General features: G+C 68.9%; 53 protein-coding genes (1 of these 53 only partly in view). 30 read left to right on the top strand and 23 right to left on the bottom strand.

The genetic code is table 11. From position 1 onward, the window contains the following. Nucleotides 1-182 precede the first annotated feature (182 nt). The 4 genes from NE2_RS06905 (at nt 183) to NE2_RS06920 (ending at nt 3,148) form a co-directional block, all read left to right on the top strand. Nucleotides 183-803 carry a riboflavin synthase gene (locus NE2_RS06905; RefSeq protein ID WP_063024888.1) on the top strand — a complete coding sequence of 207 codons (621 nt, stop codon included), beginning with the start codon at nt 183-185 and terminating at the stop codon, nt 801-803. 81 nt (nt 804-884) lie between these two features. Further along, nucleotides 885-2,135 carry a bifunctional 3,4-dihydroxy-2-butanone-4-phosphate synthase/GTP cyclohydrolase II gene (locus NE2_RS06910; RefSeq protein WP_063024889.1) on the top strand — a complete coding sequence of 417 codons (1,251 nt, stop codon included), beginning with the start codon at nt 885-887 and terminating at the stop codon, nt 2,133-2,135. A gap of 28 nt (nt 2,136-2,163) precedes the next feature. Continuing rightward, nucleotides 2,164-2,643 (top strand): 6,7-dimethyl-8-ribityllumazine synthase, encoded by a 480-nt coding sequence (ribH, locus tag NE2_RS06915; protein WP_063024891.1) that lies wholly within the window; start codon nt 2,164-2,166, stop codon nt 2,641-2,643. 4 nt (nt 2,644-2,647) lie between these two features. Next, entirely contained in the window at nt 2,648-3,148 is a 501-nt protein-coding gene (locus NE2_RS06920) for a PH domain-containing protein (protein ID WP_063024893.1), read from the top strand. 4 nt (nt 3,149-3,152) lie between these two features. Here NE2_RS06920 and ggt read toward each other — a convergent pair whose 3' ends face one another. Continuing rightward, nucleotides 3,153-5,096, bottom strand: coding sequence for a gamma-glutamyltransferase (gene ggt / locus NE2_RS06925; RefSeq protein ID WP_063024895.1), 1,944 nt, complete (start codon nt 5,094-5,096; stop codon nt 3,153-3,155). Nucleotides 5,097-5,196: 100 nt separating this feature from the next. Here ggt and NE2_RS06930 point away from each other — a divergent pair, with 100 nt between their 5' ends. Beyond that, nucleotides 5,197-6,666: an amino acid permease gene (locus NE2_RS06930; RefSeq protein WP_063024897.1), complete on the top strand. Its 1,470-nt coding sequence runs from the start codon at nt 5,197-5,199 to the stop codon at nt 6,664-6,666. 37 nt (nt 6,667-6,703) lie between these two features. On the opposite strand, the gene NE2_RS37605 is transcribed toward NE2_RS06930, so the two are convergent. Further along, nucleotides 6,704-8,020: an ATP-binding cassette domain-containing protein gene (locus NE2_RS37605; protein WP_106958472.1), complete on the bottom strand. Its 1,317-nt coding sequence runs from the start codon at nt 8,018-8,020 to the stop codon at nt 6,704-6,706. A gap of 247 nt (nt 8,021-8,267) precedes the next feature. On the opposite strand from NE2_RS37605, the gene NE2_RS06940 reads away from it, so the two are divergent. Next, nucleotides 8,268-10,328 (top strand): MFS transporter, encoded by a 2,061-nt coding sequence (locus NE2_RS06940; RefSeq protein WP_084493854.1) that lies wholly within the window; start codon nt 8,268-8,270, stop codon nt 10,326-10,328. A 97-nt stretch (nt 10,329-10,425) separates the two neighbouring features. Here the strand turns inward: NE2_RS06940 and NE2_RS06945 are convergent, their stop codons facing one another. Then, the gene (locus NE2_RS06945) at nt 10,426-11,124 is read right to left on the bottom strand and encodes a haloacid dehalogenase type II (protein WP_063024898.1); all 699 of its coding nucleotides are present in this window, start codon (nt 11,122-11,124) and stop codon (nt 10,426-10,428) included. Nucleotides 11,125-11,291: 167 nt separating this feature from the next. Here NE2_RS06945 and NE2_RS06950 point away from each other — a divergent pair, with 167 nt between their 5' ends. Further along, nucleotides 11,292-12,011, top strand: a complete 720-nt coding sequence (locus NE2_RS06950) for an oxygen-binding di-iron domain-containing protein (RefSeq protein WP_063024900.1) — start codon at nt 11,292-11,294, stop codon at nt 12,009-12,011. A 137-nt stretch (nt 12,012-12,148) separates the two neighbouring features. Continuing rightward, entirely contained in the window at nt 12,149-12,739 is a 591-nt protein-coding gene (locus NE2_RS06955; protein WP_063013352.1) for a DUF6069 family protein, read from the top strand. On the opposite strand, the gene NE2_RS06960 is transcribed toward NE2_RS06955, so the two are convergent. Next, complete coding sequence (locus NE2_RS06960; protein ID WP_063024902.1) at nt 12,736-14,406, bottom strand: FAD-binding dehydrogenase; 1,671 nt, start codon at nt 14,404-14,406, stop codon at nt 12,736-12,738. The genes NE2_RS06955 and NE2_RS06960 overlap by 4 nt on opposite strands. A gap of 126 nt (nt 14,407-14,532) precedes the next feature. On the opposite strand from NE2_RS06960, the gene NE2_RS06965 reads away from it, so the two are divergent. Next, on the top strand, nt 14,533-15,822 hold the full coding sequence (locus NE2_RS06965) for a winged helix-turn-helix domain-containing protein (protein ID WP_063024904.1): 1,290 nt from the start codon (nt 14,533-14,535) through the stop codon (nt 15,820-15,822). Here NE2_RS06965 and NE2_RS06970 read toward each other — a convergent pair. Next, nucleotides 15,800-16,840: a bile acid:sodium symporter family protein gene (locus NE2_RS06970; RefSeq protein ID WP_084493855.1), complete on the bottom strand. Its 1,041-nt coding sequence runs from the start codon at nt 16,838-16,840 to the stop codon at nt 15,800-15,802. The two genes, NE2_RS06965 and NE2_RS06970, sit on opposite strands and share 23 nt — an antisense overlap. 71 nt (nt 16,841-16,911) lie before the next feature. On the opposite strand from NE2_RS06970, the gene NE2_RS06975 reads away from it, so the two are divergent. From NE2_RS06975 to tpiA, 8 genes are all read left to right on the top strand, one after another. Then, nucleotides 16,912-17,766: a LysR substrate-binding domain-containing protein gene (locus NE2_RS06975; protein ID WP_063024906.1), complete on the top strand. Its 855-nt coding sequence runs from the start codon at nt 16,912-16,914 to the stop codon at nt 17,764-17,766. An 86-nt stretch (nt 17,767-17,852) separates the two neighbouring features. Further along, on the top strand, nt 17,853-19,973 hold the full coding sequence (uvrC, locus tag NE2_RS06980) for an excinuclease ABC subunit UvrC (protein WP_063024908.1): 2,121 nt from the start codon (nt 17,853-17,855) through the stop codon (nt 19,971-19,973). Nucleotides 19,974-20,077: 104 nt separating this feature from the next. Further along, nucleotides 20,078-21,019 (top strand): RNase adapter RapZ, encoded by a 942-nt coding sequence (gene rapZ / locus NE2_RS06985; protein WP_030514029.1) that lies wholly within the window; start codon nt 20,078-20,080, stop codon nt 21,017-21,019. Then, nucleotides 21,016-22,104 (top strand): gluconeogenesis factor YvcK family protein, encoded by a 1,089-nt coding sequence (locus NE2_RS06990; RefSeq protein WP_063024910.1) that lies wholly within the window; start codon nt 21,016-21,018, stop codon nt 22,102-22,104. The genes rapZ and NE2_RS06990 overlap by 4 nt, the downstream gene beginning before the upstream one ends. Continuing rightward, nucleotides 22,095-23,078, top strand: coding sequence for a DNA-binding protein WhiA (gene whiA, locus NE2_RS06995; RefSeq protein WP_030514031.1), 984 nt, complete (start codon nt 22,095-22,097; stop codon nt 23,076-23,078). Before NE2_RS06990 ends, whiA begins: the two co-directional genes overlap by 10 nt. A 467-nt stretch (nt 23,079-23,545) precedes the next feature. Then, nucleotides 23,546-24,565: a type I glyceraldehyde-3-phosphate dehydrogenase gene (gene gap / locus NE2_RS07000; protein WP_030514032.1), complete on the top strand. Its 1,020-nt coding sequence runs from the start codon at nt 23,546-23,548 to the stop codon at nt 24,563-24,565. 4 nt (nt 24,566-24,569) lie between these two features. Beyond that, nucleotides 24,570-25,790, top strand: coding sequence for a phosphoglycerate kinase (locus NE2_RS07005; protein WP_063024912.1), 1,221 nt, complete (start codon nt 24,570-24,572; stop codon nt 25,788-25,790). Nucleotides 25,791-25,792: 2 nt separating this feature from the next. Then, entirely contained in the window at nt 25,793-26,578 is a 786-nt protein-coding gene (tpiA, locus tag NE2_RS07010) for a triose-phosphate isomerase (protein ID WP_063009029.1), read from the top strand. 94 nt (nt 26,579-26,672) lie between these two features. Here tpiA and NE2_RS07015 read toward each other — a convergent pair whose 3' ends face one another. Beyond that, nucleotides 26,673-27,515 carry an SAM-dependent methyltransferase gene (locus NE2_RS07015; protein ID WP_063024914.1) on the bottom strand — a complete coding sequence of 281 codons (843 nt, stop codon included), beginning with the start codon at nt 27,513-27,515 and terminating at the stop codon, nt 26,673-26,675. 110 nt (nt 27,516-27,625) lie between these two features. Between NE2_RS07015 and NE2_RS07020 the strand changes: the two genes are divergently transcribed. Then, nucleotides 27,626-28,801: a cytochrome P450 gene (locus tag NE2_RS07020; protein WP_084493856.1), complete on the top strand. Its 1,176-nt coding sequence runs from the start codon at nt 27,626-27,628 to the stop codon at nt 28,799-28,801. A 13-nt stretch (nt 28,802-28,814) separates the two neighbouring features. Here the strand turns inward: NE2_RS07020 and NE2_RS34750 are convergent, their stop codons facing one another. From NE2_RS34750 to NE2_RS07035, 3 genes are all read right to left on the bottom strand, one after another. Next, complete coding sequence (locus NE2_RS34750; RefSeq protein ID WP_373862223.1) at nt 28,815-31,247, bottom strand: thiamine pyrophosphate-dependent enzyme; 2,433 nt, start codon at nt 31,245-31,247, stop codon at nt 28,815-28,817. Between the two features lie 132 nt (nt 31,248-31,379). After that, nucleotides 31,380-32,060 (bottom strand): FMN reductase, encoded by a 681-nt coding sequence (locus NE2_RS07030; protein ID WP_063024916.1) that lies wholly within the window; start codon nt 32,058-32,060, stop codon nt 31,380-31,382. A 51-nt stretch (nt 32,061-32,111) separates the two neighbouring features. Beyond that, nucleotides 32,112-33,251 carry an LLM class flavin-dependent oxidoreductase gene (locus NE2_RS07035; RefSeq protein WP_063024918.1) on the bottom strand — a complete coding sequence of 380 codons (1,140 nt, stop codon included), beginning with the start codon at nt 33,249-33,251 and terminating at the stop codon, nt 32,112-32,114. Nucleotides 33,252-33,396: 145 nt separating this feature from the next. On the opposite strand from NE2_RS07035, the gene NE2_RS07040 reads away from it, so the two are divergent. The 4 genes from NE2_RS07040 to secG are packed head-to-tail and all read left to right on the top strand — an operon-like array spanning nt 33,397 to nt 36,266. Next, nucleotides 33,397-34,047, top strand: a complete 651-nt coding sequence (locus NE2_RS07040) for a TetR/AcrR family transcriptional regulator (RefSeq protein ID WP_307617291.1) — start codon at nt 33,397-33,399, stop codon at nt 34,045-34,047. Nucleotides 34,048-34,049: 2 nt separating this feature from the next. Beyond that, nucleotides 34,050-35,234, top strand: coding sequence for an NADH:flavin oxidoreductase (locus NE2_RS07045; RefSeq protein ID WP_063024920.1), 1,185 nt, complete (start codon nt 34,050-34,052; stop codon nt 35,232-35,234). A 31-nt stretch (nt 35,235-35,265) separates the two neighbouring features. Continuing rightward, nucleotides 35,266-36,012, top strand: coding sequence for an SDR family oxidoreductase (locus NE2_RS07050; RefSeq protein WP_030518416.1), 747 nt, complete (start codon nt 35,266-35,268; stop codon nt 36,010-36,012). Nucleotides 36,013-36,032: 20 nt separating this feature from the next. Continuing rightward, entirely contained in the window at nt 36,033-36,266 is a 234-nt protein-coding gene (gene secG, locus NE2_RS07055) for a preprotein translocase subunit SecG (RefSeq protein WP_030518417.1), read from the top strand. Here the strand turns inward: secG and NE2_RS07060 are convergent. After that, on the bottom strand, nt 36,253-37,407 hold the full coding sequence (locus NE2_RS07060) for a YbfB/YjiJ family MFS transporter (protein ID WP_233429696.1): 1,155 nt from the start codon (nt 37,405-37,407) through the stop codon (nt 36,253-36,255). The two genes, secG and NE2_RS07060, sit on opposite strands and share 14 nt — an antisense overlap. 70 nt (nt 37,408-37,477) lie before the next feature. Between NE2_RS07060 and NE2_RS07065 the strand changes: the two genes are divergently transcribed. Beyond that, entirely contained in the window at nt 37,478-38,320 is an 843-nt protein-coding gene (locus NE2_RS07065; RefSeq protein WP_063024924.1) for a LysR family transcriptional regulator, read from the top strand. A 41-nt stretch (nt 38,321-38,361) separates the two neighbouring features. Here the strand turns inward: NE2_RS07065 and NE2_RS07070 are convergent, their stop codons facing one another. Further along, nucleotides 38,362-38,853, bottom strand: a complete 492-nt coding sequence (locus NE2_RS07070; protein ID WP_063024926.1) for a flavin reductase family protein — start codon at nt 38,851-38,853, stop codon at nt 38,362-38,364. Between the two features lie 67 nt (nt 38,854-38,920). Then, nucleotides 38,921-39,757 carry an SDR family NAD(P)-dependent oxidoreductase gene (locus NE2_RS07075; protein WP_063024928.1) on the bottom strand — a complete coding sequence of 279 codons (837 nt, stop codon included), beginning with the start codon at nt 39,755-39,757 and terminating at the stop codon, nt 38,921-38,923. A 54-nt stretch (nt 39,758-39,811) separates the two neighbouring features. Between NE2_RS07075 and NE2_RS07080 the strand changes: the two genes are divergently transcribed. Beyond that, a complete protein-coding gene (locus NE2_RS07080) occupies nt 39,812-40,804 on the top strand; it encodes an alpha/beta fold hydrolase (RefSeq protein WP_063024929.1) in 993 nt (330 codons plus the stop codon). A gap of 207 nt (nt 40,805-41,011) precedes the next feature. Here the strand turns inward: NE2_RS07080 and pgl are convergent, their stop codons facing one another. The 5 genes from pgl to tkt are packed head-to-tail and all read right to left on the bottom strand — an operon-like array spanning nt 41,012 to nt 47,487. Then, entirely contained in the window at nt 41,012-41,743 is a 732-nt protein-coding gene (pgl, locus tag NE2_RS07090; RefSeq protein WP_063024933.1) for a 6-phosphogluconolactonase, read from the bottom strand. Continuing rightward, entirely contained in the window at nt 41,736-42,644 is a 909-nt protein-coding gene (opcA, locus tag NE2_RS07095; protein ID WP_174553914.1) for a glucose-6-phosphate dehydrogenase assembly protein OpcA, read from the bottom strand. Before opcA ends, pgl begins: the two co-directional genes overlap by 8 nt. Next, the gene (gene zwf, locus NE2_RS07100; RefSeq protein WP_063024937.1) at nt 42,641-44,203 is read right to left on the bottom strand and encodes a glucose-6-phosphate dehydrogenase; all 1,563 of its coding nucleotides are present in this window, start codon (nt 44,201-44,203) and stop codon (nt 42,641-42,643) included. The genes opcA and zwf overlap by 4 nt, the downstream gene beginning before the upstream one ends. A gap of 5 nt (nt 44,204-44,208) precedes the next feature. Then, nucleotides 44,209-45,339: a transaldolase gene (gene tal, locus NE2_RS07105; protein WP_063024940.1), complete on the bottom strand. Its 1,131-nt coding sequence runs from the start codon at nt 45,337-45,339 to the stop codon at nt 44,209-44,211. Nucleotides 45,340-45,342: 3 nt separating this feature from the next. Further along, nucleotides 45,343-47,487, bottom strand: a complete 2,145-nt coding sequence (tkt, locus tag NE2_RS07110) for a transketolase (RefSeq protein ID WP_063024942.1) — start codon at nt 47,485-47,487, stop codon at nt 45,343-45,345. A 439-nt stretch (nt 47,488-47,926) separates the two neighbouring features. Between tkt and NE2_RS07115 the strand changes: the two genes are divergently transcribed. After that, complete coding sequence (locus NE2_RS07115; protein ID WP_063024944.1) at nt 47,927-48,913, top strand: heme o synthase; 987 nt, start codon at nt 47,927-47,929, stop codon at nt 48,911-48,913. 170 nt (nt 48,914-49,083) lie between these two features. Here NE2_RS07115 and NE2_RS07120 read toward each other — a convergent pair whose 3' ends face one another. Next, nucleotides 49,084-50,298: a hypothetical protein gene (locus tag NE2_RS07120; protein WP_063024946.1), complete on the bottom strand. Its 1,215-nt coding sequence runs from the start codon at nt 50,296-50,298 to the stop codon at nt 49,084-49,086. A gap of 192 nt (nt 50,299-50,490) precedes the next feature. Next, nucleotides 50,491-51,075, bottom strand: a complete 585-nt coding sequence (locus NE2_RS07125; protein ID WP_106958474.1) for an FAD-dependent monooxygenase — start codon at nt 51,073-51,075, stop codon at nt 50,491-50,493. On the opposite strand from NE2_RS07125, the gene NE2_RS35490 reads away from it, so the two are divergent. After that, the gene (locus NE2_RS35490) at nt 51,034-51,546 is read left to right on the top strand and encodes a hypothetical protein (RefSeq protein ID WP_063024951.1); all 513 of its coding nucleotides are present in this window, start codon (nt 51,034-51,036) and stop codon (nt 51,544-51,546) included. The genes NE2_RS07125 and NE2_RS35490 overlap by 42 nt on opposite strands. Nucleotides 51,547-51,550: 4 nt before the next feature. On the opposite strand, the gene NE2_RS07135 is transcribed toward NE2_RS35490, so the two are convergent. Beyond that, complete coding sequence (locus NE2_RS07135; RefSeq protein WP_063024953.1) at nt 51,551-52,516, bottom strand: quinone oxidoreductase family protein; 966 nt, start codon at nt 52,514-52,516, stop codon at nt 51,551-51,553. A gap of 82 nt (nt 52,517-52,598) precedes the next feature. On the opposite strand from NE2_RS07135, the gene NE2_RS07140 reads away from it, so the two are divergent. The 3 genes from NE2_RS07140 to NE2_RS07150 are packed head-to-tail and all read left to right on the top strand — an operon-like array spanning nt 52,599 to nt 54,628. Next, nucleotides 52,599-52,949 (top strand): hypothetical protein, encoded by a 351-nt coding sequence (locus NE2_RS07140; protein WP_063024954.1) that lies wholly within the window; start codon nt 52,599-52,601, stop codon nt 52,947-52,949. Nucleotide 52,950: 1 nt separating this feature from the next. After that, nucleotides 52,951-53,730, top strand: a complete 780-nt coding sequence (locus tag NE2_RS07145) for a transporter substrate-binding domain-containing protein (RefSeq protein WP_063024955.1) — start codon at nt 52,951-52,953, stop codon at nt 53,728-53,730. A gap of 25 nt (nt 53,731-53,755) precedes the next feature. Then, nucleotides 53,756-54,628: a class I SAM-dependent methyltransferase gene (locus tag NE2_RS07150; protein ID WP_106958476.1), complete on the top strand. Its 873-nt coding sequence runs from the start codon at nt 53,756-53,758 to the stop codon at nt 54,626-54,628. Between the two features lie 6 nt (nt 54,629-54,634). On the opposite strand, the gene NE2_RS07155 is transcribed toward NE2_RS07150, so the two are convergent. Beyond that, a complete protein-coding gene (locus tag NE2_RS07155) occupies nt 54,635-54,853 on the bottom strand; it encodes an FmdB family zinc ribbon protein (RefSeq protein ID WP_030518435.1) in 219 nt (72 codons plus the stop codon). Between the two features lie 210 nt (nt 54,854-55,063). Between NE2_RS07155 and NE2_RS07160 the strand changes: the two genes are divergently transcribed. Continuing rightward, nucleotides 55,064-56,116, top strand: coding sequence for a phosphotransferase (locus NE2_RS07160; RefSeq protein WP_228816961.1), 1,053 nt, complete (start codon nt 55,064-55,066; stop codon nt 56,114-56,116). 85 nt (nt 56,117-56,201) lie between these two features. Here the strand turns inward: NE2_RS07160 and NE2_RS07165 are convergent, their stop codons facing one another. Next, entirely contained in the window at nt 56,202-57,176 is a 975-nt protein-coding gene (locus tag NE2_RS07165; protein ID WP_063013294.1) for a COX15/CtaA family protein, read from the bottom strand. 88 nt (nt 57,177-57,264) lie between these two features. Continuing rightward, nucleotides 57,265-57,532, bottom strand: partial view of an ABC transporter permease gene (locus NE2_RS07170; protein WP_030518438.1) — the end only. The gene runs 521 nt beyond the window's last position; only the last 268 of its 789 coding nucleotides appear in the window; its start codon lies off the right edge, out of view; it ends in the stop codon at nt 57,265-57,267.

The raw sequence follows: 57,532 nt of genomic DNA on the forward strand, positions 1-57,532 counted from the left end.
CCGGTCCGAAAGTCTCGAATGCCCAACCGCGACCGGTCGGTAGGACGGCCGGATGTGCTCTGCTACAGCGCGTCGTTACGCTGATGACACTGCGGCCCACGGGGGAATACCCCGGGCCGCCGGCACCGTTTGCGCTAGCGGACGCCCCGACGCGGTGGGCGCCGGGCTGACAGGAGATACGGATGTTCACAGGCATCGTCGAGGAGTTGGGCGAGATCGTCGCCGCCGAGCGGTCCGCGGACGCGGCCAGGCTCACCATTCGCGGCGCGACCGTCACCTCCGATGCCCGCCACGGTGACTCCATCGCGGTCAACGGCGTCTGCCTGACCGTGGTCGACGTGGTCGACGGTGACAGCTTCACCACCGATGTGATGGGTGAGACGCTCAATCGCTCCGGCATCGGCACACTCGACATCGGCTCGAAGGTGAACCTGGAGCGCGCCGCGGCGGTGAACAGCCGACTCGGTGGCCACATCGTGCAGGGGCACGTCGACGGCACCGGGGTCATCCTGTCGCGCACACCCTCCGACAACTGGGAGGTGGTGCGAATCTCGTTGCCCGACAACCTCGCTCGCTATGTGGTGGAGAAGGGGTCGATCACCGTCGACGGCATCTCGCTGACCGTCTCGGGTCTCGGCGTGGACGACGCCGGAGAGCCCGGGCACCGCGACTGGTTCGAGGTCTCGCTGATTCCCACCACCCGCGAACTCACCACCCTCGGGTCCGCGCCCGCCGGCACCACCGTGAATCTGGAGGTCGACGTCATCGCCAAATACGTCGAGCGACTCCAGCAGCGTGGCTAGCCGGAGCAACCGCGACGTCGTATCGGCGACCCGACCCAGTAGGCTCGAGTCGCACCTATTCCGAAGTGGAGCACAGCAGACGTGACCAGGTTCGACACCATCGAGCGCGCAGTCGCCGATATCGCCGCCGGTAAGGCGGTAGTCGTCGTCGACGACGAGGGCCGGGAGAACGAGGGCGACCTCATCTTCGCCGCGGAGAAGGCGACCCCCGAGCTGGTGGCTTTCATGATCCGATACACCTCCGGCTACATCTGTGTGCCGTTGACCGGTGCGGACTGCGATCGGCTGGGCCTGCCGCCCATGTACTCGATGAACCAGGACAAGCACGGCACCGCGTACACGGTCTCGGTGGACGCGCGAGAGGGCATCAGTACCGGCATCTCCGCCGCCGACCGTGCGACGACCATGCGCCTGCTGGCCGATCCGGCCTCGCGCGCCGACGAGTTCACCCGGCCGGGCCACGTCGTGCCGCTGCGCGCCAAGGACGGCGGAGTGCTGCGCCGCCCGGGCCACACCGAGGCGGCCGTGGACCTGGCCCGGATGGCCGGCCTGAGCCCGGCGGGTGTGATCTGCGAGATCGTCAGCCAGAAGAACGAGGGCGATATGGCCCGCACCGAAGAGTTGCGGATCTTCGCCGACGAGCACGAGCTCGCGCTGATCTCGATCGCCGACATGATCGCGTGGCGCCGCAAGCACGAGAAGCAGGTGGAGCGGATCGCCGAGGCGCGCATCCCCACCAAGTACGGCGAGTTCAAGGCCGTCGGCTACAAGAGCATCTACGACGATGTCGAGCATGTGGCGCTGGTGCGCGGCGATCTGAGCGTCGACGCCGGTGACGACGTCCTGGTGCGCGTGCACTCGGAATGCCTGACCGGTGACGTTTTCGGTTCGCTGCGCTGTGACTGCGGCCCGCAGCTGGACGCGGCGATGGAGATGGTCGCCGCCGAGGGGCGCGGTGTGGTGCTCTACATGCGCGGGCACGAGGGCCGCGGCATCGGCCTGATGCACAAGCTGCAGGCCTATCAGCTGCAGGATTCCGGCCACGACACCGTGGACGCCAATATCGAACTCGGCCTGCCCGCCGATGCCCGCGACTACGGCACGGGCGCGCAGATCCTGGTCGATCTCGGGATCAAGTCGATGCGGCTGCTCACCAACAATCCGGCCAAGCGGGTCGGTCTGGACGGCTACGGCCTGAGCATCACCGAGCGGGTGCCGATGCCGGTGCGCGCCAATGCCGAGAATCTGCGGTATCTGCGTACCAAGCGCGACCGGATGGGCCACGACCTGGTCGGCTTGGACGACCTGGATCTCGGCGAGACCGCGCAGTAGTCGGAATTCGAAGAAGGGGTATCGGTCGATGAGCGGTACGGGCGTACCGGAGTTCGCGCTGGCGGACGCGAAGGAGTTGACGGTCGGCATCGTCGCCTCGCGCTGGCACACCAAGATCTGCGACACGTTGCTCGCCAACGCCGAACGGGTGGCCCGGGAAGCGGGCGTCGAGCAGATCACCGTGGTGCGCTGTGCCGGGGCGATGGAGTTGCCGGTGGTCGCGCAGGCGCTGGCCCGCACGCACGACGCGGTCGTGGCGCTGGGCGTCGTGATCCGCGGCGAGACACCGCATTTCGAATACGTCTGCGATGCGGTCACCGCCGGTTTGACGCGAGTGTCGCTGGACGAGGGCACACCGGTCACCAACGGAGTGCTCACGGTGAACACCGAGGAGCAGGCCCTCGACCGTGCGGGCCTGCCGGACTCGGCCGAGAACAAGGGTGAGCAGGCGGGTGCGGCGGCCCTGGACGCCGCGCTGACCCTGCGCGCGCTGCGCCGGGAAGTCTGAGCCGATGCCGCCGGTCGTTCGCCTGTTCAAACGCGGTCCCCAGCCCCCGGCGGATGCGCCGCAGTGGGATCTCGAGGTGCGCCCGCGCCGGGCGGTGCGCACCGCGCGCATCGTGGCGGCGGTGATCGCGGTGTTGTTCGTCCTGGCCGGGGTGCTGTCGAGTAATTCGGCGACCGGGGTGAACTTCCGCGGGGCCGACCAGGTCGCCATCATCTGCTTCGGGTTGTTGCTGGCCGGTGCCGTGCTGCTGCTGACCCGGCCGCGCGTGCGAGTCGGGCCGCAGGGCGTGGTGGTCCGCAACATTCTGGGCGACAACGAGTTCCGCTGGGCCGATATTCGCGGCGTCGCGATTCCGGACAAGAAGGCCTGGGCGCGACTGGAATTGGCCGGCGACGAATACGTGCCGATGCTGGCGATCCGCGTCAATGACAAGGATCACGCCGCCCGCGCGATGGACCGCTTCCGCGAACTCGGCGCGAAATACACCGCCGCACAGCAGGACTGAGCCGTCAGCGGGTATCTCCCAGGACGATGCCCTCCCGCCGCGGATCGGCCCCGCCGATCCAGCCGCCGTTCTCGCGCTGCAGAGCGCTGAGGCCGCTGGACTGCGGGTCGACCGAGACCTGATGACCCATCTCGCGCAGCTTCTGCACCAGCGGGTCGTGGGCGCCGTTGTCGGTGGCGTCGATCGCGGGATGTTCCCCGCCGACGCCGGTCACCGGTGTGTTCGCCGCGCCGAAGGCCACCTGGGATACCGCCTGCTGCGGGTCCAGCTGCCAATCCAGCAGGCCCACCAGCGCTTTCACGACGAACTGGATGATCACCGAACCGCCGGGCGAACCGGTCACGTCCACCAGCTGTCCGCGTGACCCGTCCGGCGCCCGATCGAACACCAGCGTGGGACTCATCGAACTGCGCGGTCGCTTCCCCGGCTGTACCCGGTTGGCCAGCGGCGTACCGGTCGCATCGGCGGGTTCGGCGCTGAAGTCGGTGAGCTGGTTGTTCAGCACGAATCCGTCGACCAGATGGAACGATCCGAACGCCGATTCGACGGTGGTGGTCATGGCGGCGGCGTTGCCGTACCGGTCCACGACGGAGATGTGGCTGGTGCCGTGTTCGGGTTGCTGCACGCCGGTGCCGAGCGGGACCGGACCGAAGTCACCGGGCTTCGCGGTGCCCATGGAATGGTTCGGATCGATGAGGGCGGCCCGCTGCTTCAGATAATCCTTGTTCACCAGCGCGGCGGGTGAGCCGCCGGGCAGCGGGACGAAATCGGGGTCGGCGATGTACTTGTCGCGGTCGGCGTAGGCCAGCCGCTCGGCCTCCGAGATCAGATGCACCGCTTCGGCTTTCGGGGTACCGCCGTTGCGGTCGAGACGGTCCGGGGGCAGGCCGGCGAGATCGAAGTTCTCCAGAATCCCGAGGGCCGCGGCGACGGTGATGCCACCCGAGGACGGATTGGGCATCCCGCAGATCCGGTGGGTGCGGTAGTCGGTGCACAGGGCGGTGCGTTTCTTCGCCTGATACCGGGCGAGATCGTCGAGCGAGATCTGCCCCGGGGTACGGCCACCGCTGGTGGTCGCGGTGGCGTCGACGATGTCGCGGGCGACCGCGCCGGTGTAGAAGGCGTCGGGACCGTCGGAGGCGATGGCGCTCAACGTCTTCGCCATGGCCGGATTGGCGAGGTGGAAGCCTCGCGGTTTCGGGGAGCCGTCGGGCTGCAGGAAAAACTGCCTGGCGTTCGCGTCCCGGGCGAGGTCCGGCGCCGACTGCGCGATCTGGCTCGCCATCCGAGCGCTGATGTCGAAACCGTTGTCCGCCAGCGAGATCGCCGGATCGAACAGGTCGCGCCAGGACTGCTTGCCGTGGTCGTGATGGGCCGCCTCGAGCAGCCGCAGCACACCCGGCACGCCGATCGACCGTCCGCTGGCGCGCGTATTCGGTTGCGGCACCGAATGATCGGTGTCGCTGATCCAGCGCAGATAGTTCTCGGTCGCGGCGGCGGGTGCGACCTCGCGCCCGTCGTAGGCGTCGACCGATCCGGCCGCGGCGTCGTAGTAGAGCAGGAATGCGCCGCCGCCGATGCCGGAGGCCTGGGGTTCGACCAATCCCAGCACCGTCTGCGCGGCGATCAGCGCATCGGCCGCGGTGCCGCCCTCGGCCAGGACCTCGCAGGCGGCGTGGGTGGCCAGCGGGTTCGCGGTGGAGACCGCGAAGGTGTGCGTGCGCACCGGGGTCATACCACTGCGATAGCCGGTGGCGATCTCGGGATTGGTGGCCAGATTCGTCGCACCCGCCGCCGGTCCCGCCACCGCGGTGATCGGAGTGCCGTCCGGACCCTCGACGCAGCTTCGGCCTGCCTCGGAGGTGGTGGACGAGCAGCCCGTGAGCAGCCCCGTGATCAGCAGCAGGACGGCGCTCGCGCCGCCCAGAATCGCTCGCGTGCGCCTCATGCAGGCACTTTAACCCGCATCGGCCCCACCACGCGGGGTGTCGTTCCCATACCGGGTAACGTCGAGCCGCCCCGACCTCGACCAAGGGATCACCCGACCGATGAGCGAGACACCAGCACAGACGCACCTGTCCGCGGAGGACAGCGGCTATCACAAGAGCCTCGAGCCGCGGCAGTTGCAGATGATCGCGATCGGTGGCGCCATCGGCACCGGTCTGTTCCTCGGCGCCGGCGGGCGGCTGGCCCATGCTGGGCCGGGACTGTTTCTCGTGTACGCGGTATGCGGTGTCTTCGTCTTCTTCATCCTGCGGGCGCTGGGCGAATTGGTCCTGTACCGGCCCTCGTCGGGGTCGTTCGTCTCCTATGCGCGCGAGTTCTACGGGGAGAAGGCGGCTTTCGTCGCCGGCTGGACCTATTTCCTGAACTGGTCGATGACCGGCATCGTCGACACCACCGCGATCGCCACCTATCTGCACTACTGGGGCGCGTTCGGCGCGATCCCGCAGTGGGTGCTGGCGCTGATCGCGTTGTGCCTGGTGCTGAGCGTGAACCTGATCTCGGTCAAATGGTTCGGTGAACTCGAGTTCTGGGCGGCGCTGATCAAGGTCATCGCCCTGGTGTCGTTCCTGATCATCGGCATCGTCTTCCTCGGCGGGCGATTCCGGGTCGACGGGGTGGCGACGGGTCTCGGATTGGTCGCGCACTCCGGCGGGTGGTTTCCGACCGGGGTGCTGCCGCTGGTGACGGTCGCCTCGGGCGTCGTGTTCGCCTATGCCGCGGTGGAGATGGTCGGCACCGCGGCGGGGGAGACCGAGAATCCGCAGCAGATCATGCCGCGCGCCATCAACTCGGTGATCCTGCGTATCGCGGTGTTCTATGTCGGCTCGCTGATCCTGCTGGCGCTGCTGCTGCCCTACACCGCCTATCACGCCGACGAGAGCCCGTTCGTCACCTTCTTCACCAAACTGGGTGTGCCGCATGCCGGTTCGGTGATGAACCTGGTCGTGCTCACCGCGGCCTTCTCCAGTCTCAACGCCGGTCTGTATTCGACCGGACGCATTCTGCGCTCGATGGCGGTCAACGGCAGCGCCCCGCGCTTCACCGCGCGGATGAACAGCCGCGGTGTGCCCTACGGCGGCATCGTGCTGACCAGTCTGATCGCCCTGGTCGGCATCTGGCTCAACTACATCGTGCCGGCGCGCGCGTTCGAGATCGTGCTCAACATCGCGTCGCTGGGCATCCTGTCCTCGTGGGCGACGATCGTGCTGTGCCAGCTGGCGCTGTACCGGCGCTGGCGGCGCGGTGAGCTGGAACGGCCCGCGTTCCGCATGTTCGGCGCCCCCTATACCGGCATCGCGACCCTGGTGTTCCTGGCCGCGATGCTGGTGCTGATGGCCTTCGACCACCCGGTGGGCACCTGGACGGTGGCGAGTCTGGTGGTCCTGATCCCGGCGCTGATCATCGGCTGGTTCGCCGCCCGCTCGCGAGTACTGGAGGTGGCGCGGCTGCGGGAACCGCCCGAGGACGAGCAGCCGGCGAGACGCTCGGAATCGGTCCCCGTCGACGACTGACCGGCCCTCGGGCCGGACTGTCGCGAGGCCCGTCGGGTCACAACGAGGTTGTGCTGCTTCGCTTTTCGCGCTCCTCGGCGATGCGGCGCTGCGCCTCGGACCATGCGATCGGCAGGTCGGCGGCCGGGACGGACCAGAAGACGAACGTCGATTCGCGCATCACCGTACGGGCGCGCACGATGGCCGAGGCGTGCGGATCGGTCCGGGCGTAGGCGCTGATCGCCGCCTGGTCTGTCCAGGCCGACAAAGTCCAGAACGTGCGGCGGGTGAGATCGGCCTTCAGGGCGATGCCGAGTGCGCCGGGGGAGCGGCGGGCCTGGCGCCGCAGCACGATCGAGGTCGCGAGAAATCCGGGGACGTGCCGCAGTGACCGGACTTCGAGCCGCGAGGCCATGATCTGGACGGTATCGGTGGTGGGCCGCTCGACGGTGACCCAAGGCAGTGTGGGCATGGCGGTGAACTTTCGACGAGTCGAGTGTGGTGCTGTCGCCTGCCCAACATCGCACGCGCTCGCAATCTTGTCAATGACAAGATTGCGAGGTGAGCCGGCTCGAGCCCGCACGCTGCGCTCCGCGCGCACATGCCGGCGTCCGTCCTCGGTGCGGGTCAGCCGGATGGGATGGTCGAAGCAGGTGCTGATATTGCTGCTGGTCAGCACCTCGTCCACCGGTCCGCTCGCGACGCAGCGTCCCGCACGCAGCAACAGCACGTGGGTGGTGGCCGGGGGCAACTCCTCGAGGTGATGGGTGACCAGAACCGAGGCCAGCTCGGGATAGGTGGCCTGCAGCAGATCGATACGGTCGATGAGCTGTTCGCGGCCGCCTACGTCGAGTCCGGTGGCCGGTTCGTCGAGCAGGAGCAGCCGCGGTTCGGCGATCAGTGCCCGGGCGATGAGCGCGCGGCCGCGCTCGCCTTGGGACAGCGTGGGCCAGCGAGCGTCGCGGCGATGGGTCAGCCCCATCAGTTCGATGAGCCGATCCGCCTCGGCGTCCTGTTCCGGCGTCGGTGACCAGCGCTGCTTGATGTCGGCGGTATTGGTCAGGCCGGTTACGACCACCTCGTGCGCGGTGAGCGGGTAGGGCGGATTGTGCCGGGGGTCGACATGGCCGATAGCGGTACGCAACTCGCGCATATCCACCCGTCCCAGCCGATGGCCGAGCACGTGCACACTGCCGTGGGTGGGGTGTTCGAACGCGCCCAGCATCTTCAGCAGCGTGGTCTTGCCGGCGCCGTTGGGGCCCAGTAGTGCCCAGTGCTCGCCGGCGCGCACGGTGAGCGAGACCGCGGACAGGATCGGATTGCGGTTGCGCACGAAATCTACGGCGTCCACCTGCAGGATGGGGGAGTCGACCATGTGCTCGACGGTAGCAAACTCCTCAGACAAGCTGATAGGTCGCGAAGTGCGCACGGAGCGCCGCGAATATCGGGCAACCGTCGACCGGTCGGTTTGTGCCCACAATCGAATCGGTCGGTTCGATCGAGTTGCCGGAAAAGTGATGTGGATCACGATTGGCCGCTACCCTTTTCCCACCCGGTGCTCGTGCGGAATCACAAGAGATCATCCCGCGACGAGATGCCGTGGCCAGAAAGGCATCTCGACCATGAGCTCGACCTCGACAGCAGCCGCTCCCACCCTGCTCACCGGATTGTGGCGGCGAAAACTACCGCACTATCCCGACACTCCCGCCCGCTCCTGGTACCTGACGCTCGTGGTGATCACCTCGATCGTGCTGTACTACCAGCTCTTCGTCGCGGGCGCGGTCGGCAATCAGCTGATCGCGTACTTCCACCTCTCGTTCGCCTATTTCGTGTGGATCTTCATCATCGGCGCGGCCTTCGGCGCCGCGGCCTCGGTGGCGGCGGGCCTGCTCGACCGCTGGGGACGTGCCAATATCGTGGCCTACGGGGTGGTGATCTGTTCGCTGCTCACCCTGTTCGCCCTTCCGGCGACGACCACGAAGATGGCCTATCTCGTCGTCTACTGCGTGGTGAGCGTGGTCGAAGGCGCGGTGCTGGTGGCCACCCCCGCGTTGATCCGGGACTTCTCGCCGCAGCTGGGCCGTGCCTCGGCGATGGGATTCTGGACCCTGGGGCCGGTGATCGGCGCACTCGTCACCAGCGAGATCACCGCTCGCACCCTCGACAGTCATCCGGACTGGCAGTTCCACTACCGCCTGTGCGGTGTGATCAGCTGTGCGGTCGCCGTGGTCGCGGTGATCGGATTGCGCGAACTGAGTCCGCGCCTGCGTGATCAGGTGATGGTGAGCCTGCGGGATCGGGCACTGGTCGAGGCGCGGGCCAAGGGCCTGGACGTCGAGGCGCTCGAACGCGGGCAGTGGCGGCAGATGATGCGGGTCGACGTGGTCGGCTCCGCGCTGGCCATCAGCATCTTCCTGGCATTCTTCTACACCATCGTGTCGTTCCTGCCGGTGTATCTGGCGACCAACTTCGGTTTCACACCGGCTCAGGCCAATGCGCTGGGTAACTGGTACTGGATCGCGAACGCGGTGGCGCTGGTGGTGACCGGCATCGTGTCGGACATCCTCAAAGTGCGCAAACCGTTCATGATCCTCGGCGCCCTGATCAGCATCGCCGGGCTGTACGTCTTCCTCGGCTACACCGATCATCCCGATACCGGGTACTACTCGTTCGCGGTGGTGATGATGGTCATCGCGGTCGGCGGCGGCATCGCCTACGCCACCTGGATGGCGAGCTTCACCGAAACCGTGGAGCGCCGCAATCCGGCCGCGACCGCGGTCGGGCTGGCCGTGTGGGGCGGTGTGCTGCGCACGGTGGTGACCTTCACGCTGTTCGGTCTGCTGATGGTGGTCGACGCGGCCGGACCGCTGGTCAACAACGGTCCGCGATTGCAGGAGATCCAGGCGCAGCACGGAGCGCAGCTGGCGACCATCCAGACCGTCGGCGCCGAGACCATGACGCAACTCGGTCGCAATCCCGCCGATCCCGCCGCTCAGATGGCCGCGCTGACCAAGCTGACCGGCGCGTCACCCGCCGACATCCAGGCCACCATCGCGTTGAACGCGCGCTATCCGCAGGAGCTGGCGACACTGCAGGCCGTGGATCCGGCCACGCTCGGTGCTCTGGCGGTGAATCCGAACGACGCGCGGGCCGCGGGCGCCGCGGTCGGTCAGGTGGCGGCGAAATTCGGCATCAGCCCCGCCGAAGCGGTGGGGCGGCTGACCGCGACCCAGCAGATTCCGCGCGATCAGCTCGCGGTCGCCAGTGCGGTCGGCCCGAAACTCGTGACCGCGCAAGCGCAGTTGCAGGCGGTGGCCACCGTGCCGGCCGATGATCTGGCCTATGTCGCCGAACACGGCGCCGAGGTGAAGCAGGCGGCCGCCGACTCGCCGGTGCAGTGGCGGCAGTGGTGGTGGATCTGCCTGATCGCGCAGGTGCTGTTCCTGCCCTTCGTCTTCCTGATGGCCGGGCGCTGGAGTCCGAAGCGGGCCGCCGCCGATGCCGCCGAACACGACCTGCGCGTGCGACAGGAACTGGTGGCGCTGGCGGAAACCGAGGCCGGGAAGGAGACCTCGGCAGCGGATTCGGCAGAGCCGGCGACGGTTGCCGAAAGCGCTTCCGGCGCAGGGGAAGCGGCGGCGGGGGAAGCCGCGCCGCCGGCCGAGCCGGCGCCTGCGGGGTAGTTCCGCGACGTGAATCGAGGTCCGGAACGCGCCTGCCGCCCGTTCCGGACCTCGAGTGCGCTCATCGGCACGGACGGATGGCTTCGATCGCCGCGGTTCAGCATCCCAGCTGGACGGCCAGGTCCTCGAAATCGGTTGCGTTGATATCGAATTCGTCGCTGAACGCGGTGTCGGCCAGGGCCGGATCGCCGAACTCGAGCGGCCGCGCCACGAAGGCGGTGCGAAAGCCGAGGGCGGCCGCGGCCCGGATGTCGTACTTGTGGCTCGCGACCATCATGATCTCGCCCGGCTGCGCGCCGAGATAGTGCGCGGCCATGCGGTAGGTGCGGGGATCGGGTTTGTGTGCACCTGCCATCTCGGCCGTGAACACGGCGTGCCACGGGAAATCGCAGTGCCGGGTGATGCCGACGACCGCGTCGACGTCGGCATTCGACAACGTCGCGAGGGTGTAGCGGCGTCGCAGCCGCGTCAGGCCGGGCACCGCGTCCGGCCATGGGTCCAGGCGCTTCCAGGCGGAATTCAGTTCGGCGCGGGCATCCGACGGCGCATCCATACCGCGCTCGGTGAGGAGTTCGTCGAGTGCCGCGCGATAGATCGAATCGACACTCACCCAGCGGTCACCGACCGCGGCGGTGCCGCGGAAATACGCTGCGCGCCAATCGTTCACGAACGCCGACCAGTCCCGGCCGGGATAGCGCTGCCCGAGCGTCGCCGCAGCCGCCGCGACGACGGTGGAGTGAAAATCGGTGGCGGTGCCCTGCACATCGAACAGCAGCGCCTTCGGCCGGTCGTTCATGATCGCGATGCTAGCGGCGGTCGTCCGGCGAGCCGCGGGGCCGGGCGGCGCTATCGACCTCGCCGTGTGATCTGGATAACATTTGTTCCGGGGTCGACGTCGAGACGCGGGTCCGCGCCGCCGAGAGTGGTGCCGTCGGTGCGCGAGCCTCGGATGGGAGCGAGATCATGCAGACTCGTACCGATGAGATAGCCGATCGGATCTACCGGATATCCACCTTCGTACCCGAGGTCGGGCCGACCGGATTCAGCTTCAACCAATTCCTGATCGTCGACGAGGAGCCGCTGCTGTTCCATTGCGGCATGCGCGCGCTGTTCCCGCTGGTGAGCGAGCAGATCTCAGCGATCGTGCCGGTGGAACGGCTGCGCTGGATCACCTTCGGCCACGTCGAGGCCGACGAATGCGGGGCGATGAATCTGTTCCTCGCCGCCGCGCCGCACGCGCAGGTGGCGCACGGAATTCTCGGTTGTCAGGTGTCGATCGACGATCTCGCCGACCGGCCGCCGCGCGCGCTGGCCGACGGGGAGGTCATCGAACTGGGTGAGCGGCGCGTCCGCCACATCGACACTCCGCACGCACCGCACAACTGGGAGTCGCGGGTGCTCTACGAGGAGACCACGGGCGTGCTGTTCTGCGGTGATCTGATGACCCAGGTGGGCGACGGGCCCGCACTCACCGAATCCGACGTGGTCGGTCCGGCAGTCCTCGCCGAGGACGTCTTCCGGGCGACGTCACTGGGCCCCGCGGTGCCGGCCGCCCTCTACCGACTGGCGGAGCTGAATCCGGCGACGCTGGCGGTGATGCACGGCTCCAGCTTCGCCGGGGACGGCGCCGCCGCACTGCGGGCCCTGGCCGCGGATTACGAGAGACGCTTGCTTCCAGCCTGATCGGTTCCGCGCCGGATCGGAGCGACCGAAGGCCGCGGACGGGTGTACGCGACCGCGACACCGGGTATGCCGAAGGCGCGCCGAGCGGCGGGTGTGGCCCTAGACTCGGCACACACACTCGACGGAGGTGATCGGCGGTGCATCCCCAGGATCCGCGTGAGCAGCACACCACGCGGTACGAAAGCGGTTATCAGCCGGGCGGCTATCAGGACCCCGCCTACCGGCAGGATCCCGCTTACTACCAGCAGGATCCCGCTTATCAGCCCTACCGGGCGCCGGGCGGGCAGCAGCCCGCGCCGCGGCGGCGACCCGAGGTCAACGTGGGCATGTTCGCGGGCGGGGTACTCGCCACCGCGATCGTGACCGCGCTGGCGGCCTGGCTGTGCGCGTGGATCATCGACGTCATCGCCACCCGCGCCACCGAGAGCGGCAAGTTCGGGGTCTGGAACCCGATGGCCGAGCAGGGTTACTGGTTCGCGGTGGTGGCCTTCTTCTGCGCCCTGCTCGCCGGCGTGCTCTGGTATCTGCTGCATCTGGGCACGCCGTCGCCGGACATGTTCTTCGCCTGGATCGTCGGGATTCTCATCGCCGCGGCGGTGGTCATCCCGCTGACGCTGTCCAGCGACATCTGGGTGGGAGTGACCACCGCCATCGAACATCTGGTGATCGGCCTGCCGATCTTCAGCCTGACCCGCACCGTCGGGGCGAAGAGCCTGGAACGGCCTTAACGCGGCAGCCGGGCCATCGCGAGCCCGGCCGCGCGGCCGGAGAAGATGCAGCCGCCGAGGAAGGTGCCTTCCAGGGCGTTGTAGCCGTGGACGCCGCCGCCGCCGAAGCCGGCGACCTCACCCGCGGCATACAGGCCGGGGAAGGGGGAGCCGTCGGAGCGGATCACCTGCGAGTCCAGATTGGTCTGCAATCCGCCCAGCGTCTTGCGGGTCAGTACGTTGAGCCGTACCGCGATCAGCGGACCGTGTGCGGGATCGAGAATCCGATGCGGCGCCGCGACCCGGCCCAGTTTGTCGCCGAGTGAGCGGCGCGCGTTGGCGATCGCCATCAGCTGCGCGTCCTTGCTGTATTTGTTGTCCAGTTCGCGGTCGCGGGCGACGATCTGGTGTTCCAGCACGGCGACGTCCAGTTGCGGGCCGCGCGCGATCTCGTTCATGCCGCGCACCAGTTCCGGCAGGGTGTCGGCGACGACGAAGTCCACGCCGTGCCGCTTGAACGCCTCGACCGGGCCGGGCGCGCCCTTGGCGGCGCGGCTCTTCAGCGTGAGTTTGAGGTCCTTACCGGTGAGGTCGGGATTCTGCTCGGAACCCGAGAGCGCGAACTCCTTCTTGATGATCGACTGGGTGAGCACGAACCACGAGTAGTCGTAGCCGGTGTCGAGGATCGCCTTCATCGTGGCATTGGTGTCGAAACCGGGGAAACACGGTGCGGGCAAACGCTTTCCGTTCGCGTCGAACCACAGCGACGACGGTCCCGGGATGATGCGGATGGCGTGATCGGGCCAGATCGGATCCCAGTTGTGAATGCCCTCGGTGTAGTGCCACATCCGGTCGCGGTTCACGATGCGCCCGCCGGCCGATTCGGAGATCGCGAGCATGCGGCCGTCGACATGGGCGGGCACGCCGGAGATCATGGTCTGCGGGCAGGGGCCGAGCCGTTCGGTGGGCCAGTTCTTCCGGATCAGGTCGTGGTTGTGGCCGATGCCGCCGGAGGACACCAGCACCGCCGGGGCGCGGAATTCGAACTCGCCCACCGTTGTTCGCGACGAGGCCACGCCTCGATCCAGGTCGCTCGGTTCCAGCACGCTGCCCCGGACGCCGACCACCGCGTCGTCCTCGACGATCAGATCGTCGACCCGGTGCCGGAACGCGAATTCGACCAGTCCGCGCTGCTCCGCGGCCAGTATCGGTTCCAGGAAGACGCGCAGCACCTCCGGCCCGGTACCCCAGGTGAGGTGGAAGCGCGGCACCGAATTGCCGTGCCCGTCGGCGGTGGCTCCGCCGCGTTCGGCCCAGCCGACCAGGGGAGTGACCCGCAACCCCAGATCGTGCAGGTACTGACGCTTTTCTCCGGCGGCGAACTCGACGTAGGCGCGCGCCCACCGGCGCGCCCAGTGGTCTTCGTCGTCGCGATCGAATCCGGCCGAACCCAGCCAGTCCTGCCAGGCCAGCGCGAAGGAGTCCTTGATGCCGAGGCGTCGCTGCTCGGGACTGTCGACGAGGAACAGTCCACCCAGCGACCAGAAAGCCTGCCCGCCGAGGTTGTTGCGATTCTCCTGGTCGAGAACCAGTACCCGCCGTCCTGCCCGGGTCAGTTCATAGGTGGCCACCAGTCCGGCCAGCCCGGCTCCGACGACGATGACATCCGGCTGTTGTGACGGCGCCACGGGTACTCCTCCGCGTTCGGGCGATTTGGATACATTCGTGTATCGAACGTGTTCAAGGTAGCAGATTCGAGCCGTCCCGAGCCCGGCTCCGCCATATCTGTCGGTGGCCCATGGCAGATTCGGTGCGTGCGCACCATCACCTCCGCCGCGGCCCGCCGGGCCGCGCTCGCCGCCCAGGGATTCGCCACCACCGCCCGTGACCGGACGGACGGCGCGGGAGGTTCGTCGACGCGCCGCGCGGTGCTCGGAGTCGTCCGCAATACCAAACTGCTGCAATTGGATTCGGTCGCCGCGGTGGTCCGCGCGCATTACGCGCCGGTGTTCGCCCGGATCGGCGCCTACGATCGTTCGCTGCTCGACGAGTCGATATGGGATCACAGTGCGCGGCGGCCGCGGCGGCTCGTGGAGTACTGGGCACACGAGGCGGCGCTGATTCCGGTGGAGGATTGGCCGCTGCTGCGATGGCGGATGGCCGGGTACGCCCACGGCCGCTGGGGTGGGGCGCGCCGGGTGCTCGACGAGAATCCCGACCTGCCCGGGCGGGTGCTGAGCGTGATCGACGAGGTCGGCGCGTGCACCGCGGCGGAGGTGGAACGCCAGCTCGAGTTGAATCGCCCTCGGCGCAAGGATCATTGGGGCTGGAACCACAGCGACACCAAGGTGGTGTGCGAGATGTTGTTCGCCACCGGGGAGCTCTCGGTGGACAAGCGCGTGGGTTTTCAGCGGCACTACGACCTCACCGAGCGCGTGCTGCCGCCCGAGGTCGTCGGCCGCCGCGTCGACGAACCGGATGCGGTGCGCGAACTGGTCCTGCGGGCCGCCGACGCCTTGGGTGTGGCCACCGAGACCGATCTGCGCGACTACTACCGGCTGCATCGGCGGCAATGTGAACCCGCGCTGGCCGAGTTGGTCGACGCGGGAGAGCTCGAGCCGGTGCGGGTGGACGGCTGGGACAAGCCGGCTTATCTGCGTACCGGGACGCGGATCCCGCGGCGGGTCGAGGGCGCCGCACTGCTGTGCCCGTTCGACCCGCTGATCTTCTTCCGGCCGCGCACCGAGCGGCTGTTCGATTTCCACTACCGGATCGAGATCTACACCCCGGAACACAAACGGGTGCACGGTTATTACGTGTTCCCGTTCCTGCTCGACGGCGAGCTGGTGGCCCGGGTGGATCTGCGCGCGGACCGGGCGACCGGCCGGCTGCACGTGCTCGGCGCCTTCGCCGAACCCGGTCGGCCGCACGCGCGCATCGCCCACGAGCTGGCCCGGCAGCTGGAGGCGATGGCCGGGTGGCTCGAGCTCGAGACCGTGGTGGTCGGCGAGCGCGGCGATCTGGCCGCGGCGCTGGCGGTCGACGTGGCTGCCCGCGAACGGGTTTCGGTGCCGGCCGGGGTCAGGGTCGCGGAGCCCGGGTGATCCCGGGGACCGCCGCATCGGGGGAGGTGGTCGCGGTCCGAGCCGCCTCGGCCTCGTCCGCCGCGCGCCCCCACCGCCCGGCCAGCGCGGCGCAGGTGATCAGCTGAATCTGGTGGAAGATCATGAGCGGCAACACGATCAGGCCCACCGGATGTCCGGCGAACAGGACTGTCGCCATCGGCAGGCCGGTGGCCAGACTCTTCTTGGACCCGCAGAAGATCACCACGATGCGATCGGCCCGGTCGAATCCGAACAGCCGCGCCACTCCCGCCGTCACGCCCAGCACCACCGCCAGCAGGACGATCGCCACACCCACGACCGCCAGCAGACGACCCACGGCCAGCCCCTGCCAGACGTGTTCGACCATGCCCGCGCTGAAGGCCGCGTAGACCACCAGATACACCGAACCGCGGTCGACGATCTTGGTAAGGGTGGTGTGCGCCAGTAGGCGATGCAGCTTCGGCCGGAGCAGCTGACCGGCGATGAACGGCAGCAGCAGCTGCACCACGATCTGCGCGATCGACATCGGCGAGACGGTGGCGTCGCCGGTGGTCTGCATCAGGAGCATCACCAGCAGCGGTGTCAGGAACACGCCCAGCAGGTTCGACACCGACGCGCTGACCACCGCGGCCGCGACATTGCCGCGCGCGATGGCGGTGAACGCGATCGAGGACTGCACCGTCGAGGGCAGCAGGCACAGGTAGAGCATTCCCGTGTAGAGCTCGTCGCTGAGCACCGAGGGGACCAGCAGTCGCATCGCCAGGCCGAGCAGCGGGAACAGGATGTAGGTCGCGGCGAGCACCGTCGTGTGCAGCCGCCAGTGCCGCAGGCCCGCGAGCGCCTCGCGCGGTTCGAGCCGGGTGCCGTACAGCAGGAACAACACCGCGATCGCTACCTTGGTGCCCCACTCCAGTACGTCGGCCGCGCCGCCGCGAGCGGGCAGGATCAGGCCGATCGCCATCGCCGCGAACAAGCCCAGCAGGAACCCGTCGATACGGAGTTTGGCCAGCAACGTCACCTCGCCACGGTACGGCGTCCACTACTGATCGCCAAAGTCGATGGAAGCGATATCTATGAACGAGTATCGTGATGAATGTGTTCGATCCGGAATTGCTGCGCACCTTCCTGGCGGTCGAACGCGCCGGCGGGTTCACCGCGGCGGGCCGCATCCTGGGCCTGCGCCAGTCCACGGTCAGCGGGCATATCGCCCGGCTCGAGCAGGCCGCCGGCCGCGAACTGATCCGACGCGACACCCGCAATCTGGCGCTGACCGCCGACGGTGCCGCGATGGTCGGTTTCGCGCGCAACATCCTCGGCGCACAGGCCGAGGCCGACCGCTACTTCTCCGATTCCCGGCTCACGGGATTGATCCGGCTGGGTGCCTCCGACGATCTGGTCGCGCGCGAACTGCCCGACGTCCTGCTGGAATTCCAGCGGTCGCATCCGGGTGTGGATCTGGAACTGATCGTCGGGCTCAGCGAGAACCTCAAGACGAGGATGGCGGCGGGCGAACTGGATCTGATGGTGGCCAAGCGGCTGCCGGGCGAGCGGCACGGAGAACTGCTGTGGCGCGACCGGCTGGTGTGGGCCGGGCGTTCGGGCGTCGGCGACATCGTCGATCCGGTCCCCGTGGTGACCTATCCGCCGCCGAGCCTGACCCGGCACGTGGCACTGCGCGCACTCGAGCGGGAAGGACGGACCTGGCGGATCGCCTGCGTCAGCGACAGCCAGCTGGGCCTGCGGGCCGCGGTGCTGGCCGGGCTGGGGGTCGTGGCGCACGCCGAAACCCTGCTTCCGCCAGGACTTTTCGCGATCGACGACGAGAAGCTGCCGGAATTGGGCGAGCTGGAGTTCGTGCTGCTGCGCCGGCACAGCCGGCTCTCCGAACCCGAACAGGCGCTCTGCGACGCGATCGTCGCCGGCGCCCACCGCATGCACCGATGACCACCGCGTGCCGCCTGTCACCGCCCGCACACCGTTCACGGTCACGGCGCGTATCCGCTGTCGGTGCCGGTCGTTAACCTGGTTCCGTGGCAGATCCCGCGACCTATCGGCCCGCACCGGGCACCATTCCCGTCGAACCCGGCGTCTACAAATTCCGGGATTCCTACGGGCAGGTGATCTATGTCGGCAAGGCCAAGAGTCTGCGCAGCCGCCTGAATTCCTACTTCGCCGATGTGTCCTCGCTGCATCCGCGCACCCGGCAGATGGTGACCACCGCCGCGAGCGTCGAGTGGACGGTGGTATCCACCGAGGTCGAGGCGTTGCAGCTGGAGTACAACTGGATCAAGGAATTCGATCCGCGCTTCAACGTGCGCTACCGCGACGACAAGACCTACCCCATGCTCGCGGTGAGTATGAACGAGGAATATCCGCGGGTGTTCGTCTATCGGGGCGCTCGCAAGAAGGGCGTGCGGTATTTCGGGCCGTACGCCCACGCCTGGGCCATCCGCGAGACGGTGGATCTGCTGTTGCGGGTGTTCCCGGTGCGGACGTGTTCGGCGGGAGTGTTCAAGCGCCACACGCAGATCGGGCGTCCGTGCCTGCTCGGCTACATCGACAAATGTTCGGCACCCTGTATCGGCCGGGTCGACGCCGACGAGCACCGCCGCATCGCGGAGGACTTCTGCGACTTCCTGTCCGGCCGCACCGACCGCATGGTGCGGGAGCTGGAACGCCGAATGCAGTCCGCCGCAGCGGATCTGGACTTCGAGACCGCCGCACGCCTGCGCGACGACGTCGCCGCGCTCAAACGCGCACTGGAGAAGCAGGCGGTCGTGCTGGGCACCGGCACCGACGCGGACGTGATCGCCTTCGCCTCCGACGAACTCGAGGTCGCGGTGCAGATCTTCCACGTGCGCGACGGGCGGGTGCGCGGCCAGCGCGGCTGGGTGGTCGACAAATCCGGCGACGCCGTCGACCTGAACTGGGCCGGTACCGAAGACGCCGCGGGCGCCGCGCCGATCGACCAGGGTGCCCGGGGGCCGAGTGAGCTGGCCGCGCTGGTGGAACAGTTCGTCACCCAGTTCTACGGCGAACAGGCCGCCTTCGCCGAGCACACCGATACCGAGACTCCCGCGACCGCGGTTCCGCGCGAGGTTCTGGTGCCGGAGTTGCCCGGTGATCCGGAGCAGGTGCAGGGCTGGCTGTCGGGGCTGCGCGGCTCTTCCGTGGCGCTGCGGGTGCCGCAGCGCGGCGACAAGAAGGCGCTGATGGAGACCGTGCAACGCAATGCGCAGGAGGCGCTGGCCCAGCACAAACTCAAGCGCGCCGGCGATCTGACCGCGAGATCGGCCGCGCTGCAAGGTATTCAGGACGCCCTCGATCTCGACAGCGCTCCGCTGCGCATCGAATGTGTCGACATCAGCCACGTGCAGGGCACCGATGTCGTGGCCTCGCTGGTGGTGTTCGAGGACGGGTTGCCGCGCAAATCGGAATACCGGCACTACACGATCAAGGAGGCCGCGGGCGAGGGCCGCTCCGACGACGTGGCCAGCATCGCCGAGGTCACCCGGCGCCGGTTCTATCGGCTGCGCAAGGAACTCGACGAAATCAGTGCGGCGGCGACGGCGGAGGCCGGTGCGGCCGAGCACGCGGGCGGGACCGGTGCTCCACATCCGCAGGCCGGCGCCGCGGCGATCGCCACCGCCGAGGCCGAACCCGCTGATCTGCCGCCCGGCATCGATCCGGCCACCGGGCGGCCGCGCAAATTCTCCTATCCGCCGAACCTGTACGTCGTCGACGGCGGCGCCCCGCAGGTGGCGGCCGCGGCGGAGGTGCTCGACGAACTCGGCATCACCGACGTCGCGGTGATCGGGCTGGCCAAACGCCTGGAGGAGGTGTGGGTGCCGGGCGAGTCCGACCCGGTGATCATGCCCCGCACCAGCGAATCGCTGTTCCTGCTGCAACGCGTGCGTGACGAGGCGCACCGATTCGCCATCACCTTCCATCGCAGCAAACGTTCGCGCCGGATGACCGCCTCGGCCCTCGATTCGGTGCGGGGGCTGGGCGAGGCGCGCCGCACCGCACTGGTGACCCACTTCGGATCGGTGGCCAAACTCAAGCAGGCTACGGTGGAGGAAATCACGGAGGTGCCCGGTATCGGGGTGGCGACGGCCAAGGCCGTGCTCGCGGCCCTCAACTCCGAATGACGTCTCGGTCACGGCTCGGTTTCGCCGGCGGTGCGCGCTCCGCCGCGGCCGGTCGGGGCGGGCAGGATGATCGAATGGCAGCCACGGACGGAACCCGATAGGACATGACGAGCGTCGAATCGAACCCCAACGCGAGTACCGGCATCCGGCCGCGGCCCGATGCGCATCCGGTCGAGGTCGTCATCGTCACCGGCCTGTCCGGTGCCGGGCGCGGCACCGCCGCCCGAGTCCTCGAAGACCTCGGCTGGTACGTCGCGGACAATCTGCCGCCGGAACTGATCGGCCGGCTGATCGAACTCGGTGCCGCCGCCGATCCGCCGATCACCAAACTCGCGTTGGTCATGGACGTGCGCAGCCGCTTCTTCACCGGCGACCTGTCCGGGGTCACCGATCAGCTGCGGGCCAACGGGGTCGGCACCCGCCTGTTGTTCCTCGAGGCGTCCGACGATGTGCTGATCCGGCGCTTCGGCTTCGCCCGCCGCCGCCACCCGTTGCAGAGCGAGAGCGCCGACGGCACCCTCTCGGCCGGGATCGCCGCGGAACGCCGGGCCCTGTCGAAGGTCAAGACCGCCGCCGATCTGGTGATCGACACGACCGCGCTGTCGGTCCATCAGCTGCACCGCAAGTTGGAGGAGGCCTACGGCGGCGGCGCACCCGCGGCCCTGCAGGTGACGATCCAATCGTTCGGATTCAAATACGGTGTTCCGCTGGACGCGGACATGGTTTTCGACGTCCGATTTCTGCCGAACCCGCATTGGATTCCGGAATTGCGGGAACATACCGGGCAGGACGCCGTGGTCAGCGAGTACGTATTGTCACGGCCCGGCGCCGACGACTATGTGAATACGTGCCGCCATCTGGTCGACCTGACCACCAGCGGCTACCGCCAGGAGGGTAAGCGATATATGACCGTGGCAGTGGGGTGTACCGGTGGTAAGCACCGCAGCGTGGCGATCGCCGAAGAGCTGGGTGAACTGCTGGGCCGGCCCGACAGTGCCTCGACCGATGTCGTCCGCGTGGTCCACCGGGATCTGGGGCGCGAATGAACGCCGCGGACCATAGCGACGACACCTCCGAGTCGGGAAAATCCGGCGATTCGGAAGAGCCCACTCTGGTGGCCCTGGGCGGCGGGCACGGTCTCTACGCCACCCTGACCGCCGCCCGCCGGCTCACCGAGCGCATCACCGCGGTCGTGACCGTCGCCGACGACGGTGGATCGTCCGGGCGGCTGCGTGCCGAACTGGGCATGCTGCCGCCGGGTGATCTGCGCATGGCGCTGGCGGCCCTGGCCGAGGACCCCGACGGGGTCTGGGCGCGCACGGCGCAGCACCGCTTCGGCGGCACCGGAGCGCTGGCCGGGCATTCGGTCGGCAACCTCGTGCTGGCCGGGCTGGCCGAGGTACTCGGCGATCCGGTCGCGGCGCTCGACGAGATGGCCGCGATCCTGCGCTGCGTCGGCCGGGTGCTGCCGATGTCGCCGACCGCGCTGACCATCGAGGCCGACGTCTCCGGCCTCGAGGCCGACCCGCGGGTCAGCCGGTGTATCCGTGGCCAGGTCGCGGTGGCCACCACGCCGGGCAAGGTACGCCGGGTCCGGCTGATCCCGTCCGACCCGCCGGCCAGCCTCGAGGCCACCTCGGCGATCGAGCACGCCGACGTGGTGGTGCTGGGTCCCGGATCCTGGTTCACCAGCGTCATTCCGCACATGCTCGTGCCGGATCTGCGGGAGGCGCTGATGCTTACCCACGCGGTGAAAGTGCTGGTCCTGAACCTGGCGGCGGAGCCCGGAGAGACCACGGGATTCTCCGCCGAACGGCACCTGCATGTATTGTCCCAGCACGCACCGGATTTCGCTGTCGACCATGTGCTGGTGGACTCCGGCTCCGTACCCGAGGGTAGGGAGCGCGAACATGTGGCAAGAGCTGCCGAACAGCTGCGTGCACGAGTAACCTTCGCTGATGTCGCCGAGGCGGGGACGGACCGGCACCACCCTGGAAAGCTAGCCGCCGCACTGGATCAGGTGATCCGCCAACCTCGGCCGGAATTGGCAGGGCTTCGAGTCGAAGGACGGCATCCGGTCCAGCAGGTGCGGTCCGTGTTGGGTGGAAAGGAGCGGGTCTCGTGGCGATGACAGCCGAGGTGAAAGACGAGTTGAGCCGTCTGTCCGTCTCGCAGGTGAGTGCACGCAAGGCGGAACTGTCGGCCCTACTCCGGTTCGCCGGTGGCCTGCACATCGTCGGCGGTCGGGTGATCGTCGAGGCCGAGGTCGATATGGGCTCGATCGCGCGGCGACTACGGCGCGAGATCTTCGAGCTCTACGGCTACGGATCGGATGTGCACGTGCTGGGCGCGGGTGGTTTGCGCAAGACCTCCCGATATGTCGTGCGCGTGTCCAAGGAGGGCGAGGCGCTGGCCCGCCAGACCGGATTGCTCGATGTGCGCGGCCGCCCGGTGCGTGGACTGCCCGCGCAGGTCGTCGGCGGCAGCATCGGCGATTCGGAAGCGGCCTGGCGCGGGGCCTTCCTGGCCCACGGTTCGCTCACCGAACCCGGGCGTTCCTCGGCGCTCGAGGTGAGCTGCCCCGGCCCCGAGGCGGCACTGGCCCTGGTCGGCGCGGCCCGCCGGATGGGCATCTCGGCCAAGGCCCGCGAGGTGCGTGGCACCGATCGCGTCGTGGTCCGCGACGGGGAGGCCATCGGTGCCTTGCTGACCCGGATGGGCGCCCAGGACACGCGGCTGACCTGGGAGGAACGCCGGATGCGGCGGGAGGTCCGCGCGACCGCGAACCGCCTCGCCAACTTCGACGACGCCAATCTGCGCCGCTCGGCCCGGGCCGCCGTCGCCGCCGCGGCCCGCGTGGAGCGCGCCCTGGAGATACTCGGCGAGGACGTGCCCGATCATCTGGCCGCAGCGGGACGGTTGCGCGTGCAGCACCGCCAGGCCTCGCTGGAAGAACTCGGACAGCTGGCCGACCCGCCGATGACCAAGGACGCCGTCGCCGGGCGTATTCGCCGCCTGTTGTCCATGGCCGACCGCCGCGCCAAGGAATTGGGCATTCCCGATACCGAATCGGCCGTCACCGCCGAACTGCTCGAAGACGCGTGAGCGGGACCGGTCCCGGGTGGTCGGCATCGGCCCGGGACCGTCCTCGCGATGACGGCCCCTCGGTCGATTTCCCGGTCCGAGGGTGAATCGAGCGGTGCCGTGGTCGCGAATCCCCTTGTGCCGCACGAGCGATGTTTTGTCCACAGGTTCGTGGTTGTCCACAACCTGCGTTCGTGGCGCCTTCGCGGGCGAGCGCGGTGCGATAGGCTCTTGCTACCGAACCCACCGGCGCCGAAACAGCTGAGCCGGAACAGGTGAAAACCCTGGCAGATGGGTATCCCCGCCGCGAATGGGCAGGGCCGGCGGCCGCGGCCGCCACGGTTCGGTGCGAGAGGCGTGAACTCACGCTCACCGGCGCAGCGTCGGGCCGGTGAGGTCGCGGCAGGGGCGTGTCCGTGATGTTATGGCCGGGCATTAGGGTGGTCTGGCATCGGAATGAATCCGCTTGAAAGCTGAGGAGCGATAACGTGACTGTCCGGGTAGGCATCAACGGCTTCGGTCGTATCGGACGTAACTTCTTCCGGGCGGTGGAGGCGCAGAAAGCGCTCGGCACCACCGATATCGAGATCGTCGCGGTCAACGACCTCACCGACAACGCGACCCTGGCCACGCTGCTGAAGTACGACTCGATCCTCGGCCGGCTGCCGCAGGACGTCTCGCTCGACGGCGACGACACCATCGTGGTCGGCGACCAGCGGATCAAGGCACTGGCCATCAAGGAGGGCCCGTCCGCGCTGCCGTGGGGTGATCTGGGTGTCGACGTGGTCGTCGAGTCGACCGGCATCTTCACCGACGCCACCAAGGCCAAGGGACACCTGGCCGCCGGCGCCAAGAAGGTCATCATCTCCGCGCCCGCCAAGGGTGAGGATCTGACCGTGGTCATGGGTGTCAACGACAGCCAGTACGACGGCAGCCAGAACATCATCTCCAACGCGTCGTGCACCACCAACTGCCTCGGCCCGCTGGCCAAGGTCCTCAACGACGAATTCGGCATCGAGCGTGGTCTGATGACCACGATCCACGCCTACACACAGGACCAGAACCTGCAGGACGGCCCGCACAGCGACCTGCGTCGCGCCCGCGCCGCCGCCCTGAACATCGTGCCCACCGGCACCGGCGCCGCGAAGGCCATCGGCCTGGTGCTTCCGGAGCTGCAGGGCAAGCTGGACGGCTACGCGCTGCGCGTGCCGGTGCCGACCGGTTCGGTCACCGACCTGACCGCGACGCTGCGCAAGTCGGCGAGCATCGACGAGATCAACGCCGCCTACAAGGCCGCCGCCGAGGGACCGCTGAAGGGCATCCTGAAGTACAACGTCGACCCGATCGTCTCCAGCGACATCGTGACCGACCCGCACTCCTCGATCTACGACGCGCCGCTGACCAAGGTCATCGACGACCAGGTCAAGGTCGTGTCGTGGTACGACAACGAGTGGGGTTACTCCAACCGTCTCGCCGACCTGATCGGCCTCGTCGGCAAGTCGCTGTAAACCCATGGCAGTCAAGACCCTTCAGGATCTCCTTGCCGAGGGCGTGGAGGGGCGGGGCGTACTCGTGCGCTCCGACCTGAACGTTCCCCTCGACAACGGCGTGATCACCGATCCGGGCCGGATCATCGCCTCGGTGCCCACGATCAAGACGCTGGCCGAGGCCGGCGCCAAGGTCGTCGTCACCGCCCACCTGGGCCGCCCCAAGGGCGAACCCGATCCGAAGCTGTCGCTGGCGCCCGTCGCCGCGAAGCTGAGCGAGGAGCTGGGCCGCAACGTGCAGCTCGCCGGTGATGTGGTGGGCCAGGACGCGCTCGCGCGGTCCGAGGGCCTCACCGACGGTGATGTGCTGCTGCTGGAGAACATTCGCTTCGATCCGCGCGAGACCAGCAAGGACGACGCCCAGCGCCAGAAGCTGGCCCGGGCGCTGGTGGAGCTGGTCGGCGACGACGGCGCGTTCGTCTCCGACGGCTTCGGGGTGGTGCACCGCAAGCAGGCCTCGGTCTACGACGTGGCGCAACTGCTGCCGCACTACGCGGGCACACTGGTGGCCGCGGAGGTCGACGTGCTGCGCAAGCTCACCACCGACACCGAGCGCCCGTACGCGGTCGTGCTCGGCGGTTCCAAGGTGTCGGACAAGCTCGCCGTGATCGAGGCGCTGGCCCCCAAGGTCGACACCCTCGTCATCGGTGGCGGTATGTGCTTCACCTTCCTTGCCGCTCAAGGTCTTTCGGTCGGCTCCTCGCTGCTGCAGGAGGAGATGGTCGATACCTGCAAGGAGCTGCTGGAGCGTTTCGCCGACGTCATCCACCTGCCGGTGGACATCGTGGCCGCGGACAAGTTCGCCGCGGACGCGGAGTCGAAGACCGTGGCCGCCAACGAGATTCCCGAGGGCTGGATGGGCCTGGACATCGGTCCCGAGTCGGCCAAGCGCTTCGCCGCGCTGCTGACCGAGGCTCGGACGGTGTTCTGGAACGGGCCGATGGGTGTGTTCGAATTCGAGGCCTTCGCCGCGGGGACTCGCGCGGTGGCCGAGGCGCTGGTGAGTGCGACCGGTAAGGGCGCGTTCACCGTGGTCGGCGGCGGCGATTCGGCTGCGGCCGTGCGCACGCTCGGCCTGCCGGAGGACGGGTTCTCCCACATCTCCACCGGCGGCGGCGCCTCGCTGGAATACCTGGAGGGCAAACAGCTTCCGGGTATCAGCGTGCTCGAGGACGGGGAGGGCTGATCATGGCACGCAAACCGTTGATCGCCGGCAACTGGAAGATGAACCTCAATCACCTCGAGGCCATCGCCCTGGTGCAGAAGATCGCGTTCGCCCTGCCGGACAAGTACTTCGACAAGGTCGATGTCACGGTCATCCCGCCGTTCACCGACATCCGCAGCATCCAGACCCTCATCGAGGGCGACCGGCTGCGGCTCACCTTCGGTGCCCAGGATGTGTCGGTGCACGAATCCGGTGCCTACACCGGTGAGATCAGTGCGGCGATGCTGGCGAAGCTGTCGTGCAGCTACGTCGTGGTCGGCCACTCGGAGCGGCGGCAGTACCACAACGAGGACGACGCCACGGTGCTGGCGAAGGCCAAGAAGGTACTGCAGTACGACATGACGCCGATCGTCTGCATCGGCGAGGGGCTGGGCGTGCGCGAGGCGCAGACCCATGTGCAGTACAACCTCGAGCAGTTGCGGGGTTCGCTCAAGGGGCTGACGCCGGAGCAGATCGCGAAGGTCGTCATCGCCTACGAGCCGGTCTGGGCGATCGGTACCGGTCGCGTCGCCACCCCGGCGGACGCGCAGGAGGTGTGCGGTGCGCTGCGCGCCGAACTGGCGGAGCTGGCCGGCCAAGAGGTCGCGGCGGGTGTGCGCATCCTCTACGGCGGGTCGGTGAACGCCAAGAACGTCGGCGAGCTCATCGCGGCCGCCGATATCGACGGCGCGCTCGTCGGTGGCGCCTCGCTCAAGGGCGACGAATTCGCGACCCTGTCGGCGATCGCCGCGGGCGGTCCGCTGCCCTGATCGCCATGGGCGGGTAATCGCCTGCAGCACAAAACGATTCGGCCCCGGTTTCCGCGTACTGCGGAACCGGGGCCGACGTCGTGGAGCAACCGGATCAGGGTTTGCGCGCCACCGCACCGAGCATCGACACCGCCTCCGGCCGGGGATGGGCACGCCGGGATTCGGTGGGCCAGTGGATGACCGATCCGATCCCGGGTTCGACGAGTTCGAGGCCGGTGAAGAATCGGCTGAACTCGGCTGTCGAGCGCAGCCGGAACGGGATACCGCTGCGCTTGTTGGCCTGTTCGCTGTCGGCGAGGTCTTCTTCGGAGAGGTGATCGCTGGTGGCATGCGACATGACCAGATAGCTGCCCGGCGCCAGCGCGTCGACCCACTGGCGCACCATGTCGTAGGGACGGTCCTCGTCGGTGAAGAAATGCACGACAGCGAGCATCATCAGAGCCACCGGTTGCGACAGATCCAAGGTGGCGAGCAGCTCCGGATGGGTGAGGATGCGCTCGCGGTCGCGCGCGTCGGCTTCCAGATAGGCGGTCGCCCCCTCGGGGGCGCTGTCGAGCAGGCTGCGGGCGTGCAGGGCGACGATCGGATCGTTGTCGACGTAGACGATGCGGGAATCGGGCGCGGCGGCCTGCGCGATCTCGTGCACGTTTCCGGCGGTCGGCAGGCCGGCGCCGAGGTCCAGGAATTGCCGGATACCGACCTCGGCCGACAGATAACCGACCACTCGGTGCAGGAAGGCCCGATTCTCCAGCGCGGAGATCTGCACGCTCGGAAAAGCCTCGGCGACCGCTTCCGCGGAGGCGCGGTCGGCCTCGAAGTTGTCCTTACCGCCGAGCCAGTAGTCGTAACGCCGGGCCGGATGCGGGGTGGTGACATCGATACCGGGTGGCGCCACGGGATCCGTATGCGGGCCGTGTGATCCGGTCACTGGTTCCATGACACCTCTTCCTTCTGTCGGCGGCGACGAACCATTATCGACTACTGTCATCCTGTCAGCTCGGATGGCGAACCGGCGCGGCCCCCGCCGTGCGGTCGGGGAGGTCGAAGATGTCAGTGCAATTCAGTCCGTACGATTTCGGCATTCACGACGATCCGTATCCGGTCTACGCGCAGTTGCGCGAGCAGGCGCCGGTGTTCCGCAACTCCGACGACGACTTCTGGGCGCTGTCGCGCTACGCCGATGTGCTTGCCGCACTGCGTGATTCGGACCGCTTCTCGAGCGCCAACGGGCTGCGGATGGAACCGGCCTTCTGGGGCCCGCAGGCCGAGCAGTTCTTCTCCTTCGTGGCGATGGACCCGCCGAAACACACTCGCGTGCGCGGCCTGGTCACGCGCGCGTTCACCGCGCGCCGGGTGCAGGCGCTGGCGCCGCGGCTGCGCGAGATCGCCATCGGCCTGCTGGAGCCGCTGCTCGAACGCGGCAGTTTCGACCTGATGACCGAGTTCGCGGGCCCGTATCCGACCGAGGTCATCTCCGAACTGGTCGGCGTGCCGACCGCGGATCGCGATCTGGTGCGCAAACTCGGCATGGAGATCATGTACACCGAGGAGGAGTCGACCGATCTGCGGCCGGAGGCGATGCAGGCGATCGGCGCCCTGGTCGGCTACTACACCGAGCTGACCATCGAACGCAGTAAGCACCGCACCGACGATCTGCTGTCCGGTCTGCTCGACGCCGCCGACGGGGACGACCGGCTCACCCCGGAGGAAATCGTGGGCGTGCTGATCCTGCTGATCGGCGCGGGGATCGAGACGACCATGCTCACGCTGGGCAATATCTGGTACGCCGGGTGGGCGCATCCGGCCCAGCGGGCCGCGGCGCTCGGGCGCGTCGACGACTGGATCGCCGAGGGCATGCGCTACGACCCGGCGACCCAGTCGCAGTTGCGCACCACCACCGAGGCTGTCGAACTGCACGGCGTCACGATTCCGGCGGGCGCGCGGATGCTGTTGCTGACCGGTTCGGCGAACCGCGATCCCGAGGTCTTCGACCGGCCCGATGTCTTCGATCTCGATCGCGACACCTCCGATGCGCTGGTCTTCGGCAGCGGCCGCCACCACTGCCTCGGCTCGAATCTGGGCCTGCTGGAGTTGCGGACCGCGCTCGGGGAGATCACCGCCCGCGTCGCCGACTACGACATCGATCCGTCCGGGCTGCGCCGCATCCACTCCTCGAACAATCGCGGTTTCGCCGCGCTGCCGACAACGGTCACACTGCGCTGATCATCGGCGGCCGCTAATCCTCGTGGAGCGGGCCGGATTTCAGTAACCGATGCGCCGCGGCCTCGATCGCCGCTTCGCTCAGCAGCACCAGTTCTGCGGCGGGTCCGAGCGGGACGAAACTGTCGGCGCTGGTGACGCGGGCGAGGGGGCCGTCGAAACCGCCGTCGAGCAGTGCGGTGCACACCGATTCCGAAACCCCGCCGCTGCGGCGGGTCTCGTCGGCGACGAGAACGGCGCCGGTAGCGCGGGCGTGGTGCAGCAGATCGTCGACGGGAAGAGGTGTGAGCCAGCGCAGGTCGAGCACCCGCGCGCGAATGCCGCTGTCCGCCAAGCGCTGTGCGACGCGCAGGCTCATCGGTACACCGTTGGCGAAAGTGACGATCGTGAGATCCGTGCCGTCGCCGTGGATTCGGGCCCGGCCGAGCGATACCGGATCCTCGTGGGGGGTGGCGAGCCAGCCCCCGTCGCCGGGGCGGTGCAGGTCGCGGGTGTGGTACAGGGCGATCGGTTCGAGGTAGAGACACACCCGGCCCTCGCTGCGAGCGGCCTCCACGCACCGGCGCAACATCGCGGCGGCGTCGTCGGCCCGGGCCGGCGCCGCGACCACCACGCCGGGGATATCACGCAGCGCCGCAACGGAATTGTCGTTGTGGAAGTGCCCGCCGAAGCCACGCTGATAGGCGAACGAGGCGATCCGCACCACCATGGGGTTGTGGTACCGCCCCGCGGAGAAATACGGCAGGGTCGCCGCCTCACCCCGGATCTGGTCCAGGGCATTGTGCACGTAGGCGAGATACTGGATCTCCGGAATCGGGACGAATCCGGCGAGTCCGGCGCCCAGCGCGGTGCCGAGCACGCTCTGCTCGTCCAGCAGGCTGTCGAACACCCGCCGCGCCCCGAACTGCCGCTGCAGCCCCTTGGTCACGCCGTAGACGCCACCCTTGCGGCCGACGTCCTCGCCGAAAACCAGCACATCGGGGTCGTGGTCGAGAAACGACGCCAGCGTGTGGTTGATCGCCTGCGCCAGCGTCATCGGCCCGGCGCGATCGGCGGTCTGCTCCGAGGCCCCGGCATGCGAGCGCGGCGCCGGACTCGTCTCGCCGTCCGTCGAGGTGCCGGTGGAATCCGCGGGTACCGTGGGGGAGCCACCGAAGTCGGTGCGGTGTGCCGATTCGGCGGCCGACGCGGACTCGGTCCGGGACACTGGATGCTCGAAAGGATCTGTCCGCGCAGCGCTCTCGGACTGCTGCGGCGAGGCCGTGGTGGCAGCGGCCGGCGTGCGGTCTCCGGCGCGGGGGCCCGGCTTCGGATTCGGCGAAGGCTGTCGGGCACGTCCGAATTCCAGGGGCGCCCGGATCGCCTCGGCCGAGTCCAGATGCGGTTCTTCGGCCACCTGTGCCGCCGTCGCCGCCACGCGGGCGCCGATCGCGTCGTAGTGGGCGAGAACTTCTCCGGCGGTGGCGGCACCGATCTCGACGAGCAACCGGGCCGTCGCGGCGACCGGATCGCGGCGGCGGTCGGCCTCGATGTCCTCGGGCCGGCGGTACGCCGACTCCACGTCGGATCCGGCGTGCCCGAGCAGCCGCACCGTGCGCAGCCGCAACAGTGCGGGACGCCGCCGGGCACGCACGGATTCCGAGGCCGCCGACGCCACCGACAGGGCCTGCCGGAGATCGGAGCCGTCGGCGTCGAAATACCGCAGCCCCGGTCGCGATCCGAAGGCCGCTTCGATCCAGCCCGGGGGAGTGGGCACGCTGATGCCGAGACCGTTGTCCTCGCAGACGAACAGCAGCGGCATCGGAATACCCTGGTGCGCGGTATGGATCGCGGCGTTGATCGCACCGGTCGCGGTGGAATGATTGGCCGACGCGTCGCCGAATGTGCACAGTACCACCGCATCTCGCGGCCACGGCGTGTCCCGGCCCAGCCGGCGGGCCCGATCGAGCGCGAAGGCCAGACCCATCGCGCGGGGGAGATGCGAGGCGATGGTCGAGGTCTGCGGTATCACCGACGCGGGCGCACTGCCGAACACCTTGTGCCGCCCGCCCGAGATCGGATCGGAGGCCGCCGCGACGACTCCCAGCAGCACGTCACGGATCGGGTCCAGTCCCGGGATCTGCCGGCAGCGGTGCACGAAGAACGCACCGGACCGGTAGTGCAACAGCGCCGGATCAGTGCTGCGCAATGCCTGCGCCAGCACCACATTGCCCTCGTGCCCGCTGGACCCGATGCTGTAGTACCCGCGCTTGCTCGCGCCGAGCCGCCGTGCCGCGAAATCCAGATGCCGGCTCGTGGCCTGAGCATCGAACAAGTCCAGACACGTCCCGACGGTGATCGGACTGCCGCTGCCGATCGGATCGGTGGCGGCGCGCCGCGGTCCCGGCCGCACCTTCGCCAGGGATATACGCAACCAGTCGTCGAGAAGCTCTTCCGGGCCCGCAGTCACCCCTCCATCATGTCGCGTGGGACCGCCCGCGCACCGGATTGGGTGCGCGGGCGGTCGAAGCGAACTCGCCGGCCTACCCGAGCGAGTCGATCAGAGCGTGGCGGGGCCGGCAGGGGAGAGAAGCGCGGTGTCCTACCGCTGTTCGGCCGGCCGGTGGGAATGTTCGGTGTGTCCCGTGTGGCCCGCGAGCAGCTTGGCGAACGGCGTCACCTCGCCGAGGTGGTTGCCCGACTGCCGGGTCCGAGCCGGTTCGGGGAGGAACCCGTCCACGCCGGTCGGTACCGCGACCACCAGGGTGGCGAATTCGGCCGCGGCGCGGTGGATCCGCTCACCCAGTCCGGCCGAACCGAAATCCTCGGTCGCGGCGAACACGCCGGTCGGAACGACGACGGCGCGCAGGTAGGTGAACAGCGGCCGCATCGCGTGCTCGAGCACCAGCGCGTGCCGGGCGGTTCCCGCCGTGGCGGCGATGAGCACCGGCATGGCGTTGAGCGCCTCGGTGTCGAGCACGTCGACGAACATCTTGAACAGCCCGGAGTAGCTCGCGGCGAACACCGGGGTGACGGCGATGAGGCCGTCGGCTGCGGACACCTTCTCCCGTGCCGCCGCCACCGCGGGCGTCGGCAGGCCGCCGGAGACCATCGTGGCGGCGAGATCGCTTGCCAGATCCCGTAATTCGATGACCTCGATGGTCACGGCCTCACCGCGGGCGCCGACGGCCGAGGCCACCGCGTCGGCAAGTTGATCGGCGAGCAGGCGGGTGCTCGACGGCTGCGACAACCCGGCGGTGAGTACGACAACGGTGTGCGACATGGGTTTTCGTCCCTCGTTCGATGCGGTCGGATGAATACGCGGTGGGATGAATCAGGCCTGCTCGGCCGCGGCCAGCAGCCGCTCACGCGCCGGCTCCACCAGATGATGCGGCGCCTCCGGACCGTCGGCCACCAGCGACGCGTGGGTCGGCGGATCGCTGGGAACGTGCGCGGGACGGCGCAATTCGAATTCCTTGCGCAGCACCGGCACCACCTCGCGGCCCAGGATCTCGACCTGTTCCAGGGCGACGTCGATGGGCAGGCCGGCGTGGTCGATCAGGAACAGCTGGCGCTGGTAGTCACCGGCGTAGTCGGCGAAGCCGAGGGTGCGCTCGATGACCTGCTCGGGAGTACCGACGGTCAGCGGCGTCATCTCGCTGAAATCCTCCAGCGACGGACCGTGCCCGTAGACCGGCGCGTTGTCGAAGTACGGCCGGAAGAACTTCTTGGCCTCCGCTTCGGTCTCGGCCATGAACACCTGCCCGCCCAGACCGACGATCGCCTGGTCGGCCGAGCCGTGACCGTAGTGCTCGAACCGCTGCCGGTACAGCCGCACCATCTCCTCGGTGTGTTCCTTGTTCCAGAAGATGTTGTTGTGGAAGAAGCCGTCGCCGTAATAGGCGGCCTGCTCGGCGATCTCCGGCGAACGGATCGAGCCGTGCCACACGAACGGCGGCGTGCCGTCCAGCGGTGCGGGAGTCGCGGTGAATCCCTGCAGCGGCGTGCGGAACTGGCCCTGCCAGTCGACCACCGGTTCGCGCCACAGCCGGCGCAGCAGGTGGTAGTTCTCGATCGCGAGCTCGACGCCCTTGCGGATGTCCTTGCCGAACCACGGGTAGACCGGCCCGGTGTTGCCGCGGCCCATCATCAGGTCGACCCGGCCGCCCGACAGATGCTGCAGCATCGCGTAATCCTCGGCGATCTTCACCGGGTCGTTGGTGGTGATGAGCGTGGTCGAGGTCGACAACTGCAATTTCTCGGTGCGCGCCGCGACCCACCCGAGCATGGTGGTGGGCGAGGACGGCACGAACGGCGGATTGTGGTGCTCGCCGGTGGCGAACACGTCCAGCCCGACCTCCTCGGCCTTCAGGGCCAGGCGCATCATCGCGTCGATGCGCTCGCCCTCCGTGGGCGCGATGCCGGTGGTCGGATCGACGGTGACGTCGCCGACGGTGAAGATGCCGAACTGCATGGCCGCCTCCTGAGATCTGATCAAAAGTTCAATCACCTGAACGAGGGCCGCTGTCCCAGTATTCCTTGACATGTCCACTACCCGAGAAACGGCCGGTGCGCAGCACTTTGTCTCACTGATTCAATCAGTGATTGATAGTTGTTCTGTGTCGTGGTTCACTAACGGCATGGGCGAGAAGGTGGCAGCCGGTACCCGGTCCAAACTGCTGGCGGCAGCGGAGCGGTTACTGCTGACCGAGCGCTACGAGGACGTCTCGGTGCGGGCGATCTGCGTGGCCGCGGGCGCCAACCCGGCCGCGGTGCACTACCACTTCGGCTCCAAGGAGGCGCTGATCGCCGCCCTCATCGAGGATCGGCTCGGACCGCTGTGGGCCGAGGGGCTGGCGGCGGCCACCGCCACCGAGCCGAGCTCGGTCCCGGCCGTGGTCGACGCGGTGCTCGCGCCGTTCGTCGAGCTCGCCGCCGACCCGATGGGCCGGTTGCATCTGCGGCTGCTGGCCGGATTGATCCTGCGCCGGCGGCCGATGTCCTGGCAGCACCAGTGGTTCCGGATGGAGTCGTGGTCACAGCTGCTGCCGGAGCTGACCTCCGGTGAGGCACGCCGCCGCTGGCAGCTGGCCTTCGACCTGATCATCATGCGCTTCGGCAGCACCGAGGACTACGACATCGCGCCGTCCGCGGTGGCGACGCTGCGCGAATTCGTCATCGCCGGGTTGGCCGCACCGCCGCCCGCTACCGGTGCCTCGCATCCCGCCGCGCCCGCCTCCACCGCTTCGCATACCGCCGTACAGGAGTAGTAGTGAACGATATTTTCGAACCCGTCGATCTGGGCCCGATCACCCTGCGCAACCGGGTGATCAAGGCGGCCACCTTCGAGGGGCGGACCCCCGACGCGCTGGTCACCGACGAACTGATCGAGTTCCATCGGGAGATCGCGGCCGGCGGCGTGGGGATGAGCACCATCGCCTACTGTGCCGTCGCTCCGGGCGGGCGCACCGACCGCCACCAGATCTGGATGCGCCCCGAGGCGCTACCGGGACTGCGGCGGCTCACCGACGCCATCCACGCCGAAGGAGCCAAGGTCAGTGCGCAGATCGGCCATGCGGGACCGGTCGCCAACGCGGCCTCGAACCGGGCACCCGCGCTGGCGCCGACGCGGCTGTGGTCGCCGTTGAGCATGAAGATGATGCGGTCACCCTCGGTGGCCGAGATCCAGGATCTGGTCGCCGCGCACGTGCGGGCGGTGTTGCTGGCCGAGGAGGCCGGATTCGATGCCGTGGAATTGCACTTCGGCCACAACTATCTGGTCAGCTCGTTCCTCAGTCCGCTGCTGAACCGCCGGAAGGACGCCTACGGCGGGCCGTTGGAACATCGCGCCCGGATGGCCCGCGAGATCGCGCTCGCGGTGCGCGAAGCCGTCGGCGGCCGGCTGGCGATTCTGGCCAAGCTGAATATGGAAGACGGTGTGCGCGGCGGATTTTCGCTGGCCGAGTCACTCCGGGTGGCCTCCTGGCTGGAATCCGACGGCGGACTCGACGCCCTCGAGCTGACCGCGGGTAGTTCGCTGCTCAACCCGATGCTGCTGTTCCACGGCGATGCGCCACGGCAGGCCTTCGCCAAGACGCTGCCCGGCCCGACCCGCCTGGGCTTCAAGGTCGTCGGCAAGGCGTTCCTGCGTGAGTACCCGTATCACGGCACCTACCTGCTCGAACGGGCCCGCCAGTTCCGCCGCGAGTTGTCGATGCCGCTGGTGCTGCTGGGTGGCATCACCGATATCGACGATATGCGGCGGGCGCGGCGTGAGGGCTTCGAATTCATGGCGATGGGCCGCGCCCTGCTCCGCGAGCCGGATCTGCTGCAGCGCATCCGCTCCGACGCCGAGACCCGTTCGGCCTGCATCCACTGCAACGAATGCATGCCCACCATCTACACCGGGACCCGATGCGTGCTGCGGCTGGACGGCCCGCCCATTCCCGCCTCCTGACCCAGACCGACGAGAGAAGAGAGACGATGTCATGAGTGGACGTTTGACGGGCCGGGTTGCCCTCATCAGCGGCGGCGCCTCCGGCATGGGGGCCTCGCACGCGCGGGCCTTCGTCGCCGAGGGAGCGCGGGTGATGCTCGGCGACATCGCCGACGACGCGGGGCAGGCGCTGGCCGCGGAACTGGGTGAGCAGGCCGGCTACGTACATCTCGACGTCACCGAAGCCGCCGGCTGGCAGGCCGCGGTCGCCGCCACCGTCGAACGATTCGGGCTGTTGAATGTGCTGGTCAACAATGCGGGCGTGCTGGACGGCGGCCCGCTGGGCACCTACACCGAGAAGCAGTGGCAGCGGGTCATCGACATCAACCTGACCGGTCCCTTCCTGGGGTTGAGCGCCGCGCGCGACGCTCTGGTCGCCGCCCGCCCGGCCGCGGTGATCAATATTTCCTCCGCGGCCGGTATGCAGGGCGTGAGCGGCATGCACGCCTACACCGCCTCGAAGTTCGGAGTGCGGGGGCTGACCAAGTCGGCCGCGCTGGAACTCGCGCCCGAGGGCGTGCGGGTCAACTCGGTGCATCCCGGCGGAATTCTGACGCCGATGATCGGGGTCACCGAGGAGATCGCGGTCGATCGCGGCGAGAATGTGCGTGCGCGGCTCGGCCTGCCCGCCGAGGTGTCGGATCTGGTGGTCTTTCTGGCGAGCACCGAATCCAGCTACTGCACCGGTGCGGAATTCGTCGTCGACGGCGGGATGACGGCCGGTTCGGTGGTGGGCTGAGCATCCCATAAACTGTCGGCATGCAAATGTTCCTGGATATCCTCCTGGTCATCACCAGCGTCCTGCTGGTGTTGCTGGTGTTGCTGCACCGCGCGAAGGGTGGAGGCTTGTCCAGCCTGTTCGGTGGTGGTGTGCAGTCGAGTCTGTCCGGATCCACGGTGGTCGAGAAGAACCTCGACCGCATCACCATCTTCGTCGGCCTGATCTGGTTCATCGCCATCCTCGGTATCGGCTTCGAGATCAAGTTCGCCTGATCGGCGCGGTGGCGGCGTCGAGGCGCCGCCGCGCGCAGATCGCGATCGCCGATACCGCGGCCACCGCCAGGATCGCCGCCGCGATCGTGAACGCGGCGTCGTAGCTCTCGCCGAGCACCGGCGCCACCGCCAGAGGTCCGAGCATCTGGCCGAGCCCGTATCCGGCGGTCAACGTCGCCGCCGCCCCCAGACCGGCCAGATCGTCGCCGATCTCGAGGGCGAGCAGGGTGATTCCCATGAAGGTCGCGCCGAACAGCGCGGCCGACGCCACCGCCGGCCAGATACCCGCCGACAGCGTCGGCAACAGAGCCGACAGACATTGCAGCACCAGGGCGGCCACCAGCGCGATCACCGGAGTAGCCCGCCGGGCGATCAGGCCCCACACCACGGTCGCGGGGGCGGCCGCCACTCCCACGACGATCCAGATCGCGGTGCCCGTGGTCCGATGACCGGTGGCGTCCACGGCGGCGACCAGAAACGTCCCCAGGACGATATAGCCCAGCCCCTCCAGGAAATAGGTCAGCTGAAGTAGCCGCCAGGAGCGCGGCGACCGCACCGTCGCCGCGCCGGTACGGCTACCGGCGACGACTTCCAGCCGCAGGGCCGGCCACAGCAGCAGCGCGGTCAGCGCGGCCGCGGCGAGCCACAGCGCCTGCCACGACAGCACCGATTGCGCGACCAGTACCAGCGCACCCGTTGCCGCGATCCCCGTGCCCACTCCGGCGAAGGCGATACCCGCTGCGCGCCTTCGGTGTTCGTGCCGTGCGGCGATCTGCGCGCAGCCGATGAACAGGGCCGCGCTCGCGACGCCGGCCACCGTCCGCAGGATGATCGGCAGGATCGCCGGCGCGGGGATCGCCATGGCCGCCTCGCTCACCACCAGCGCGGCGGCCGATAGCCGAAATGTCGTGCGGCCGTTGTATTCCGGAAACCGCGCCAGCGCGACCGCGCCCAGCAGATAGCCCGCGTAGTTGGCCGCCGCCACGACCGCGCCGGTATGTGCGCCGAAGCGCCCGGCGTCGATCATCACCGGAAGCAGCGGCGTATAGACGAAGCGACCGATGCCCATGGCGGCGGCCAATCCGGCCGAGGCGCGCAGCGCGGGCGCGAGCGATGCCTGTCGAGGAAGTGCGATGGTCACGCCGACCAACGTTACGGATCCGGCGCGGCCCCGTGAAATGCTTCCTGTGCACGATGTATACGCTGAACGTATGGATCTGGAACTGCGGCATCTGCGCGCGTTCCTGGTGCTGTGCGAGGAAGCCAACTACACCCGCGCCGCGGCGCGGCTGCACACCACCCAGCCCTCGCTGACTCGCACCGTGCAACAGGCCGAACGGATTCTGGACTGCCGGCTGGTCGAGCGCAGTGCGCGGCGCTTCGTCCTCACCGCGGAAGGGGAGTATCTGCTCGCGGCCGCGACCCGGATCGTCGCCGATATCGATGCCGTCACCGCCGATCTGCGGCTGCGGGCCCGGGTATCGGTGGGGTTTTCCTGGCTGTTGCCCGACGACTGGTTCACCGAGGTCCGCACCCGCTTCGAGGCGCGCGGCGGGCGGGTCGGCATCCATCGCATCGACGATCCGGTGGCCGCCGTCGCGGCGGGAGGTATCGATATCGCGCTGTATCGCAAGGATATTCGGCTGCCTGCCGCCATGAGCGGGCGGATCATCGGCACCGAGCGGCGGGTGGCGGCGGTGTCCATCCGCTCGCCGCTGGCGAACGCGGCGGGGCTGCGGTGGCAGGATCTGGCGGCCTATCCGCTGGTGGTCAATACCGTCTCCGGCACCACCGACGAAACCAGTTGGGCCGCAGCCGAACCCGGCCGCGAGATCGTCACCTGCACCAATTTCGACGAGTGGATCGAGTTGATCGCCGCCGACCGGGGCATCGGGGCCGTTCCCGAACTGGCACGCACCCGAGCGCCGCATCCCGGCGTGGCCTACCTCGATATCCCGGACGCCCCGCCGTCGGCCCTGCGGCTGGCCTGGCGGACCCGGCCCGCGCCGGGCAGGTCGGTGCGGAGCTTCCTCGACCTCGCCGCGAACGGCTGAGGGTCTCGAACGCCGGAGGCCTCGAAAACCAGGGGAAGCCTTCAGGCGGGGTGGCCGGGAGTGAGACCGGCGAGGTCGCTGTAGCGCAGCCCGGTGGTGCCCTCCGGCGGGGTCGGGCCGCCCAGCGGTTCCAGCAGCAGACCCACGTGGTCGCCGAAATCGTGGCGCTCGAGGATCCGGCCGGAGAACCAGGCCGCCGCCTCGTCGAGCACCACCACTCCGTCGGGCCCGTGATGCCACCGGCACCAGGTGAACTTGTCGACATCGTCGCCGGTCTCCGCACCGAACAGCTGGGCCAGGGCCCGCGAACCGGAATCGACGAGATGCACCGCGACGTGGGTGGCGCCCGCGGCCACCCGGTAGGTGTAGTTGAGTTCGGACAGGCACACCAGGAATCGGCGTGGTTCGATCCCGACCTGGGACGCGAAGCCGACCACACACCCGGCGCGCTCGGATTCCGTCGCCACCGTCACCACATAGATCGGAGCGTCCGCCGCCGCTACCAGCGCGTCGAAATTCGCGATCGCGTCCATCCACCCTCCTTCACTGCCGGCGTCGCGCGATGCGACCCGCCGCCTCAGGCTAAGGGAACAGCGCCTGTCACGTGCGCGGCACGCGACCGTCGATATCGGTGAAGCCGTAGGCCTCGGCCAGATCGGCCACTCGCCACGCCCGGCCGGTGCGTGAGCGCCGGCCCGGATCCGCGGCGAGCGCGACCACCGCGCGTCCGGCGAAATGCGGAGTCTCGGCTTCGTTCAGATCGAAGGTGCCCTCACCGGGCAGCGTGATCAGGCGCCGGCCCTGCGCATCGGCCGGAACCAGCTGCAGTAGTTCGGTATTCACGATCCCCGGCCACAGCGACACCACCGTGACCTCGGTGCCGGCGAGATCATGCGCCATATCGGCGGTCAGCCGATCGACAGCGGCCTTGCCCACGCCGTAGACGACGTTGTGGGTGAAATGGTCGGCGCCCGGTGACGAGATGTCGACGATCAGCCCGCCCGATTCGATCAGCAGCGGCGCCGCGAAATGGGCTGCGGCGTAATGGGAGCGCACTCCGATATCGAAGCCCTCGTCCCAGGCCTTCGGCGGCACCTCCCAGAACGGTTTGCCGAGCCAGCGCGCCGAGGCAGGGGAGTTGTAGACGTTGTTGACCAGCACATCCAACCGGCCGTGATCGGCGCGCACGGTCTCGAACAACCGTGCCACCGCCGCGTCGTCGCGGTGGTCGCAGACGAACGGCACCCCGCGCCCGCCGAGCTCGTCGATCTCGCCGGCGGTCGAGGCCACGGTGCCCGGCAGCTGCCCGGGACGTTCGGAGCGCCCGGTCACGTACACCGTCGCGCCGGCCGCACCCAGCTCGAGCGCGATGCCCTTGCCGATACCGCGGCTCGCACCGGTGACGACGGCGACTCGATCGGTCAGTATTCCGTTCACGACTCCGGGACACTACCGTGAAACGAGAACGTGTTCTAGTACCTGGGAGGCGCAGTGGGGCCGACGCATCGGTTCGTGGAGACCAACGGGATTCGGCTGCATATCGCCGAAGCGGGACGCGGGTATCCGGTAATCTTCTGCCACGGATTTCCGCACGGCTGGTACGTCTGGCATCGGCAACTGTCGGCGCTGGCGGCGGCCGGATATCACGCCATCGCCCCGGATCTGCGCGGCTACGGCCGGACCGAGGCGCCCGGCGGGGTGGAGGCGACCACCAATCGGGCGGTGATCGGCGATCTGCTCGGGCTGCTCGACGAGATCGGCGCCGAGCGAGCGGTTTTCGTCGGCCTGGACTTCGGCGCGCAGCTGGTGTGGGAGCTGGCACTGCGGGCGCCGGAACGGGTAGCGGCGATCATGGTGCTGAACAATCCGTACGCGCCCCGGCCGCCGAAGGCGCCGTCGGAGTTCTGGACGCGCGCCGCACAGCGTCATTTCCTGCACCTGTCGTATTTTCAGGAGCCCGGTGTCGCCGACGCCGAACTCGCCGCTCGCCCCCGTGAATTCCTGGCCCGCGTGTACTACGCGCTCAGTGGCGAGTTCCACTACCTCGACACCTGGAAGAATCCGCCCGGTATCGGTTACCTGGACGCGCTGCCGCAGGCGCCCGCACTGCCCTGGCCGTGGCTCTCGGAATCCGAATTCGACACCCTCGCAGCGGAATTCGAACGGTCCGGCTTCACCGGCGGGCTGACCTGGTACCGGGCGCTGGACCGCAACTGGGAGCTGACCGAGGGCCTGCCGACGACGGTGCCGGTGCCGACCTGCTTCCTCTACGGCGAAAACGACCCGGATATGGAGGGTTTCAGCGGCCGAGACCCACTGGCTGTGCTGCGTGCGCACATACCGGATCTGCGGGCGGTCGAAAAGGTGCCCGGCGCAGGACATCTCGTCCAACTCGAGCGCACCGATGCGGTGAACGACTTCCTGTTGCGTCACCTCGCCGAACTTGTCGCCGGCGATGCGTCGCGAAATGCGGTGCCGCGGTAGGGATTCGCCTACTCCCCGCGCCGGGTGCGGCCGGAGCGTCTACGCGCACAGCCGGGCGGCCCACATTCACGACGAGGTGGCCCGCATCCTGCCCGCGGGCCACCTCGTCGGTGTGTATCTGAGACTGCCTGTTGCCGCGTGGGCGCAGACAGAGGACGATTAGCCGGATTTGCCGCCCCGGCTCAGGGCAGCTTCGCCCGCACTACCTCAGGGCAGCTTCGCCGCCGCGGCTTCGTCCAGCATCCAGGTGGTGGTTTCGCTGCCGTGCGCCCCGGCCGCCGGGATCTCGAGCGGGGAAGCGCCGCCCACCGCCTGGGCCACCGCCTCGGCCTTGCCCTCGCCGCCGACTACCAGAACCACGTGCCGCGCGCGGGCGACCGCGGGCAGGGTCAGGGTGACGCGCACCGGCGGCGGCTTCGGCGAATCGGTCACGGCGAGAACGAGTTCGTGCTCCTCCGCCACGGCCGCGGAATGCGGGAACAGCGAGTTCACATGAGCGTCGCCACCCATGCCGAGCAGATGCAGGTCGAATGCGCCGTGCTCGGTCAGATGCGCGTGCACCGTCGCCGAATACTCGGCGGCGGCCTCGACCGGATCCGGATACTCCCCGTCGGAGGTCGCGACCGGATGCACCCGCGCCGGGTCGACCGGCACGTGGTCGAGCAACGCCTCACGTGCCTGCAATTCGTTGCGTTCGGCATCGCCCGCCGGGACGAAACGCTCGTCGCCCCAGAACACGTCCAGGCGACCGAAGTCGATCGCGCCGGGTGCGTGCCGCACCTGCTCCAGCAGGGCGATCCCGGTGCCACCGCCGGTGAGAACCACCGACGCCGAACCACGCTCGGCCTGAGCTCTGGTCACCACCTGCACGAACCGCACGGCTGCCGCCTTCACCAGTTCGTCGTGATCGGCAAAAACCGCGATTTCCGGCTTACTCATAGAGCACCTTCCCGATTCCGGCCAATGCCTCGGCGTAGACATCGTCGGCATCGAGCCGCCGCAGTTCCTCCGCCAGGCAGTCCTTGGTCTCACGACGGGCGAGCGCGAACCGCTGATCGGGCTCGCCGGTCCGCGTCAGGGTCGCGGTGCGGCCCGTCTGCGGACGTTCGATGCCGACCGACACCGACGCGCGGTGCAGGACGACCTTCAACTCTCCGGTCCGGCGGCGGATCGGGCAGTCCAATTTGGCCGCCAGCCATCCCGCCAGAATGTCGAGCGCGGGTTCTTCGGCCAAACCCGACACGGTTACCGATTCGATCGGGTCGTACGGCGGCACGTCGAGTGCGGAGGCCAGCAGCGCCCGCCAGAACGTGATCCGGCTCCATGCCAGATCGGTGTCGCCCGGCGCGTAGGAATCCAGCCGCCGGGTGATCGCCGCACGCGGGTCGGGGGCATAGGTCGAATCGGTGATCCGGCGAATGGCCAAGCGTCCCACCGAATCCCGCGACGGAAACTCCGGCGCGCCGCGCGGCCACCACGCCACCACCGGAGTGTCCGGCAGCAGGAACGGGATGACCACGCTGCTCTCGTTGTTGACCAGCTCGCCCTGCAGTCGCAGCACTATCACCTCGGCGGCCCCAGCGTCGCCGCCGACCCGGATCTGGGCGTCGAGTTTGGTCTCGGAGAATCGGTCGCCGCGCGCGAGCACGATCACGCGACAGGGATGTTCTCGGCTGGCGTCGTTGGCGGCGTCGATGGCGTCCTCGGCCTCCGAGGAATCCAGCGTGCACACCACCAGCGTGAGCACCCGGCCCATGGCGATCACACCGTTGGACTCGCGCAGGCTGACCAGTCGTTTGGTCACCTCGCGGGTGCTGGTGTCGGGCATGTCGACGATCATGGCCGCCGCCATTCGCGCCCGGTGCGGGCGAGCATCTCGTCGGCCGAGGCCGGACCCCAGGTGCCGGACTCGTAGGACTCGGGCTTACCGCCCTCGGCCCAATGATCGAGTACGGGATCGAGGATGCGCCACGCCAATTCGACCTCCTCGTTGACTGGGAACAGCGACGGCTCGCCCAGCAGCACATCCAGGATGAGCCGCTCGTAGGCCTCGGGCGAGGATTCGGTGAACGATTCGCCGTAGCTGAAATCCATGTTGACGTCGCGGACTTCCATACTGGATCCGGGCACCTTCGACCCGAACCGCATGGTGATGCCCTCGTCCGGCTGCACCCGGATGACCAGCGCGTTCTGGCCCAGCTCCTCGGTCATGGTCTGATCGAAGGGCAGATGCGGGGCCCGCTTGAACATGACCGCGATCTCGGTGACCCTGCGCCCCAGGCGTTTTCCGGTGCGCAGATAGAACGGCACGCCCGCCCAGCGGCGCGTATCGACGTTCAGCGTGATCGCGGCGTAGGTCTCGGTGCGCGAATGCGGATCGAAACCCTCCTCCTCGGCCAGGCCCACCACGCGCTCGCTGCCCTGCCAGCCGGCCGCGTACTGGCCGCGGGCGGTGGTCTCCTCCAGCGGTTCGACCAGCTTCGTCGCCGAGAGCACCTTGATCTTCTCGATCTGCAGCTGTCGCGGCTGGAAGTTGACCGGATCCTCCATCGCCGTCAGCGCCAGCAGCTGCAGCAGGTGGTTCTGGATGACGTCGCGGGCGGCGCCGATGCCGTCGTAATAGCCTGCGCGCCCGCCCAATCCGATGTCCTCGGCCATCGTGATCTGCACGTGGTCGACGAAGTTGGCGTTCCAGATCGGCTCGAACAGTTCGTTCGCGAACCGCAGCGCCAGCAGGTTCTGCACCGTCTCCTTGCCGAGGTAGTGGTCGATACGGAAGACCGTCTCCTCGGGGAACACCCGGTTGACCAGGGCGTTGAGCTCCTGGGCGCTCTGCAGGTCGTGACCGAAGGGCTTCTCGATCACCACCCGCCGCCACGGCTGCGGTTTGCCCGGCCCCGGATCCGGCGGCTTCGCCAGCCCGGTGCGCGAAAGCTGTTCCAGCACAATCGGAAACGCGTTCGGCGGAATCGACAGATAAAAGGCGTGGTTGCCGCCGGTGCCGCGTTCGGCGTCGAGCTTCTTGAGCGTCTGCGCGAGCGTGCCGAAGGCGGCGTCGTCGTCGAAGGTGCCCTGCACGAAGCGGATACCTTCCGACAGCTGTTCCCACACCTCCTGCCGGAATGGGGTGCGCGCATGCTCCTTGACCGCCTGGAGGACGACCTGAGCGAAATCCTCGTCGGCGTAATCGCGCCGGGCGAACCCGACCAGCGCGAAACCCGGGGGCAGCAGCCCCCGGTTCGCGAGGTCGTAGATGGCCGGCATCAGTTTCTTGCGTGACAGGTCCCCTGTCACCCCGAAGATCACCATGCTGCACGGGCCGGCGATCCGGGGAAGCCGCTTGTCGCGCTCCTCGCGCAGCGGATTCCCCGGGGCGGCCGTCTTCCTCTGGCCGGCCATCGCGGTCAGTTGCTTCCGGTGCTCTTCAACTCGGCGGTGGTCGCCGTGAGCAGCTCGTCCCACGACTTCTCGAACTTCTCGACACCTTCGCGCTCGAGGACGGCGAACACGTCGTCGAGATCGACTCCGACGCCGGTGAGCGCGTCGAACACACCCTGCGCGTCGGCCGCCGTGCCCGACACCGTGTCCCCGCGCAGTTCGCCGTGATCGGCGAACGCCTCGAGGGTCTTCTCCGGCAGCGTGTTGACCGTATTCGGCGCCACCAGCTCGGTGATGTACATGGTGTCGGGGTAGTCCGGGTTCTTCACGCCCGTCGACGCCCACAGTGGCCGCTGCCGGTTACCACCGGACGAAGCCAGATGCGAGTAGGTCGAGGTGTGGCTACCCCCGTCGAACACGTCCTGGTAGGCGGCATAGGCCAAGCGCGCGTTGGCGATTCCGGCCTTACCGCGCAAGGCCAGCGCCTCGTCCGAACCGATCTGCTCGAGCCGCTTGTCGATCTCGGTGTCCACGCGGGAGACGAAGAACGACGCGACCGAATGGATGCGGGACAGGTCGTGGCCGGCGATGCGCGCCTTGCGCAGGCCGTCCAGATAGGCGCCCATCACGCTGAGGTAGCGCTGCACCGAGAAGATCAGCGTGACGTTGACGCTGATCCCTTCGGCGATCACGCGCGTGATCGCGGGCAGGCCCTCCTCGGTGGCCGGAATCTTGATGAACAGATTCGGCCGATCGACGATCTTCCACAGCTCGACCGCCTGCGCGACGGTCTTGTCGGTGTCGAAGGCCAGTCGCGGGTCGACCTCGATCGAGATCCGGCCGTCCACGCCGCCGGTCGCGTCGAAGACCTCGGCCAGCACGTCGCAGGCCGAGCGGACGTCGTCGGTGGTGATCGTGCGGATGGCGGCGTCGGCATCGGCGCCCTGGGCGGCCAGCTCCTTGACCTGGTCGTCGTAGGCGTGGCCCTCGCTCAGGGCGGCCTGGAAGATGGTCGGGTTGGTGGTCACGCCGACGATGCTGCGGGTGGCGACGAGGTCGGCGAGATTGCCCGAGCGGATCCGGTTACGTGACAGATCGTCGAGCCACACCGACACGCCTGCGCGAGACAGTGCGGCGAGATTCTCGTTCTGTGCCATTGGTTATCCCTTCACCTTGTCGAGTGAGCGCTTCGCGGCATCGACGACGGCTTCGGCGGTGATGCCGAATTCGCGGAACAGGGTCTTGAAGTCGGCCGAGGCACCGAAATGCTCGATCGAGACGTTCTCACCGTCGCTGCCGGTGAAGCGGTGCCACGGCATCGCGATACCGGCCTCGACCGTGACGCGGGCGGTGATCTGCGGCGGCAGCACCTCGTCGCGGTAGGACTGTTCCTGCGCGTCGAACCATTCCACGCACGGCATGGACACCACGCGGGTGCCGATGCCCTGCTCCTCCAGCGTAGTGCGCGCGGCGACGGCGAGTTGAAGTTCGGAACCGGTGGCGATCAGGATCACCTGCGGTGTGCCGGTGGAGGATTCGGCCAGGATGTAGCCGCCGCGGGAGACGCCCTCGTAGCTGGTGCCCTCCAGGGTGGGCACGTCCTGACGGGTCAGCGCCAGCGCCGACGGGCCGTCGGTGTGCGGGTGGTCGGCCGGCACGAAATGCGAATGCTGCTCGGCGCTTTCGAGCTCCAGGATGGTGCGCCACGCGTACACGGTCTCGTTGGCGTCGCCGGGGCGGACCACGTTCAGGCCCGGGATGGCGCGCAGCGCGGCGAGGTGCTCGATCGGCTGGTGGGTCGGGCCGTCCTCACCCAGGCCGATGGAGTCGTGGGTCCAGACGTAGATGGCCGGCACGCGCATGAGCGCGGCCAGCCGGACCGCCGGGCGCATGTAGTCGGAGAACACCAGGAAGGTGCCGCCGTAGGGCCGGGTCGGGCCGTGCAGGGCGATGCCGTTGAGAATCGATCCCATCGCGTGCTCGCGCACACCGAAATGCAGGGTGCGGCCGTAGGGCTCGGCCTTCCACATACCCGTGGAGATCGACGCCGGGCCGAAGCTCGGCACTCCCGGCATGGTGGTGTTGTTCGATTCGGCCAGGTCGGCCGAACCGCCCCACAGCTCCGGGAGCACCGGGGCCAGCGCGGCCAGGACCTTGCCCGAGGCCTTGCGGGTGGCCATGCCCTTGGCGTCGGGCTCGAACGAGGGCAGGCCCTCGGTCCAGCCCTTCGGCAGCCGGCGCTCGCGCAGCCGGTCGAACAGCTCCTTGTTCTCCGGGTTGGCCTGCGCCCACGCGTCGAACTGCTCCTGCCAGACGGCGCGGGCCGACTTGGCGCGTTCGGCGGCGTTGCCGCGGGTGTGGGCGATGACCTCGTCGTCGACGACGAAGCTCTGGCCCGGATCGAAGCCCAGGATCTCCTTGGTGGCAGCGACCTCGTCGGCGCCCAGCGCGGCGCCGTGCGCGGCGCCGGTGTTCATCTTGTTCGGCGCGGGATAGCCGATGATCGTGCGCAGCAGGATGAACGACGGCTTGTCGGTGACCGCCTTGGCGGCCTCGATCGCCTCCAGGATGCCGGTGACGTTCTCACCGCCCTCGACGACCTGCACGTGCCAGCCGTAGGCGCGGTAGCGCTCGGCGGTGTCCTCGGTCAGCGCGATGGAGGTGTCGTCCTCGATGGAGATCCGGTTGTCGTCGTAGAAGACGATCAGATTGCCCAGCTGCTGCGTGCCGGCCAGCGAGGAGGCCTCCGAGGTGACGCCCTCTTCGATATCGCCGTCGGAGGCGATGACGTAGACGAAGTGGTCGAACGGGCTGGCGCCGGTCGCGGCGGACGGGTCGTAGAGACCGCGCTCGCGCCGGGCGGCCATCGCCATGCCGACCGCCGAGGCCAGGCCCTGGCCGAGCGGGCCGGTGGTGATCTCCACGCCCTTGGTGTGGCGGAACTCCGGGTGACCCGGGGTCAGCGAACCCCACTTGCGCAGGTGCTTCAGGTCGTCGAGTTCCAGGCCCAGTCCCGACAGGTACAGCTGGATGTACTGGGTCAGGCTGGAATGTCCGCACGAGAGGATGAACCGGTCGCGGCCGGTCCAATCCGGATCGCTCGGGTCGTAGCGCAGGACCCGCTGGTAGAGGGTGTAGGCCAGCGGCGCCAAGCTCATCGCGGTGCCGGGGTGACCGTTGCCGGCGGCCTGCACCGCGTCGGCGGCCAGGACACGGACGGTGTCGACGGCTCTGGTGTCCAGTTCGGTCCAGTCGGCCGGATGTGCGGGCTGGGTGAGGGCGCGGATGTCGTCTGTGACTGACACGACCGAGGTTCTCCTGACCTTCTCGTGTGTGTACAACGGCGGCTTGCGGGCTGTACCCACCACCCTAGAGGTCGCCTGATCGCCGTGAGTGGGGAACCCTTCGCCCGCACCCCGTGCAGGTGCGCGGGGTTACGGTGAATGATGACAGCCGCCGCCGTGACCGGTCGCGGCGATTCCGCACAGCGGCCGACGGCGGATATGTGACGTGGCGCTCGCGTCCGGTCCTGCCGGGGCCGATCGCCTGCGGCACGGGCGGTTTGGCGGCGGGTGGGTGCCGGAGCACAACACGCAGGGGTCTACCATCGTCTGTAGTAGAGGCTGCGCCGCCCGCGCCGCGCTCTGCGGTGACAGCGGAAACGGCTGCGCGCGGGAGGACCCGCCACGCCGCCGAAACCGTTGCTTCCCTACCGGATCGATGCACCACCTGCGAGGAGAGACAGTGCGGATTGGGCAACAGCCGGGTGATGCGCATGGCTCCTCCGCGACGGCGCTCGCCGACCGTGTCCAGGGCAGCGGCCCGCTGTCGAAGCTGACCCGCCGGGTACTCGCCTACATCGCGCTGACGAAACCGCGGGTCATCGAGCTGCTGCTGGTGGCCACCATCCCGACGATGCTGCTGGCCGATCGTGGCCATGTCGACATCCGGTTGATCGTGGCCACCCTGTTCGGCGGCTGGATGGGTGCGGCCAGTGCCAACACCCTCAACTGTGTCGCCGACGCCGATATCGACAAGGTCATGAAGCGCACGTCGAAGCGTCCGCTGGCGCGCGACGCGGTGCCGACCCGCAACGCGTTCGTCTTCGGTGTCGCTCTCGGTGCCGGCTCGTTCGCGTGGCTGTGGTGGCAGGCGAATCTGCTCTCGGGCCTGCTCGTGGTCGCGACGATCCTGTTCTACGTCTTCGTCTACACCCTCGGCCTCAAGCGCCGGACCTCGCAGAACGTGGTGTGGGGCGGCGCGGCGGGCTGTATGCCCGCACTGGTCGGCTGGTCGGCGGTCACCGGAACCATCGGCTGGCCCGCGGTCGCGCTGTTCGCGGTCATCTTCTTCTGGACGCCGCCGCACACCTGGGCGCTGGCCATGCGCTACAAGGACGACTACCGCGCGGCCGGCGTGCCGATGCTGCCGGTGGTAGCGACCGAACGCGCGGTGACCAAGCAGATCGTCATCTACACCTGGCTGACCGTGCTCGCCACCCTGGCGCTGATCCCGGCGACGGGTGTCGTGTACGCGGCGGTCGCCATCGTGGCCGGCGCCTGGTTCCTGCTGATGGCGCATCAGCTGTACTCCGGCGTGCGCCGGGGGGCATCGGTCAAGCCGCTGCGGCTGTTCCTGCAGTCCAACAACTACCTCGCCGTGGTGTTCTGCGGTCTGGCCGTGGACTCGGTCCTCGGCTGGCACACCATCGGCTCGACGCTGTTCGGCTGAGATCGCGTCGGGCCCGGCCATGGGCCCGCAATCCGCCACATCGAATAGACGCGCGCGTCACCGGTAATTCGATCCGGTAGGCGGTCCCGATGCGCCGCGCTTCCAGGGTGGGGAGTCGAGCTGTTGGGCCACCTACGCCTGTAGTGTCCGGCGGCCCGTAGGTTCGCGACTCAGGGGCAGCCGGGCTGGAACGGGTAGCACGCGTGCCCGGGCGTCGAGGGCGGCACGGTGCGTTCGGGCGCCGGGGTGTAGTGCGAGGTGGTCGTTGTGGTGGTGCGACCGGAAGCTGGAGCGTGGCCGGGGCCGGACCCGGAACCGCCGCCCGCGGTGCACATGGCCGCCAACGCCAGCACGACGACCAGAACGCCCAGCAGAACCAGTGGCACCAGGCTGCGGTTGCGGTTGCGCCGAGGCGGAGCCGCGGGCGGGCGCGGATCGAAGGGCACCGAATAGGGTTGCTGGTTCTGCCCGTAGGCCGGCGCGGGCCCTACAGGACCCGAACCGGCCGCGGCCACGGGCTGGGGGACCGGACCGGGCGCGGGCTGCGGCGCCGGATTCGGGCGAGCCATCGATACCGGCGCACCACCCGGCGACATCGGGGCAGCGGCGGCGACCGGGACAGCGGCCGGACCCCGCCCGGGAATCGGCGCCCCCGCCGGTGGTGTGGGGCCGCGGGACGGGACCGGGTTCGGCGGCGGGGGAGTGCGCTCCAGCCGCGCGGGAAAGCCCTCCGCGGTGAGATCGGAATGGGTTGCGGCCGCGGCGAATCCGATCGCGGCCAGTGCCTGGCCGACCTGCGTCGCATCCCAGGTGTCGGGTGCGTCCGCGGTGATCCGGCTGAAGTAGTTGCGCAACGCCGCGGGCCCGTCACCGAGAACGACATCGATCCCGTCCGGGAGATCACCCTTGTCCAATGCGACCCGGCTGCTCAACTGCGGCATGACCAGCACCATGCCGGTCACCCCGACCCGCTCCCGGCCGGGCGCGCCGCGCAGCAGCTCGGCCATCTCACCGGTGCGGGCGCGGATCTCGGTCATCGGTTCGGTGCCGGCCTCGGTTCCGGCCAGCGGCGCGATGCGGTCGTCGATGGTCCAGGGCCGGTAACCGGAGACGGTGAGCGTGCCGCTCGCCCGTTCGGTGAAGTCCTTGATCACCACGACCACGCAGGTCTTCGGCGTCCAGACGATCGCATCGGCGACACCGGCCGCGACCACCGCGATACCGGGTAACGCGTGCGCGCCGGTCCAGGTCTTCAGCCAGTTCGCCACCGTCCGTTCGGAATTGGACAGCCGCGACGGGTCGTCGTTGCGAACCTTCACCAACATCTGGATCAACCCCTGACCGATGCCTGTTCTGCCGGCCGCCCCGAGCGACCGCTCGACCACCGTACGACGGTACGGCGAAGCGGGCGAATCGGCTTGGGCGGCAGCACAGATCATCCACCATAGGCCTGCCCGGGTCGTCGGCGGGTCACCCCTGCCGATGCCAGGCGAGATATCCGTCCGGTCGCACCTGTACCTGCGTGCCCGCGGTGGCCGCGTATGTTTGTCGAGCAGTGCCGTGCTGACGCCGAGTACTCACTGCGCGACGCCCCGGCGTTCGGGCTCGTGGGTTTCGAGCGGGCCGGGGTCGCCGTCGAGCGCGGCGGCCAGCTTCCAGCCCAGGTTGTAGGCGTCCTGGATACCGGTGTTCATCCCCTGCCCGCCGGTGGGCGGATGTACGTGCGCCGCGTCACCGGCCAGGAACACCCGCCCGGACCGGAACCGCTGTGCCAGCCGGATATTCGGCCGCCACACCGTGGACCACACCGGTTCGCCCACCGTCAGATCGGTGCGGCCGCTCACCCTATCCCATTGTTCCTGTAGCACGGCCCGGGTGGCCCGCGGGTGGTCGCCGAGCGGGGCCGCGAACTGGACAACCGGCCACCGGGCAGTGGCGTGAGCGCGACCCCCAGCGGTGGGGGCGGCCGCGGTGGCGAACCAATAGCCGAAGCCGTGGTCCAGCGCGTCGACCCGGACGTCGCCGAGCAGCACGCGGATCGATTCGTCGGTCGTCCCCTCGAGCGGGATCCCCAGGGTGCGTCGCATGGTTCCGGCGCCGCCGTCGGCGCCGACAAGATAGTGCGCGGTGACGTTCTCGGTGCCGTCCGGACCGGTCAGCACGGCCCGCGCCCCGTCGGCGTCCTCGGTGAAATCGAACGGCTACTGCAGGCGCTGCTGAAAGACTTTGCGGCCGAAGGGGATACGTCGGCCGAGGCGAGCGCGCACGATCCGGATTTCACCAAGCCGGCGGCCGTCGATTTCCATATCGAGCAGTACCGGCGCTTCGCCCGCCGCAATTGGCCGGTACTGCGGGCGGTCACGCGGGCGGCGCTGGTCGACGGGGAGTTCGCGCGGCTGGCCAACCGGTTCACGGCCGGTCAACTCGAGGAGGTCGTCGACCACGTCGACGGCTTCGGCGCGGCCGGACTCCGCCTGCCGAGCACCCCGGACGTCAGCGTGGCGATGATGTTCTTGCTGATCCGGGCACTGCTGGAGGCGGTCGAGGAGGGTGTGCTCGCCGTCGACGACGAGCAGGCGGTGGCCGGGCTGACCCGATTCGTCTACCGGGGGCTCACCGGTCGCGACTACTGACCGCTCAGGGCATCAGCACGATCGACCCGGTGGTCTTGCGGGCCTGCAGATCTCGATGTGCCTGCGCGGCCTCGGCGAGGGGATATTCGGCGCCGATCCGCACCCGCAGTGTCCCGTCGGCGACGGCGTCGAGGACTTCGCCTGCGCGCCAGGTCAATTCCGCGCGATCGCGGGTGTAGTGGGCAAGCGTCGGGCGGGTGACGAACAGGGAACCTGCCGGATTGAGCCGCTGCAGATCGAACGGCGGCACCTGACCGCTGGCGGCGCCGAACAGGGCCAGCATGCCGCGGATGCGCAGGGCCGCCAGGCTCGACTCGAACGTCGCCGCGCCCACCCCGTCGTAGACCGCGGCCACCCCGACCCCGTCGGTGAGGTCGCGTACGCGCTGGGCGAGATCGTCGCCGTAGCGCAGCACGTGTGCGGCGCCGGCCTCGCGGGACAACTCTTCCTTCGCGTCGGTGGACACCGTGGTGATCACCCGGATATCGCGGGCGGCGGCCAGCTGGGTCAGCAGGAGCCCGACCCCGCCGGCGCCGGCGTGGACCAGGATCGTCTCGCCCGGCTGCGGCTTGTAGACCGATTCGATCAGGTAGTGCGCGGTCATGCCCTGCAGCAGCGCCGAGGCCGCCACCGCCGGCGACACCCCGTCCGGCACGGCCACCGCCACCGCCGCGTCCACCGCGACCTTCTCCGCATAACTTCCGGGGGCGGCGGCCCACGCGACCCGATCGCCGACGGTGAATTCGGTCACCTCGGAACCGACTTCGGCGACCACACCCGTGCCCTCGGAACCTGGGATGTAGGGCACCTCCTGCGGATAGGTGCCGGTGCGGATATAGGTGTCGATGAAATTGACACCGGCCGCCTCGATATCGACGAGCAGCTGATTCGGCCCGATGACCGGATCATCGACCTCGGTCGCGACGAGAACTTCGGGACCGCCGTGTTCGCTGACCTGAATGGCGCGCATGGTTTTCAGTTCTACACCCCCTCGCGCCACGAACACCGGTAGGGCGGTCGGGCCCTCCCTACCGGACGGTAAACTCCACGCCATGAGCGAAACCGCTACCGCGGCCCCGGTCACGCCGTCGTCCGCCGTCATCGAGTCGGTCAAGAAGTTCGTCTCCGCCCATGGTGGTTCGGGTACGGCCGTACTGCAGCCGATCGGGCGCATCGGGGTCCGCATCACCCTCGTCGGTGCCGACGGTGTGCTCGGCGATCGAGTCGTCGCGGATCTCGCCACCGCCAAGGCGGTCGTCGAGGCCGTCGACGGCCTCGACGAAACCGAGCACTGGGATCGCGATCTGAGTTCGGTCGCCACCCCTGCGAAGGGACACTGGGCGCGGATGGCCGGCTGGGTCGCCCACCAGGCCCGGTTCCCGAAGGCGCGCAACGAGAACTGAGATGGCTCTGCGGCATCGGCTGATCGCCGCCGCGACGGCCGGTGCGGCCGCGGTCCTGACGATGATCGCCCCGGCGCACGCCGAGGACCCCGCGGCCCTGCGGGTCTGCACCACCGGTGATTACCCGCCCTATTCGGTGACCGACGGCCACGGCGGCTACCGCGGCATCGACATCGACCTGGTCCGCGATATGGCGCAGCCGCTGGGGCGCCCGCTGCGATTCGTGCCGACCACCTGGGCGTCGATGGGCAGCGATTTCTCGGCGCACGCCTGCGATCTGGCGGTCGGCGGAATATCCGAGGCCGCGGCCCGGCGCGCCTACGCCGACTTCTCGCTGAGCTACGGCACCGACGGCAAGACCCCGATCGTGCGTGCCGCCGACGCCGGGAAGTACGCGACGATCGAGCAGATCGATCAGCCGCAGGTCCGGGTGATCGTCAACCGCGGCGGTACCAACGAACAGTTCGCCCGCGCCCATTTCCCGCATGCGCAGCTGACGGTATGGCCCGACAACGTCACCATCTTCGATCAGATCACCGCCGGTCGCGCGGACGTCTTCGTCACCGATTCGGTGGAGGGCCGCTACCGCGTGCGGCAGCATCCCGACCTGCGGGTCCTGCATCCGGAGGCACCGTTCGACTCCTTCGGCAAGGTGTTCCTGCTGCCGAAGAACGATGTGCCGACCGCGCTGACGGTGAACGCCTGGCTGGCGAGTCAGCTGGCCACCGGGGGAGTCGACCGGCGTGTCGCGGAATGGATCGGGCCGCACGCCACCGCCTGAGCGACGCCCGACCATAATCGACGGGGTGACGGATAAAGCGGCGAGCCGGACCGCGGTGCTGGTCTGTCAGGGCCGGGCAGTGGCCGACGGGCGACTGGCGGTCGGGCGATTCTCGGATCCCATTGCGGCGCAACTACTTCACGACGACGAACGGGCGGCGGTGCGGCGCGCCCGAGCCGAGCATCCGCCCGGCGGCTGGCGGGAGCGGCTCGAATACGAGATGCTCACCGCCACGGCCGCCGTCCTCGCGACCCGCACCGTCGTCATCGACGAGGCGATCCGCGAGGCGTCCGCCGCGCAGCTGGTGCTTCTCGGCGCCGGACTCGACGGGCGGGCCTGGCGGACGGACCACCCCGCGGCCGACGTATTCGAGGTGGATCATCCTGCCTCGCAACGGGATAAGCGCGAACGGGCGGGCACACTGGCGCCGGTCGCGAAGTCGCTGACCTATGTGCCGGTGCAATTCGGCCGCGACGACCTGGGGGCGCGACTGACCGAGGCGGGCCATCGCGCGGATGCGACGACCACGTGGGTGTGGGAGGGAGTCCTGCCGTATCTGACGCAGCCGCAGGTCGAATCGACGCTGGCCGTCGTCGCCGCCCGCAGCGCGCCCGGCAGCCGGCTGATCGCGACCTATCCCACCCCGAACCGCCTCGCCGGACTGGGCCGTGCCGGTATGCGCCTGTTCAGCAAGCTGTCCGGTGGCCGGGATCCGCTCGCGGACGAACCGCACGTATCGGCGTGGTCGCCGGCAGACATGGCCGCGCTGACAACGCGTTACGGGCTCACCGTCACCGCCGATGTGGAGTTGATCGAGGCGGCGCGCCGGCTCGACGTACCGGCCCGCCAGTCCCGTGCCTACGGATTGGGGCGGACGCTGATCGCCGACCGTGTCTGACCGCGATCAGCCGCAGCAGCCGCCTCCGCAGCAACCGCCGCCGGTCGGCGCGGGCGGTGCGGCGGCCGACCCCGCGGCCTTACCGGTCAAGGCGACCGTGGTGAGCAGTTTGACGGTGTCGCTGTGGCCACCCGGGCAGAGAGCCGGGTCGCCGGATTCGCTCATCGGCCGGGTCAGTTCGAACGATTCGGTACATTCCCGGCAGCGGTAGGCGTAGGTCGGCATGAGGAAATTATGTCGCGTCCGCGGCGGACCGGATCGCCAGGGTCCGGCCGGCTTCGCTCGAAATCCGGCCGTGATCGTCGCTGAGCGCACGGGCCTGGGTAGGCCGTGACCGCATCATCCGAGCCCCTCATTCCGGTATCCGAGCCGCCCGGCCGTGTTACTGTCCCGGACACATGTCCGGCATCGTGTCCGGGTGAAGGGAGTCCGCGGATGACGGCAATGGCGGAGGTCGTGGTGGACGCCGAGCAGATCACCCCGCGGTGGTTGAGCCGGGCGCTGTCGACGCCGGTGCGCGCGGTCACCGCGACGCCGGTGGGCACCGGGCAGATGGGTTCGGTGTTCCGGCTCGAGATCGACGGCGAATCGGCGCCCGCGCGGTTGATGGCGAAACTGCCTGCCGCCGACCCGGCCGCGCGTGCCATGGTCGCGGGCGCTTATCGGCAGGAGATCCGCTTCTACCGCGAGATCGCACCCACCGTCTCGGTGCGGGTGCCCACCTGCCATTTCGCCGAATTCGCCGGTGACGGAGCGGAATTCACCCTGCTGCTCGACGACCTCGCGCCGGCGCGCCAGGGCGATCAGATCGCGGGATGCACGGTGGCGCAGGCGAATGCGGCGGTCCGGAATCTGGCGGGACTGCACGGTCCGCGCTGGTGCGATCCCGGCTTGTCCGCGATCGAAGGGCTGAACTTCAACGGGGCGGCCGAGGCGCAGGCCTTGTCGGAGTTGTACGGTCCGGCGACGGAGATCTTCCTCGAGCGCCTGGGAGAGCGGCTATCCCCGGCCGACCGCGACACCTTGCGCGCCTGTGTTCCCGGCATCGCCGACTGGCTGCTGGCGGCGCCCGATCGGTTCTCGCCGGTCCACGGCGATTACCGCTTGGACAATCTGATGTTCTCCGATGACAGTGGCGAGGTCGAGGTGTGGGCGCTGGACTGGCAGACGCTCGGTCTCGGATTGCCGGCGCGTGATCTGTCGTATTTCGTCGCCACCGGTCTCGAACCGGACCTCCGGCGGGCGCACGAGGACTCCATCATCGAAACCTATTGGCGCGCATTGTGTTCCTACGGCGTCGGCGATTACACACTGGATCAGTGCCGGCGCGACTACGGTTTCGCCCTGGTGCAGGGGCCGCTGGTGGCGGTGTTCGGCGCTGCCTACGGCACGGTCACGCCGCGGGGGGACGAGATGTTCGCCGCGATGGTGCGCCGCAGTTGCGCCGCGATCCGCGATTGGGACGCACTCGATCGGACACCGGCGTAGCGCAGTCGCTCAGTGGAGGCAGGGGGGCAGGGGTCCGCGCGGCCCTGCTGTCAGCGGGGCGTGACGACAGCAGCGCGCGCCCGGTTCAGGCGGCGCGGGCGGCTGCTTCGGGGGCAGGCGCGGTGACCTGTTCGCGGGTGCGCATCGAGGCCCACAACGCGGCCGTCGCGACGATGCACGCGGTGGCGCCGCCGACGTGGACGACCACCAGCGCGGCGGGAACGTGGGTGAAGTACTGGACGATGCCGACGAGCGCCTGGGCGCAGACCGTGGCGATCACCACGATCAGACGCACCCGGATCGCGCGGGTCATCCCCACCGCGGCCAGTCCGAAGCCGAGGCCGACCAGCAGCGCCAAATAGGCCACGAGCAATTCGGCGTGGGCGTGCACCAAGGTGACGATCTCGATCTGCAGACGCGCCACCGGCCGTTCGGTGCTCTTGTCCCCGGCGTGCGGTCCGGCGCCGGTGACCAGGGTGCCGGCGATGAGTGTGCCGGTCATCGCGACCGCGCTGAGCGCGGTCAGCCAGCGCAGGGGTGCCGGGACCTGCACGACGTCGACCCCGTCGTCGGGTTCGCCGACCTTGGCGAACAGCAGCGTCGCAAGCCACACCATCAGCATCGAGGCCAGCAGGTGGACCGACACCGTCCACCACAGCAATCCGCTGCGCACGGTGATCCCGCCGATCACGGCCTGCAGCACGGTGCCGCCGGGCATCAGCCAGGCGTAGACGACGACCTCGCGCCGCCGCCGGGCGCGTACCACGGCGAGCACGATCAGCGCCGCGCACAGCGTCACCGCGAAGGTGAGCATGCGATTGGAGAATTCGACCGCCTGGTGGAGCGCCGGAACTTCGGCGTGGGCGGTGGGTGTGAAACTGCCGGGGAAGCACTGCGGCCAGGTCGGGCAGCCCAGGCCGGAGGAGGTGACGCGCACGATCGCGCCGGTCACGGAGATGCCCGCCTGGGACAGGATCACCGCCAACGCGAAGATGCGCTGCACCCGCAGGGAGGGCAGCGGCAGAAAGTCGACCAGTCGCACAAACGCGCGTGACAGCACGAAACGATGGTAGACGCAGCCGGATCCGCGCCCGCACCGGGGCTACTACGTTGTGTCGTTGCCGTCACATCGGGTTGGGTCCGGTGACTCAGTCGAAGCGGAACCAGCGCGTCGCGAGCCAGCCCGTCACCGCGCCCCACACCACGAGCACCGCGATGCCGTACCAGTCCACGCTGGTGTGCAGCGCCTGGTCCAGCGCCTCGGCCAGCGCTCCGGAGGGGATCAGTCGCGCGATCAGCGTCACCGCGTGCGGGAGGTTGTCGGAGGCGAAGACCAGGCTCGCCACTCCCAGCATCACGAACCACAGGATGTTGGCGAGCGCGAGCACGATCTCGGCCTTGAGGGTGCCGCCCAGC

Origin of the sequence: Nocardia elegans NBRC 108235 (assembly GCF_001612845.1) — a bacterium.
Classification (GTDB): domain Bacteria; phylum Actinomycetota; class Actinomycetes; order Mycobacteriales; family Mycobacteriaceae; genus Nocardia; species Nocardia nova.

Excerpts from the sequence above, each read along its gene's own strand:
- NE2_RS07145 (WP_063024955.1), top strand. The coding sequence starts at position 52,951 with ATGGCTCTGCGGCATCGGCTGATCGCCGCCGCGACGGCCGGTGCGGCC.
- NE2_RS07155 (WP_030518435.1), bottom strand. The coding sequence starts at position 54,853 with ATGCCGACCTACGCCTACCGCTGCCGGGAATGTACCGAATCGTTCGAA.
- NE2_RS07065 (WP_063024924.1), top strand. The coding sequence starts at position 37,478 with ATGGATCTGGAACTGCGGCATCTGCGCGCGTTCCTGGTGCTGTGCGAG.
- secG (WP_030518417.1), top strand. The coding sequence starts at position 36,033 with ATGCAAATGTTCCTGGATATCCTCCTGGTCATCACCAGCGTCCTGCTG.
- ribH (WP_063024891.1), top strand. The coding sequence starts at position 2,164 with ATGAGCGGTACGGGCGTACCGGAGTTCGCGCTGGCGGACGCGAAGGAG.
- NE2_RS37605 (WP_106958472.1), bottom strand. The coding sequence starts at position 8,020 with ATGGTCGACTCCCCCATCCTGCAGGTGGACGCCGTAGATTTCGTGCGC.
- NE2_RS06905 (WP_063024888.1), top strand. The coding sequence starts at position 183 with ATGTTCACAGGCATCGTCGAGGAGTTGGGCGAGATCGTCGCCGCCGAG.
- NE2_RS06945 (WP_063024898.1), bottom strand. The coding sequence starts at position 11,124 with ATGAACGACCGGCCGAAGGCGCTGCTGTTCGATGTGCAGGGCACCGCC.
- NE2_RS07050 (WP_030518416.1), top strand. The coding sequence starts at position 35,266 with ATGAGTGGACGTTTGACGGGCCGGGTTGCCCTCATCAGCGGCGGCGCC.
- tal (WP_063024940.1), bottom strand. The coding sequence starts at position 45,339 with ATGGCACAGAACGAGAATCTCGCCGCACTGTCTCGCGCAGGCGTGTCG.
- opcA (WP_174553914.1), bottom strand. The coding sequence starts at position 42,644 with ATGATCGTCGACATGCCCGACACCAGCACCCGCGAGGTGACCAAACGA.
- tpiA (WP_063009029.1), top strand. The coding sequence starts at position 25,793 with ATGGCACGCAAACCGTTGATCGCCGGCAACTGGAAGATGAACCTCAAT.
- NE2_RS06975 (WP_063024906.1), top strand. The coding sequence starts at position 16,912 with ATGAATGTGTTCGATCCGGAATTGCTGCGCACCTTCCTGGCGGTCGAA.
- NE2_RS07020 (WP_084493856.1), top strand. The coding sequence starts at position 27,626 with ATGTCAGTGCAATTCAGTCCGTACGATTTCGGCATTCACGACGATCCG.
- NE2_RS07160 (WP_228816961.1), top strand. The coding sequence starts at position 55,064 with ATGACGGCAATGGCGGAGGTCGTGGTGGACGCCGAGCAGATCACCCCG.
- NE2_RS07005 (WP_063024912.1), top strand. The coding sequence starts at position 24,570 with ATGGCAGTCAAGACCCTTCAGGATCTCCTTGCCGAGGGCGTGGAGGGG.
- NE2_RS06950 (WP_063024900.1), top strand. The coding sequence starts at position 11,292 with ATGCAGACTCGTACCGATGAGATAGCCGATCGGATCTACCGGATATCC.
- zwf (WP_063024937.1), bottom strand. The coding sequence starts at position 44,203 with ATGGCCGGCCAGAGGAAGACGGCCGCCCCGGGGAATCCGCTGCGCGAG.
- NE2_RS07035 (WP_063024918.1), bottom strand. The coding sequence starts at position 33,251 with ATGCAGTTCGGCATCTTCACCGTCGGCGACGTCACCGTCGATCCGACC.
- NE2_RS07135 (WP_063024953.1), bottom strand. The coding sequence starts at position 52,516 with ATGCGCGCCATTCAGGTCAGCGAACACGGCGGTCCCGAAGTTCTCGTC.
- NE2_RS07030 (WP_063024916.1), bottom strand. The coding sequence starts at position 32,060 with ATGTCGCACACCGTTGTCGTACTCACCGCCGGGTTGTCGCAGCCGTCG.
- NE2_RS06920 (WP_063024893.1), top strand. The coding sequence starts at position 2,648 with ATGCCGCCGGTCGTTCGCCTGTTCAAACGCGGTCCCCAGCCCCCGGCG.
- NE2_RS07140 (WP_063024954.1), top strand. The coding sequence starts at position 52,599 with ATGAGCGAAACCGCTACCGCGGCCCCGGTCACGCCGTCGTCCGCCGTC.
- NE2_RS06990 (WP_063024910.1), top strand. The coding sequence starts at position 21,016 with ATGAACGCCGCGGACCATAGCGACGACACCTCCGAGTCGGGAAAATCC.
- NE2_RS07015 (WP_063024914.1), bottom strand. The coding sequence starts at position 27,515 with ATGGAACCAGTGACCGGATCACACGGCCCGCATACGGATCCCGTGGCG.
- rapZ (WP_030514029.1), top strand. The coding sequence starts at position 20,078 with ATGACGAGCGTCGAATCGAACCCCAACGCGAGTACCGGCATCCGGCCG.
- NE2_RS07070 (WP_063024926.1), bottom strand. The coding sequence starts at position 38,853 with ATGGACGCGATCGCGAATTTCGACGCGCTGGTAGCGGCGGCGGACGCT.
- NE2_RS06940 (WP_084493854.1), top strand. The coding sequence starts at position 8,268 with ATGAGCTCGACCTCGACAGCAGCCGCTCCCACCCTGCTCACCGGATTG.
- ggt (WP_063024895.1), bottom strand. The coding sequence starts at position 5,096 with ATGAGGCGCACGCGAGCGATTCTGGGCGGCGCGAGCGCCGTCCTGCTG.
- pgl (WP_063024933.1), bottom strand. The coding sequence starts at position 41,743 with ATGAGTAAGCCGGAAATCGCGGTTTTTGCCGATCACGACGAACTGGTG.
- NE2_RS06930 (WP_063024897.1), top strand. The coding sequence starts at position 5,197 with ATGAGCGAGACACCAGCACAGACGCACCTGTCCGCGGAGGACAGCGGC.